A 57,671-nucleotide genomic window follows, 5' to 3' on the forward strand; every position below is an offset into this window, starting at 1 on the left:
GACGTAAAATTTCAAGGATTTCTTCTACTGTTTCTTCTTCAAGGTCGGTACGGCGAACAAGCTCTTCTCTACTGATATTGATTACTTGTTTTGCAGTATCCAAACCAATCTTGCGGAACTCTTCAATCATCCACTCGTCAATCTCATCCGTAAATTCGCTCAAATCCACATCTTCCTCGTCTTCTTGGCCTTCTACATCACGGAATACATCTATTTCCATGCTGACCAAACGCCCAGCGAGTTTAATGTTTTGTCCTCCTTTACCGATAGCCAACGAAACTTGATCTGGTTTAAGATAAACAGATACCCTTTTGGTCTCTTTATCTATCACCATTGAAGTGATTTTGGCGGGGCTCAAGGCACGCTGAATGAGCAATTCGAGATTTTCGGTATAATTGATAACGTCAATGTTCTCATTATTCAGTTCTCTCACGATGGTATGAATCCGCGAACCTTTCATCCCGACACAAGCGCCCACGGGATCGATACGGTCATCGTACGACTCTACAGCTACTTTGGCACGCTCGCCGGGCTCACGCACAATCTTACGAATGTTGATAAGTCCGTCGTAGATTTCAGGAATCTCGGTTTCAAACAATCTTTCCAAAAATACGGGAGAAGTACGCGAAAGCGTAATTCTTGGCGTACCATTGTTTAGCTCCACTTTATGAATAACCGCTTTAACGGGCTCTCCTTTACGGTATTTATCCTTAAAGATTTGCTCTTGTTTGGGCAGGACTAATTCATTGCCTTCGGTATCTAAACAGATGAGTTCGTTTTTGAGTATTTGATATACTTCTACATTGAGCAGGTCGCCGACCATGTCTTTGTATTTGAAATACAGCAACTCTTTCTCTAAATCTTTTACCTTCTGAATCAGCGTTTGACGTGCAGTTTGCACCAGACGCCGTCCAAAATCTTCCAATTTTACTTCCTCAGCTACTTCTTCACCCACTTCAAAGTCATCCTGAATTTTGCGGGCTTCAGCCAGAGGAATTTTATCCGGTTCCCAAATATCTTCTGAGTTATCGTCCACGATTTCACGGGTACGCCACATTTCGAGGTCGCCAGTATCGGGGTTGATAATCACATCAAAATTGGTATCAGTACCGTATTTTTTACGAATCATCGTACGAAACACTTCCTCCAATACTTTTATAATCGTAGGACGATCAATATTTTTGGAGCGAGCAAACTCGGCAAACGATTCTATCAATACTACGCTATCCATTTTCTTTCAAAACAGTTAATTGTTATTTGTTAAACACAGAACAATTCTTTAAATCTTAAAACAGTTTATCTAAAAGCAGTGATTGTGCGTTGGGAATTAATCCCCATTTCTAACACTACTTAATTTCACATTATTTTTATCCCACCAAACCAGATTCAATACTTAAAAGCAATATTAAAAATACTATTTTCCTGCGGTATTTAAAACGTAATCTGTACTTGAGCCTTTGCAATGTCGGTATAGGCAAAAGGCAATTCAGCAGGGACTTGGTCTTTTTTCTTCTTTTTCAATTCTTCAAGTATCACAAACCCTTCTTCATCCGCCGAGATTAATTTTCCTTTTTTCTCAACACCGTCTTTTGCGATTACTCTTAACGTACGTCCGATATTCTTACGAAACTGCCTTGGCATTGCCAACGGATAATCCACCCCTGGAGAAGACACCTCCAGCGTATATGCATCGGGCAGCACTTCTTGCGTTTCGAGCATTTCTCCCAATTTCCAGCTGATATCGGCACATTCATCAATGCTGATACCCGCATCGCTGTCAATCAACACAGTTACTTTCTGACGAACTTTTGAGGCGGAGACCTGCACTTCTACGATGAAAAATTTGTCATCCTCCAAAAGGGTAGAAAGTAATTCGACAATTTTTTCCTTTACATTCATTTTTTCCCAACAAAAAAGGGGAATCAATTTCCCCTCAGAATCTTAACCGTAAATTGTGGTGCAAAAGTAACATCTTTTTACTAATTTAACAACATCCTTTTTAATTATTTGCTATGTCACAGCATGTTGTCGTGTATGAGTACGGTATAGTTCGACGCACCTCCGAGGCAGCGGAAAGTATTGATAGCACCCAAAACACGGATGTATTTGTTTCGGACCAGACTTTTGACCTGCTCAAACAGTGGGCTTTTGTTCCCCATGCCGATGCTGTAATTCGTTTTTTTTTGCAAAAAGGCAAAGAGTGCCTCCGCTTCAAAAATTACACGGGTATTTTACAAACATCTGACGGTACCCAATTTGAGATTTTACCGAAAATATCCAAAAATGATACCGTTTTTACAGCAAGGCAGAGCCTACTAAAAATGCTCCGTAGTGTCACTGACCTTCCATTTTATCGGCTTTCTCAAGCGCATTTACAACAGGCCAACCAACCACTGTGGGAAATTTTCATTTCGGCTTTTATTCAAGAAATGGAGCAAATTATACAACAGGGCTTGGAACGGGCTTATCAAACCATTGAAACCGAACAAACATTTGTACGGGGAAAATGGCTACCACACCGTCAAAATGCCCTCCATCCTGAATTACTGTTTACCGCCCATGACGAATTCAACGCCGACATCCTGCCCAATCGCCTGCTGAAAACCTGCGTGTTGTTTTTAGGCAAGCGCAGTCAATATTTGCCCAATCAGGTTCGCCTTCGGCAATTGCGTTTTGCGTTGGAAGACGTCAATACCTCCATGCAAGTAAACGCTGATTTTGCAAAATTGGAAAAACTTGACCGACGTTTTAACCGATATGCACAAGCCTTGAAATGGGCCAAAGTGTTGCTCAATCAACAGTCATGGGCGACGGCTGGCAAAGACGTGAATGACTCGTTATTGTTTCCGACCGAACGATTATTTGAAAATTATGTAGCCCGTGGCGCAAAACGTTATTTAGGCGACCATGAAGTGTCGTATCAGGACGATTTGCATTTTTTGGTCGATGACCATTCGGGCAAGCGCCGCTTTCGGTTACGCCCCGACTTGGTGATTCGCAAAGACCAACAAACCGTAGTTATGGATATGAAGTGGAAAAGGATTGAGCCCACTCTCCCTAATTATGGTATAGAACAAACCGATTTGTATCAATTATACGCTTATGGGCGCAAATACAACGCCGATGCGCTGTTTTTGATTTATCCCGCTCATGAAGATTTTCGGGCACCGCTTCCTCCATTTCGTTTTGAAGAACAATTGGTTTTGACGGTTATTCCCTTTGATATAACGGCACCATTACCAGCAGAAATAGAAAAGATGGAAAATTATTTGGAAATGAAATAGAAGAAAAAAAAGGTCGGTCAGCCCAATGGTAAGCTGACCGACTTTGGTTTTTAGGCATTCAATGCGCGGTTGCCCGTAGCAGCCAAGCAAGCCTCCTTGAAGGCCTCTGTGTACGTGGGGTGCGCGTGCGACATGCGGCTTACGTCTTCGGCTGAGGCTCGGTATTCCATGGCTACCACTGCCTCCGCAATCATATCAGCCGCGCGCGGGCCAATGATATGCGCGCCCAGAATTTCATCCGTTTCTTTATGCGCCAATACTTTTACGGTCCCGTCAATGTCCATACTCGCGCGAGCGCGGCCGAGGGCTTTGAACGGAAACGAACCTGTTTTATAGGCAATTCCTTTGGCTTTTAATTCATCTTCCGTATAACCTACTCCTGCTACTTCAGGCCATGTATAAACTACGTTTGGAATGAGCAGGTAATTGATATGGGGTTTTTGTCCAACGATGGTTTCGGCCACAAACACGCCTTCTTCCTCCGCTTTGTGGGCCAACATCGCCCCGCGAATTACATCACCAATGGCATAGATATTAGAAACTTTGGTTTGAAGCGTGTGTTCATCCACTTCGATTTTTCCGCGTTGGTCGGCCGCAAGGCCCGCATTTTCAAGCGCAAGTCCATCCGTATAGGGTTTACGTCCTACGCTCATCAGGCAGTAATCACCCGTAAAAGTAACGAGTTCTCCTTTGGGGTTTTCTGCCGTTACGATGACCTCATCACCCGTATTTTCCACCGTTTTTACTTTGTGACTAAAATAGAAATCAGCCCCGAGTTTTTTTACCGTCCGCTGAAGCTCTTTGCCCATGGTCGCATCCATTGTCGGAATCATAGCCGAAGCATATTCCACAAAGCTTACTTTAGCCCCGATGCGTGCGTATACAGAACCAAGCTCTGCGCCAATTACGCCCGCGCCAATCACGATGAGGTGTTTGGGAATTTCGTTGAGTTGAAGCGCTTCTGTCGAAGTAATGATGCGTTTTTTATCAATCGTAACACCTGGCAATGACGAAGGCTTTGAGCCCGTGGCGATGACGATATTTTTGGAGGTAATCATTTCAATATCCCCTCCTTCTTTGGTCACCTTTACGGTATTTTTATCTACAAATGAGCCAAGGCCTTGGTAGACATCAATTTTGTTTTTCTTCATCAAAAACTCGACACCTTTGCATACTTGGCTGACTACCTCGCTTTTGCGGGCAATCATTTGGGCCAAATCCACCTTTAGGTTTTCGAGCTTAATGCCGTGTTCGGCAAACGTATGCGAAGCATTGTAGTAGTGCTCTGAAGAATCGAGCAGTGCTTTGGAAGGAATACAACCTACGTTCAGGCAGGTTCCACCAAGGGTTTTATATTTTTCGATAATGGCCGTTTTTAAGCCTAACTGCGCGCAACGAATGGCGCAAATGTAGCCGCCAGGCCCCGAACCGATTACGATAACGTCGTATTGCATTGGATTTATATAACTGTTTTAGTCATTTAATTATTCGAACAATTTCACAAAAAAGGGGCACGGTATACCGAGCCCCTTTTTAATTTATATTCTTACACTTCCAACAGTAACCGTGTAGGGTCTTCGAGCAATTGCTTTACTCTGACGAGGAAGCTTACCGAATCACGGCCGTCGATGGTGCGGTGGTCGTAACTTAGCGCTACGTACATGATGGGTCGAATAACGATTTCTCCATTCACCACGACGGCACGCTCAACGATGTTGTGCATTCCCAAAATCGCCGCCTGTGGAGCGTTGATAATCGGTGTTGAGAGCATCGAACCAAAAATACCACCGTTGGTAATAGTAAAGGTTCCGCCCTGCATTTGGTCAATGGTCAGTTTATTGTCGCGGGCGAGGCCAGCCAAACGAATGATTTCTTTCTCAATTTGAGAGAAGGTCATTTTTTCGGCATTACGAATTACGGGCACCACCAAGCCACGCTCGGTCGAAACCGCAATCGAAATATCGGAGAAATCATTGTAAACGACTTCATCTCCGTCAATGAACGCATTTACTACCGGAAATTCCTGCAAGGCTACCGCGCAAGCCCGGGTAAAGAATGACATAAAGCCTAAGCCTACGCCGTGTTTTTCCTTAAATTTATCTTTGTACTTATTACGCAACTCCATGATGGGCTTCATGTCTACCTCATTGAAGGTTGTCAACATGGCCGTTTCATTTTTAACCGCAACCAAACGACGCGCGATGGTTTTGCGCAGCGACGTCATTTTCACGCGGCGTTGGCCACGGGCATCCGCTACTTTGGAAGCAGGGGCAGGAGCCGCAGGAGCCGCTACTGGCGCTTTAGGTTGTTCAGCTGGAGTAGCCGTTGGAGCAGCTTTGGGTTGTGCTGCGATGGCATCTTCTTTCGTTAATCTTCCGCCAACACCCGACCCTGCTACACTTGCAGGGTCAATGCCTTTTTCGGCCAAAATCTTAGCCGCGGCGGGAGATGGATGCCCTGCTGCATAACTATCATTGGAAGCATTGGCCGTAACTGCCTGACCGTTTGATTGCGGCGTTTCAGCCACTGGAGCAGAAGCCACCGCACTTCCAGCACCCACTTCAATTTTACAGATAACGGCTCCGATTGACAACGTCGAACCCGCTTCGGCTACAATGCGTAGCACTCCTGCAGCTTCGGCAGGGAGTTCGAAAGTAGCTTTGTCTGACTCTAGTTCACAAAGAACTTCGTCCAATTGAACAGTATCACCGTCTTTCTTATTCCAACTGGCGATGGTTACTTCCGTAACGGATTCACCCACCGTTGGCACTTTCATTTCCACTACTTTAGCCGCCGTTGCAGGGGCAACAGAAGCCGCAACGACGGGAGCAGGCGCAGAAGCAACGGGCGCGGGAGCTGACGCAGGAGCAGAAACTGCCTCAACCGATGTTTCAATCACACATATCAGTCCACCAATCGGTAATACATCACCTTCTTGTGCTTTAACACGCAAAACACCGTCAGCCTCAGAAACGACATCGAATGATGCTTTATCTGAGTCTAAACTGCATATTACTTCATCACGTTTGACACTATCACCGTCTTTTTTCACCCAAGAACCAATGGTTACTTCGGTGATAGATTCTCCGACGGTCGGGACTTTTATTTCAATCTGTGACATATATTCAGAATTTGGGAATTGTCAATTTGAAAATGAGTTAGGATGAAAACAGAGAATCTCAGTACTACTTTCAATAGTCTGTTTTCAGGGTATTATTTTAAGAAAAAGCCTGCTCAATGAGTTCTGCCTGTTCTTTTGCGTGTATTTTCATATAGCCTGTTGCTGGTGATGCACTGGCTTTACGGGCAATCACTTTTCCTAAACCAATTTCAGGAAACTCACGCAAAATAAATGACCAATAGCCCATGTTTTCAGGCTCTTCCTGCACCCAAATCACTTCCGCTTTTTTGTATTGATCTAGGTACGCCTGTACTTGTTTTTTGGGGAATGGATACAACTGCTCTACCCGAATAATGGCCACATCTTTACGATTATCTTTTTGTTGTTTGTCCAACAGTTCCCAATAAAGCTTACCAGTACAAAGCAACACTTTTTTTACCTTTTTAGGTTCAGCAAATTCATCTCCGAGGGTTTCGCGGAAAGAAGTTCCTTCGGCAAAATCACTTAAAGGCGATACCGCCATCGGATGACGCAGCATTGATTTGGGCGACATCAAAATGGCAGGCTTTCTGAAAGGCAATGCCAATTGACGACGAATCATGTGGAAATAGTTGGCTGGGGTGGTAATGTTGCAAACATACATGTTATACTCCGCCGACAAAATCAAAAAGCGCTCGGGACGGGCACTTGAGTGCTCAGGTCCCTGACCTTCGTAGCCGTGCGGCAACAACAGCACCAACCCGTTCATGGCATTCCACTTCGACTCCGTAGCGGCAATAAACTGGTCAATCATGATTTGTGCACCATTCACAAAGTCGCCGAATTGTGCTTCCCAGATAACTAATGCATGAGGGTTAGCCATGGCATAACCGTACTCAAAACCCATAACACCGTACTCTGAGAGCAGAGAATTATAGATTTCAAATTTCCCTTGTCCTTCGCCGATGTGCGCTAAGCTGTTGTGATTGGCATTGGTCTCGGCATCATGAAGCACGGCATGGCGGTGCGAGAATGTACCGCGCTGAATATCCTGCCCCGTCATCCGAACGGTTTTACCTTCCGTCAAAATAGAGCCATACGCCAACAATTCTCCCGACGACCAGTTCAATGGTTTTTCGCCCGCAAAAATCTGCTTCCGCTCTTCAATTACTTTTTCGATTTGTTTCAATGCTTTGAAACCTTCGGGTAAACTTGTAAGCGCTTGTCCTACTTTTTCAATTACTTCTTTTGTAATACCAGTAGCGGGTGATTTTTCAAAATCCTCGGGCACCGAACGCCGCAATTCAGCCCAATCGCGTTCGAGCTTAGGGCGTTTGTACGGAAGTTGTTTTTGTTTTACTTTTTGAAGCAAATCCTGCAACTCACCTTCGAGTTCGGCCTTCATTTGATCCGCAATTTGCGCGTCCAACTCTCCACGTTCGGTCAATACCTTCAGGTACAAATCCCGACCGTTGAGCTGTTGTGAAATTTTCGAGTACATCGTCGGTTGCGTAAAACGCGGCTCATCCGATTCATTGTGACCATATTTACGATAACAAACCATGTCCACAAATACATCACGGTTAAACTCCTGACGAAACTCAATGGCGACCTTCATCACAAAAGCTACCGCTTCGGGGTCATTTCCATTGACGTGGAAAATCGGCGCATCCACAATTCTGGCAATGTCTGAACAATAAATAGAAGAACGGTCGTCTTCATGATCGGTGGTAAATCCGATTTGGTTATTTATCACAAAGTGCAACGTTCCGCCCGTATAATACGCGGGAAGGTTAGACATTTGCGTCACTTCATACACAATCCCCTGCCCCGCCACAGCGGCATCTCCGTGAATCAAAATAGGCAATACGGGGTCGTATTTGTCCTGTCCTTCAATATGACCGTAGTGTTCATCGGCACGCGCGCGGGCATATCCCACCACGGCAGGATTAACAGCTTCTAAGTGAGATGGATTCGCCATAAGTTTAAGACTTACGGCTTTCCCTTCTGGCGTTTCGATTTGGCTTTCGTAACCCATATGGTATTTTACGTCGCCATCACTAAATTCATCCAGTTCAACGTTTTCTTCAAATTCGTTAAAGACCTGCTCATAAGGCTTTTGAAGTACGTTGGTCAGTACGTTGAGACGGCCACGGTGCGCCATACCAATTACCACTTCCTCCACCCCAAGCTCAGCGCCCCGGTTGATTGCCACATCCAATGCTGGGATAGTCGCTTCTCCACCTTCCAACGAGAATCTTTTTTTACCTAAAAATTTGGTGTGTAGAAAGTTCTCGAAGGTTACGGCATCGTTCAATTTCTCAAGAATACGTTTCTTTTGCTCAATCGTGGGCGTAAAGTTCAGGTATTCCTGTTCAATCTTCTTTCTTAACCAGCTTTTGGCCCGACGGTCGCGGATGTATTGGTATTCAAAACCTACTTTTTCGGTATAGACTTTACGAAGGGCATCGACAATTTCCCGCAGCTTTGCAGCCCGGCCAAACACTTCAATCCCTGCCTCAAATACCGTTTCTAAATCGGCTTCTGCCAAATTGAAGTCTTTTAAATCCAACTCTGGATACCGATTCTTGCGGGGGCCAAGCGGGTTGGTCTGCGACATTAAATGTCCTCTCTGACGGTAGCCTCTTATCAAGTGAACTACCTCCATTTCTTTGCGGGTATGCGAAGCCGAAATGGATGTTTCAGCCACTGGTGCGGCACCATTGCCATTTGATTTAGGTTTATTTTCGCCGTATTTAGCAGAAAATTCAAACCCTTCAAAGAACCGTTGCCAACTTAAATCAACAGAGTCAGGCTGTTGTAAATATTTTTGGTACAGGTCCTCAATGTACGCAGCTTCTGAATTAGCTATATATGAGTATTTTTCCATTAAAAAAAAATGCTGGTTGAAAGTGGGGCAAATTTAGTTCATGTATTTTGAATTCGTTGCAAAAGTCTTATAGATTTAGTAAAAATCTAATTAGATCTTGGATTAGGCTGAAGTGTAAACACAATTTCGTGGATACCCTTGCCCGCTCCAGGCACGCTGTTGGAGTTGCCGTAGAAGTCTTCTACCCGTCGCGAATTGTAGGTGTAGCCTATTCTTATGTTTTTGGAAACGTCATAGCCCAACAATACTTGAACATAATTAACGCCTCCCAAACGAACAGACAACCCCACCAACGCGGCATTTTTGTAGTGCATCAACGCGTTTAAATCCGTCCTAATTTTTCCTTGCTCGGGTTTTGTAATCAGGATAGATGGAACTACATTCAACCCTTCGCTGATGTCCATTTTTAAACCTGCCTGTAAAAAAATGGGGCGTTGATAATTAAGCAGTCCACTTGTGTTGTTGTATCCATAACTTTGTTTTAAGATTTCAGGCATCGAGATTCCTCCAAAAAACATTTCATCCTGATAATAAATTCCGACGCCCGCACTGGCCAATGCTTTATTGATTCCCCCACCAATGTTGATGGCTGAACGCGACGGCAAAACATTAATTCCCCCTAACGCTCCAATGGAAATTTTTTGAAACTCCGAAAGCTTAAAAATATAGGAAGCACTACCAAAAACTGCCACGTTGACCGCTACCCGGTCATTTAGTCCCTGCAATCCCAATCCGACCTTTCCATCGGCAACGCTCCCATCCATGGCGAAAGACTGGGTAACAGGAAGCCCTTGTATACCCGCCACAAATTGTCGGCGAAGAACGGCATTAAAATAAAAATTTTCACGAATACCCGTAGCCGCAGGGTTGATGGCAATTGGATTAACCAAATATTGTGAATATTGAACTTCACGCTGGGCTTGGGTATAGTGGGCAATTAGAAATAGGCAGCAGGCAGTTAGCAGTTTACAGTTTCCGGCAGAGAAAAGGCGATAAACAGTAGGGAGTAGACATTGTTTTTTCATCATAATACCAGTTGATTCATTTATCAACGCAAAAGAAAGCACTAATCTTGCCAAACCCAATAAAAAGGCAGAAGTCAACCCGAACTTCTACCCTTTTGAAACCAACAATTACAGTTTTGCTTGAAGAAACAATCTTACGATGCCATTCCATAATCATAAAAAAAGCAGAAACTCATCAGAGCCTCTGCTTTTGATAAGCAACCTATTAAACATCTACATTTACAAACTCAAAATCTTTATCTCCGTCCGGCGGTTTTGTTGGTGTTCTTCTTCGGTACAAGGCGCTCCGTCTTTGCATTTGTTCACCAGTTTGCTCTCACCATAGCCTGCGGCAATAATCCTTTTGGAAGAGATTCCCTGATTCACGATGTACGCAACCGCGGCCTTTGCGCGCTTGGTAGACAGTGTTTTATTATACTTGGCAGACGAACGGCTGTCGGTATGAGACCCGAATTCAATCTTCATTTTTGGGTACTTGTTCATGACCTCCACCAGTTTGTTCAACTCAGCAGACGCATCGGTTCTGATGTTCGACTTGTCTAAATCATAATAGATATTTTCGATTTTAATCACATCTCCTTTTTCAAACATGGTGATATTTGCCTCTGATGTTTCCCCACCTTTTACTTTACTGCCCATTGTTCCCAAATTATCTTTTAGGGCTTCAATTGTATAATCACAACCGCTGGGCACTTCAAAAAGATAGGTTCCGTTTGCGTCAGTTACAGCTTCCTGAACACTATCATCACATTCATTCCGAAGTAATACTTTCACGCCCGAGATAGGTTTGCGGTCTTTTTGAGTAGTTACTAAGCCCCGAAGTGTAAATGTTTTGGGTTTTACTTTGATTTTCGTCAGCGGAATATCCAGTTTTATGACTTCGGTTATGTCTAAATCTTTGGCAACAAAATCAACTGAATTGCCAACGTATCCTTCATAAGTTGTTTTAAACACAAAGTCGTTTTCTGGGTCTAGGCATAAGCGTATGCTACCGTTTTTGTCTGTTTGACCAGTTTTTACTTCGGTATCACTTTCACTTTTACCCGCCATTTCCACTACGGCATTTGCCAGTGGCATCTTTGTCTCTGCATCAATGACATTTACAATTATGTCTTGACAGGGATTCAACGGACCAGTTCGTTCGAAGCGAAACAAGTCATCATCATGCCCCCCCTGACGGCGGTTGCTGCTAAAAAAACCGCTGGTACGTTCGGCATCGGTAATCAACCCAAAATCATCTTTGGCAGAATTAATGGGTGTTCCAAGATTTCTGGGCTTTTTGGCCATTACGCCTTCAATAAGCTTGGCATAAAATATATCTAAGCCCCCCAATCCAGCATGACCATCTGATGAGAAATAAAGGTTTCCTTGCGCGTCTACAAACGGAAACATCTCGTTACCCGAACTGTTGACCGCTGGCCCTAAATTGATTGGTGTAGACCAATTGGCCCCGTCGTATTTACTGACGTACAAATCCGTCCCACCAAACCCTCCGGGCATATCTGAAACAAAATACAACAGCTTATCATCCTTTGACAACGCTGGATGCCCTACGGAATATTCGTCGCTGTTGAACGGAAGTTCTTTTAAATCCTTCCAATTGCCATTTGCACTTTCGGCAGAGTACAATTTCAGTTTATTAATCCCGTCTTTGCTTGTTTTATACTTTCCGTTCAGGTAGTTATTACGTGTAAAAAGAATTCTTTTCCCGTCTTTAAAAAAGGCTACGGGCCCTTCATGGTACTTTGAATTAATGGATTTCCCCATATTCTGGGACTCAATCACTGCATTTTTTAAAGGTGCGGTAGTGGTACCATTCACGTTTGCACTGCGGTAGTTTCCAGGAATATGTGAATCATTGGCCGTGGGCGAAGTGTATTCATCTGATCCCAACAAATAAACGCCTTTGACCCGCTCGGTCTTATTGACCAACGTTGACCCTCCAAGTTTACTAGTCTTTTTAGAATTGATTACAGACAAATCAGGGATTTCATACAAGTCCAGAAACGCCGTTTGATTCCAACTGTACACTCGTTTTACGTTTAATCCTTCATTGCGAGCGGAAACAAATACCAAGCCTTTTTTGTAATAAGTGGGGCTAAATTCAGCACGGTTCGTATTTATGTTATCTAGTGACTCTACCGTATAGCTTGCTCTATTTTTAGATAACTTATTAACATCCGTATATAATTTATTAAATTCTTTCCCTCGAATATCATCCTGTTGCAACTGATTATAACGCTCATAGGCATCTTTGGCTTCGTCATATTTTCCATTGCTTGCCAATGCCTGTGCATAATATAAATAACTATTGGCTTGAGCCGTCGAAGGTATTGTACCCTCTCCGACCACCAACCGATAAACTCGCTCGGCATTTTGTGTATCTCTGATTTGACGATAGCTATTCCCTAATTTAATCAGGGTATTTAATTTTGTAGAATCCGTAAGACCCCCTTTAAGCGCCTGTTCGTACAAGTCAATCGCTTTAGAATACGCCATCATTTCATATTGACGATTGGCCTGCTGTAAAGACGACTGTGCTTTTACTTCCTTTACCCAAAGACCAGTGGCCAAAATAATGAGTAAAATGTATGTTTTCATATACTACAATTTAAGATAAAAAAAAGGTATATTCTCCTCTGTTGGTATCGTTAAGAACCCTTCATGAAGAATATACCTTTAACTATTTTTAACAAACAGTCTCCTTAGAAATACCGTGGAGTAAGGATTTTGCTCTTGCTAAATCCAAACTCATAACGCAGCATTATTTCGTGGGTAGGAATGCTTAAAAACTTACGTTCTTGGTTCAAACGATTGCGTGTCCAGTCGTAAGAATATCCCAGTCGGAATTGATCTGAAAGTTGTAATTCCAACATCCCAACCAATGCATCTCCACTTAGCACTTTCCCATTGTCTTCCTGAATCTGTCCAGCATAGGTAGAAAATCGGTTATGACGATAAGACATCCCCACAGCAATCCGGTCGTTAAACCAAAGATTAAGATTTCCGTCCAATGACAATCCAGTTCCCTGTACGTAGCGGGCCATCATAGATGGTTTTAGTTTGATGTTGTTACGTCCAATCACAAACCCACTGATGACATAAAAATGACGGCGTACTTTTGCGCGGTTATCTCCAGAGTCATAATCTGAAAGGTTATTTTCTATCAGATAAGGAACCGAAACACCGATGTAAGAGCGATCGTTACTGAGATAAATACCCGTTCCGAAGTTAGGCAGAATCTTAGAAACATTATTGGCAAAAGCGGGATCCGTCAGGTTATTGCCCAGATTCGCTTTCGATAAATCCCAGCGAAAATTCATGGCTCCCCCTTGCAATCCCAATGCCAAGGTTGAACGCTCGCCTAACTTGATACGAAAAGCGTACGACAACATTGCCCCAGTCCAGTTCTCAAGACCCACTTGGTCGTTGAAGAGTTGAAGGCCAAGCCCTACTTTTTCGCGGTTTACAGGCATATCAATGCTGAACGTGGCCGTTTGAGGAGCGCCAGCCATTCCACCCCATTGGTTGCGGTAAAGAGCAGTTGCGCTCAGCACATCGCGGCTACCAGCGTACGCGGGATTTAGTGCCATCATATTGAACATGTACTGGGAGAACATTTTGTCCTGCTGAGCCCAGGTTTTACTGCTACTGATCAAGCTGATCAGTAGCAGTAACATTGTCCATTTTTGTTTGATGATATTGTTCATCGTTCTTATCGGTTAATGGTCATAAATCGGCTTGTCTTCTTAATCTCACTGCCGTTTTGGTCAACCAGAATCACGTTGTAGAAGTAGGTGCCTACTGGTACTGTTTGATTGTTGGCGCCAATTCCTACGTTTGCTGAGCCTTCCCAGTCATTCTGATAATCGTTATTACGATAAACCAGATTCATCCAGCGGTTATAGATTTCTAAAACAATCTTCGTGCCAGATGGGTGACGAATCACAAATTTATCATTAATACCGTCACCATTTGGAGAGAAGCCTTCAGGAACAAACAATCCACCGTCTGAAGGAATCACAATTGGCGTATACTCTGCCTCTGTCGACTCCGTTGGGTCATTATTTCCGTTCAAATCAGGATTCAAACCATTGGTCGAGATATCAGCAATAGAATTCTGACCGGCAAGTGCTACCCCATAAACTCGGTTGAGATAAGGTGCCGTACGTCCGTCGGTAGTGACATTGACCGTAAAGAACAGAGAGTCTGCTCGTCCACCCGCCAAGCGGCTTTGTTCAGCAATCAAGAGATTTACATCACGATTTCCGTCGAAATCAGGGTTGATGCGTAACGTACTTGAATCGTTGGCCGTTGGAGTACCTACCAATTGATAACTAGCACCCGTGAGCGAACTGTAGACTTTGGTTAATGAATCCAACACCTGAACGTTGGTCAACATACCTGCACCGTAGTTTCTCAAAATAACACGGTAAGTGATGTTCAAACTACCATCGCCTTTGCGCACCGTATCTTTGATTGACATTGCCAAACCAAGCAATCCATTTCCAGGCGTCGAGTTAAGTGATACTGGAGTAGATTCGCTGTTGTTGCGCGGATCAAGGTCATTGTCAGGGTCAGCATTATCGCCCGTCGTTGAAGTGTCCGCAGTCATTACACCGCCTTCTGTATATCCAGCACCAATTGCAATGTTATTGAACGTGGTTACTGAATCAGGATTGTAGAGAGAGATAACCACCGCTAGGTTAATGTTGCGCGTTGTTCCTTTTGGCAAAGTACTTAGCGAGTCAACCAACAAATTGGTGAGTAATCCCTGACCAGTATAGCTTGAGTCAACCACAAATCCAAGGTCTGCCGTTACCAAAGGCTTGCCGATAATAACCGCCTTGTTGCCAAACGTGAGTCCCAAGTTATCTTCTACTTTGATTTTCTTGAGGTCATTTGTTCCAAGGTTGGTCACGCTGATGGTATATGGTATTTTGAACTTACCATCACCAAGCGCTACCGGTGTACCTGCTAACTTAGACAATCCAATCATTGCACTTGGCAAATCGAATCGCACAGGAGTAGGATTGTTGACTGGTGCATTCACCACAACACCTCGGTTTGAAGCATCTGTTACGGTTGTACCGTTTCCGTTTGCCGTTGCAATCACGCTGCCTAAGAACGGTCCACTGTTACCATTTGGTTTAACATTAATGGTAATCAGGATTGTTTCTTCAGCACCTACTGCCATGTTACTGCCAGGACCTAAGATATTCTTATCTGTTGTTCCGTTGTAACCCGCATTCGGTACGAGTGGGCTACCAGCTTCTACGACTGGCACACCTAACACTGCGAACGTAACTGGAGGTGCAAAGCTATTCGTAATGCTATCCAGCAACACGACATCTGTCAGAGGCACATTTCCTACGTTTTTGACCGTTATTTTATAGGTTATATCGTAAGATGTTGTATCCCCTTCACCCTTCTTCTCTATTTTATCAACCGCAAGCGCAACTCCAATTGCTGGAGATATTGTACCATCGCTGATGACAATGCCTGCCGACGCAAGGTTATTTGCGGTATTCGGATCGACTTGGTCAGCATACGTAATTTCGGCTTTGTTAATAACATTATAGCCTGCCGTTGCTGCTTTAGTGACTACCGTCAGCGTTGTACTGTCGCCCGCTGCAATTGCTGGAATGCGGGTTTTAAGTACACCACCTGTGTTTGTCAAGCCAGATGTAGAAATCAACTCCAACTGTGTCGGCATAATATCGCGAACATCTACATTGGTGGCATTGTGCTGTCCGTTGTTCTTAACCACGATGGTGTAAGTAACTTCTTCGCCAATGAGCGCTAACGTTTTATTTGCGGTTTTTGTGATACTCAAGTCAGAGCGTAACGTATCGGTAGCGCAATCGAAGATTTTCACTTCTATTGCTGCTGGTGCACTGTAGCAACCATCTTTCTTATAAGTAACAAAATAAGTACCTTCTCCTACCGCTTCTGGTGTACCAACCAAGCAATCACATCTTGGTTGAGCGGCAGAAGTAAAGATGGTAGTGTAGTTGATATTACCTTCCAGTGCCGTGGTTAAGTCTACGGTATTGCTTGGGCAATCATTCCGCAGATTTTTTACGATTGGCGTTGGTAGGCTTTTCACAACTACCGTAATGTACGCTGAGTTTACAGAGCAGCAAAGGCTATCGTCAACCAAGGCATAGGAATAAGTACCAGGTTCCGTTACATTCCACTGTCTGATACCATCAGAAGCAGGGAACAGGACATTGCCGTCTTTAAACCATTTTACTTTGTAGCCATTTTCGCTTGCTTTCAACTTAACGGTATCTCCTTGGCAGATGGTAATGGTTTCGGGCAGGGTATCTGCTTTGAAAGTGCCATTTATAATAATCTGCGGTCTGAATTTGATTCCCGTAAATATCAGCTTCATCGCATCTACACCTGCTTTACAGTTACCTTCTCCATCTGGGTCGTTGGTGGTAAGGGTGAGTATTATATCACCCTTAATCAAATCTTCCAACGATGGATAGTAAGTTGCATCCAATGCAAGCGAGTTGCTAAAGGTACCCGTACCGTTTGTTGACCATACTGCTCCAGTAGCCACGCCTCCTATTTTACCGTTGAGTTTGTACTGAAGTGCCGCGCAGATTGAGGCATCGGCACCTGCATCAGCGGTTGCAGGGTTCGTTTCACAAGGCGTAGTTTCGCAAGGTGAAATCAATACGGTGATAGCCGTTCCAGCACTGTAGCAACCTGCCGTTGAGCGGAAGAATGCATAGTATGTACCAGACACTCCTACTGCTAAAGGATTAGAAACCAGTGGCGAGCTTGGGGAATTCGTTTGGTGGAATTCCAGAACCAAACCTGCATTAGGTGTATAATTCTTAACCGCAGTGGTTAAATCTACCGTCTTCACAGGACACACATTCGCCAGATTAACAACAATTGGAGCGGTAATGCGTGGTGATACTATCACATTTACGGCATTTGATGCTACGCTTTTGCAAATCGAGTTGTAGCAACATGCTGCAGTATAGATAGTGCTTGCAGCTGGGATAATCGTTAAGGTGCTGCCAATTTGGCCACTTGACCATTGGATGTATCCTGCACAATTACCCAATGCCGTTAGTGTGACAGACTCTCCGAAGCAAAGCGTTGTCTTCGACGCTTCAATGGTTGGAGGTGCAGGCGTTCCTACCGTGATGGTTACAGGAGCAGTTGCTGCACTCTCACAATTACCTACTTTACATTTAACCCAGTAAGAAGTAGTTGCTATCGGAGTTACTTTTATTGAAGTACTTGACGCTCCATTTGACCAGAGTAATGTACCGTTGCAACCTGTTGCTGTCAGGGTGACAGAATCACCTTTACAGATGTTTGTTGCCGAGGCAATAATCGTTGGCGCGTACACTTTAGTTACCGCAACCGTTACCGTGTTGGAAGCACTACTTGTGCAATCGTCTTTTTTACATACTGCGGTGTAAGTTGTCGTTCCCAAAGGTGTAACTGTGATACTGTTGCCAGTAGCGTTGTTTGACCATTGAATGGTTCCACCCTCACATCCTGCGGCTGTAAGCGTTACAGAATCGCCTTCACAAATTACTGCTGAACTGGCCAAAATACTTGGTGCGGTGCAATTACCAACTGTCACGGTAACAGGCACTGATGCTGCACTCGTGCAATTGCCTATCTTACAAATAGCGGTGTATGAAGTAGTCTCTGTAGGATTAACTACGATGCTTGCTCCTAACATTCCGTTCGACCATGTAATTGCGCCATCACAACCTTCTGCTGTCAGTACTGCCGTTTCACCTAATTTAACCGATGATGGCGTAGCTTTCACAATTGGAGGAGTAATTGGAATAACCTTGATGGTGTAATTGTCCGAAATTGGGCTTGAACAATTACCTACTTTACATACCGCTGTATAAGTTGTAGTTTCCGTTGGAGTCACTACAATTGCTGGGCCCGTTGCCCCTGTTGACCAGTAAACAACACCTGCACAGTTTGGTACCTGAAGCGTAACGCTTTCACCAGGGCAAACTTTGTCTGTGCTGCAAATAACTGCTGGTTTTTCAGGTACAGGTACAACCGTCACAGTTGCTGACCCTGGAGCGCTTTCACAATTTCCTATTTTGCAGATTGCAGTATAGGTCGTGGTTTGGTTAACTACCGCTTTAATACTGGCGCCTGTCGCATTCGTGCTCCACTGAACCGTACCTGCACATCCTGCAGCTGTTAGGGTAACTGTATCACCCGCACAGACACTTGAAGATGGACTTACGGTAATAGTTGGAGGCGTAGCATTGTTGCCTACGGTCACTGTTACACTTCCTGGCGCACTGTCGCATTTTCCGCTCGTACGGCATGAAGCAGTGTAGGTAGTAGTAGTATTAGGCTTAACCACAATACTTGTCGTTGTTGCACCTGTATTCCAGATAATAGTACCTGCACAATTGCTTGCTGTCAGGGTAGTGCTATCACCGACACAAATACTTGGTTTAGAGGCTACCACTGTTGGCGCCGGACCGGTAGTTGTTACGGTAATTTTAACTTTATTCGATGGAACACTCACGCAATCCCCTACTTTACATACTGCGGTATATTCAGTAGTTGACGGTGGAGTCACCACAATCGTACTTCCTATCATATTGTTTGACCAGAGAATCGTGCCGTCGCATGTACCCACTGCTTTAAGCGTTACACTTTGACCTGCACAAAGCAGTGTAGAGTCAGCAGAGATAATAGGAGCCGTTGGATTTCCAACTGTTACCGTAATAGGAAGCGAAGGATTGCTTACGCACTGTCCTACGGTACATATAGCGGTATATGTAGTTGTTGCTGTTGGGCTTACGACAATGCTTGCCCCTACAGCCTGATTCGACCAAGTAACTGCTCCTTCACAACCTGAAGCGGTAAGTGTTGTGCTACTACTATTACATATTGTAGTAGACGTGGCTGCAATCGTTGGCGACGCTATTGGTGCTACTTTTATAGTATAACCTTTAGAGGTAGCCTTGCATCCATTCACGTTACATACTGCGGTGTAAGTAGTTGTCTCAGTTGGGTATACCACAATGGCAGGGCCCGTTTCACCAGTAGACCATTCTACTATACCTGGACAATTGTTTACCTGAAGCGTAACACTCTGTCCTTGGCAAACTTTGTCTGTGCTGCAAATAACCACAGGCGTTGGTACACTTGTCGTAACCGTAATTGTTACAAAAGCTGGATTGCTCTTACATGTATTGAGCGAGCAATTACAGTGTCCAATTCTACAGTAGGCCGAGTACGTTGTGTTGGCACTTGGCGTTACGGTAATTTGTGCTCCTGTTTCACCCGTACTCCATACAATTGTACCTGCGCAGTTTGAAGCAGTCAATGTTACTGAGTTTCCTGCACAAATGTTAGTCGACGGACTTGCCGAAATAATCGGTACAGTTGGCGAATTTACATGAATGGTAATCGGGTTTGAAGGTCCACTTTCGCAACCGTTTATCTTACATATTGCCGTATAAGTAGTTGTCTCAAGTGGTTTGACCACTATACTGGCCCCTGTACTTTGATTCGACCATATAATCGTACCGCCTGCACAACCCAGTGCATGAATTACAGAACTGTCGCCTGGACAAATTTCGGTGACTGCACAAGCCAAAATCGGAGGCTCAGGTTGTACACAAGTCGCTATAATCGTTACACGGGACGTATCGTTACCAGCTTTAGTCGGATCGTTATCCGGGCTTTTCACGATAGCAGTGTTTGTTATTGAACCAACAGCATTGATAGTTGCTTTGATTTTCAGGGTACGATTAGCTGCATTGGCCAAGTTACCAATAGTCCAAACACCCGTTACAGCGTTGTATTCAGCAGCAGGATCCGCGCTCACAAACGTCAAGGAAGCAGGCAATACATCACTTACCGTAACATTAGTTGCATTGTTAGGACCTTCATTAGAAGCAACTACATTGTAAGTAATTGTTTGTCCAACAGTATAAGGCCCCGCTTCAAGTACCTGCTTCTCTACAGCTAAGTCTGTCAAGCTTACACAAGACTTAATTGTAAGTTTCAATAAAGCTCCGTTGCTGTATACACCACACTTAGCCACTTCAAACAAGTAGTAGTCGCCAGAAGTGCATACTTTGGTTGGATCAAGTACTTTGGTACCTGGCTGGTGATCGATGGTAGTATACCATTCGAAATAACCGCCTTCCGTCTGAATCGTGCTGTGAATAAAGTTGGCCAAGTTCACGCAAGAATCTGGGCATGTATTCTCACCCATACCACCACTTGTTGGAGTTGGAGGAATGACACATGGAGTGACATTGATCGGCTCGCTATCGTCATCGTCTTCACCTTTCGTGAAGCCGTTGCCTGGCGTCGAATCAACATCTTTCACTGGATTACCATTCACATCGCGGGCGTCGCTGATCTGCGCGTAGTTCGTCAGGCTCGTGCCCGCAAATGACGCATCTACTTTCACCGTGATGTCTACCGAAGCACTCGCTCCTGGCGCCAACGGGCCAGAAATCGCTGTGTTCAAAGTCGCTATCTGACCTACTGCACTCCAGTCTGAATCCAATAACGTCATGCCCACGGGTAAAGAATCACTCAACGCAATCGCACTCGCCGTCATTGAACCTTCGTTCTTCACCGTCAATGTATACGTTACCGTGTCCCCAGCGGCTACGTTGCCACTCTGACCAGAAGCTAAGCTCTTGCTCAACGACAAATCAAACGTCGTCAAACCGGCATCTACCGTCAAATCATTCCGATTACCACTCGTCAACACTATCGCCGAGGTAAAGCCCGTCGTGGGGTTGGCATCGCTGTCACTCACATCGGGTCCGACATTCTGGTTCAAACTCAACTGACACGTGTCTGGCAAACTACTCACAGCAAACTGTACATAGTAGGTCCCCAATGGCAGGTTCGTAAACAAGTACTTCCCGTTAACATCCGTTAGCATTGAATCCAACTTCGCCGTCGGACCACTCACTGTGCCACTCCACAATATCACTTTTACGTTTTGAACCCCTGGCTCGCCTGCATTCTGCTGACCGTTGTCGTTCAAATCTTTCCATACATAATCTCCGATGCTGCCCAGTGGAGTGACATTGATCGGCTCGCTATCGTCATCGTCCTCACCTTTCGTGAAGCCGTTGCCTGGCGTCGAATCAACATCTTTCACTGGATTACCATTCACATCGCGGGCGTCGCTGATCTGCGCGTAGTTCGTCAGGCTCGTGCCCGCAAATGACGCATCTACTTTCACCGTGATGTCTACCGAAGCACTCGCTCCTGGCGCCAACGGGCCAGAAATCGCTGTGTTCAAAGTCGCTATCTGACCTACTGCACTCCAGTCTGAATCCAATAACGTCATGCCCACGGGTAAAGAATCACTCAACGCAATCGCACTCGCCGTCATTGAACCTTCGTTCTTCACCGTCAATGTATACGTTACCGTGTCCCCAGCGGCTACGTTGCCACTCTGACCAGAAGCTAAGCTCTTGCTCAACGACAAATCAAACGTCGTCAAACCGGCATCTACCGTCAAGTTATCTTTATCAATACCACTTTTCGTTGGATCAATAACAACTGCTACGGTAAGACCCGTGATAGGGTTGGCATCGCTGTCACTCACATCGGGTCCGACATTCTGGTTCAAACTCAACTGACATGTATCAGGTAAGCTGTTCACATCAAATTGTACTTGATAGGTTCCACCTGCTAAGCTTGTGAAAGAATAATAACCATTCACATCGGTAAAGGTCGTATCAATGGCCGTGGTTGGAGTTGTACCATTACTGGTCCACAAAATAACACGTACATTTTTCACACCAGGTTCGCCTACATCCTGTTGGCCATTATCGTTCAGGTCTTTCCACACAAAATCCCCAATACTGCCAAGCGGACTATATAGAGCTCCATCAATGGTCAAATTATCCTGAAGTATTCCACCCTTTGTAGGATCAAGGCTTACAACCTGACTAAATCCGTTAGATGGATTAAAGTCATTATCTAAAGCATCATCTCCTCCTTTATTAGTTGAATCACTTAATACACAACCAGAAGGAAGAGAGGCGGCAACGATTTGCACCTGATAATCTCCTGCTGATAGCCCATTAAATGTGTACCAACCAGGGGCACTTCCAACAGGGTTAGCGGTAGTGTACATAGAGTCAACTTGTACAAATACACTGCTGACATTTTTGTATAAACGTACTAATACGTTATTTACCCCCGCTTCACCAACATCCTGAATACCGTCATTATCGGTATCTTTCCAGACAAAATTTCCGATGCTCCCCAGTGGACTGTAAAGACCCGCATCTATAGTCGGATTATCTTTTAATAAACCTCCCATTTCAGGATTAATAGTCACAATTTGACTGAAACCTGTTAGAGGGTCTGCATCACTGTCTAGTGAATCAACTCCTTGATTCTGCTTTGGAGACAACACACATCCATCAAGGAATGAACTGCTTACAAACTGCACTTGGTATTCTCCCGGAAGTAAGCCTGTAAACGCGTATTGTCCTACACCTGCTGTGTAAGTAGAATCTGTTTGTACAAAATTGCCTAGATCATTTTTTTGATACAGACGTACTAATACATTATTTACACCTGGTTCACCGACATCCTGTTGGCCATTGTCGTTCACATCTTTCCACACAAAATCACCAATACTTCCCAGTGGCCCAGGAATAACGATAATTTCGCAACAGCCTGTAGCTGGACATGTATTAACCTGTGCACTAAATCCAAATCGGCCAGTACCTTTTATGGTTAGGGTATCACCACTAACACTTGAACTATCAGAAGGAGCTCCTGTAATTGGCGCTCCATTTTTTGACCATACAACATTCGTATAACCCGGCACATCAAGGGAAACTATATATTCGTCCCCTGGGTACCATAATATAGGAACCGAAAAACAGGAAGTAGCATAGTCATCTTCTCCTAAAACACCATTGTTCGGATCGGAGTCTGAATCCTCCTGACCCGAAGCCATTGATACTACTTCCGCAATGTTGAAATAAACACCGCGACCAATCACCGTGCCTGTCATTTCCAGTTTTACAGAATCTCCAGGGCTTATGACTGGAATCGTCCACAATCCAGCATTGAAAGATCCAACACTTGGCGTACTCGAAACCAGATTTGCCCCTGCTGTCGGAAAGATATCCTTGACAACAACCGTTTTGGCAGTATCAGGTCCTTCATTCTTTGCATAGACAGTATAGGTAATGGATTGGTTGAGGGTAGGTTGTGCGTTGCTGATTGTTTTAGACAATTTAATATCTACAACCTTGGGCGCTTGCTGGCCTAACGCACTAAATACAGTTAACATTAAAACCACGAATATCCCCACTGTAGATGCTAATGATTCCATTAGTCTCTTTGGAGAAACCGAGCTACTCTTATGTATACCTGTATTAGATACTTCCCACTCCTCAAAAGGAGGGGAAGTAGATACCCATCGCTTCGATTTTTCATCGAAACGCGTCCTCGGAATAGGATATCTATCCGGAGGAAGAGAAATGGATAACTTACTCATAATCTGTGAAGTAAATGTTTTGATAGATGTAATATTCGGGGTAAGTTTATAAAGAGATAATGAGTTATCTTCATAAAATGGAGGGGATGCACCTGGTAAATGATAATGACTATCAATAGCCACAGAATTAATAACATATGAAATTTGCCCCTCCTGAGCTAATTTTGATTTGAAGGGTTTATTACAAATAGCACTGTTTTTCACAGGCCTACTTCCAGAATTAACCCAAGGTAGACAGTAAAATGCTTTTGTCAAATAAGACCAAAAAGTCTTTTTGAATAAAACCATCCGTAATGTACGCTTAGTTTTAAAAGCATTTGTAATTTCCAGCTTTCGGGCTGTGGTAAAAAGTGCTTTCATCTGCAATTTATCGTTTATTAATTAGATATACTTTATTGGTAAACTCACCTGCCAACCATCCCAGAACTTCAGCCATAACATGTTTGCCTTTGTATTTACCATTAAATGAGGGCTTTGCCCCACTTATAAAGTATCTAAAATTATGCCAAACTCATATTTATCATCATTTACTTTTGTCAAAAACACATAATAACCTACTTGTCAAATACTTAACAAAAATACAGACGCATTAAGATAGCAGCTAATCTCGGCTTTTTCTTCAATTTAACTACATAAAATGGGCATTATTCGTGGGAGGACAGGATTAGCTAAAACCGTGCCAAGAAGCCCCGTTTTTAGCCACTCCGAGAGCCAGAAATCCCTTCCTAAAGCGTTGAAAAGCGCACTATAACGAATAGACTGCCTTCTTATTTACGAAAAAGGTCATAAGAAGTCACTTATATTTTAGGGAATATTTGCTGGATAAAAATGTAAGCTATCCCATTTTTGAAGACCCATAACCGATTCAAAAAACCACCTTATTGGTATATAAATTAACCAATACTTGTAGTCACAAAAAAAAGCTAAACAGATTGTTTAGCTTTTTTTTGTGACTACAAGTATATTTTTATTGTTAAAAATCATACCCTAAAGTTAGGTATGGAACGGCTTTATTTATTTCTCCATTATCTAACCCCCAAGCGTAATCAAACTTTACATAGAACCCAAATAACATTGTGCGCGCTCCAAGTCCGTAACCCAATAAAAAAGGGTTTCGAAAATTATTTACAGTGGCACTAAAGAAATCCAAACGTATAATTTCAGTATTCAGGCTATTCTGACGATTAAAAGGCCATTGACCTGTCCAAGCAGTACCAACGTCTGTAAAACCTACTAACTGAAAGTTTCTCAGGAAGTTTGACGTAATTGGCCCACGATAAAAATACTTGATTAGGGGCATTCTTAATTCACCATTAAATAATAAATGATTTGTTCCAGAAACCTTATTGATGTTAAATCCTCGGAGATTGGTGGCCAACTCTACAAAAAAGATATCTCTATTATCAATCGGAATCAAAGAGCTGCTCAAACCAACCGCCAAAGGATTCACGCTACGTTCGTCCTGATTGTTACCAGTCCAGTTTTCCATCCCTCCCAAAACACTCTGCTTGGGAGCTTTCCCCCCCGAGCGGGCAAAAGAAACACGGGTGGCAAAAATCAAGTCACGGTGAATTTTTTGGTAATGACGAAAATCTACAACCAGTCGGTTAAAACCTCTTGTTCCTCGTATACCCCCAAATTGGTCGTAACGAACTTTAAAACGTGTTCCTTCCATCATATTCATGCCATTGATTCGGGAGTTATCATACACAAATTCTGCACGAGCACCAAGATAAGATGAAGTAACATCGGCCGCTGAAATGTTGCTTACATCCAACAATTTAGATTCGGCATAGAATGGTGTTAATGAAACACGGGCATTGTTGCTAAAAGGATATGACGCCGTAAAGGCCACCCGATTGTAGCGGTATTTTTGGCTAGCAGGAGGCTGTACATAGAGACTTTGACGGTCGACCCGGACGCCAAAATCAACGCGATGGGCAAGGTTGTTGTATTCTGCCCACAAGTTATTAGTTCTGAAATTGAGAAGACCTAAGAAAAACCCTGCTTTGACAATGTGGTTTTCTAGCAAATCATTCATCGTCAGAGACTGTGCAAATCCAAATCCCCGAACTGGGTCGATTCGCCAATCTGAAGTAGCATCATTACTGATAAACAGGCTCTTATAATCAATTGGCCCCTTTATTGTAATATTTTCTCTTTTGCGATTTCGACTGGGTAAATTGGCGGCGCTGGAAACCGCAGTCCCTCTCCGTTGACGATATTCAAACGATTTGAGTACATCTGGGTCAAATTCATAATTATCTGTGTCAACCTCTCCAAAATCTAACTGAATCTTTCGAGGATTGGCCATCTGTGCAATTAAACTGGCATCCGCCGCTGGGTTATTACGATTTTCGGTCTTATAAACCGACAACCCAGACATACTTTGTACCCTCGGCGTAGCCACCAACTCATTGGCAACTGGAGAAAACCGACTCTGATAAAATAAACTTTCTTTGTCTTTGTACCAATTAATACTTACAAAAGCTCCTGATGCTGGCAGATAATCATAGTCACGAATACTCTGGTTAAACCCAGTTAGAGGAGTCAGTTTTTTAATATCTAACTCGTACCGATACAAATTTGCGATACCTTTATAATCTGAAAGAAAGTAGAAAGTATTTTCATCTGTAGTACGGGCATTTGAGATAATTCCCAAAGAGTCCGCAACTCTTGTAACTGTTTGAGCACGAGGATTTCCGTTATGTACAAACAACGCCATTTTTTCTTTGACGGTTTTATAGGAACCCTTATCAGCAATGCCCAGCGAATCTTTGACGCGATTGGATGAAAACACAACACGCGTAGAGGATGTACCTACAAAATGGGGGTAGCGGTCGTCGTATAAATCGCCCGTGAGCCCGAGCAACGAAGAGCGGCCAATATTAAAAAGATATAGGTCATTTTGACCACGGCTATCGGCACTTAACACCAACGTTGAACCATCATTGGAAATATCGAAATCAACGACTTGGTTAATACCCCTTATTTCTCTACTCAATCGAAGTTTCGATTTTCCTTTGTCTCCAATATCAAACAACTCTAAAAATACCCGACCATTTTCTTCCGAAATAATGGCCAAACCATTGCCGCGACTCCAAGCAATCAACGGCATTCGACTCAAATAGGTACGTTTTTCAAGGGCGTATTTTCCTTTGATAATAGTCGTTACTGCTTTTGTTTCAGTATTGATCACGTCAACTGTATAATGACCTGATTTACGGTTAGTTACGGCAACATATTGATTATCCAGACTCAGACGTGCATTATTTGCAGGATGCCCCAGCGGCAAATCTAAGTCACGTACCCAATCTCCCGCAGGATCTTTGTAGCCGTTACCAGTGGAAGTGGTTGCCATATTGGTGTAAAAATCCCGCCATTCTTTCAGAAAACGAGAAAACGATACCCCCAAGGTGCTTGATACGCTAGTTTGTTCGGTACGTATGATGCGGGTTAAGTTGAGAATATTGGAGATGTTATCTTTTCCGTAGCGCTCTGCAATATAATTCCAAATAGATTGCCCCACCAAGGTTGCTTCAGGGCCCGTCAATAAAGAAGGCTTCTTCATCTGCCGATGCACAATCGCGTCGCGCATGTAGTCATCCAATTCAGGGCTCCATCCTTCTGCGATATACGCCGCAATTCCTGACATAAACCAGTCGGGCAGCGACAACAAAAGCGAACTTTGCAAAGCATCTTTTAGGCTCCCGCCGTACAGCATGTCGTAGACAAATAAGCGCGAAATTTCCTTGATAAGCTGCTTTCGGAAGCTGATTTGATCTCCAGTAAATGCAATTTCTAAACGCGCTTTAGCCAGATTAAGCTCAGTCTCGCTTAAGTCTGAACTATTGGCCATGCCCATATTGCTTTGCAAAAGCTCTTGGGGAGAATTGTAAAGGAAGATTTTGATTCGATTGTAGGGCGTATATCCTAAGGCTTCCGTAATGCGGTCAAATTCAGATTCAGCATATTGAGCTGCCAGCGTAGCCAACGGTGTTCCAGCGCCATAATGATAAATCTCAAAGTTATTGGTTTTGAGGATTTTCCATTCAAAGCGCTGATACTGTACTCGATTTTTGCCGAATTGCTCTTGAGAAGGATAATTTTGAGCTTCAACCGACAGGGCAGGCAACAACACCGCCCCTATCCACAGCAATCTAGTGATAAAACAGCTTTTCATATTCAGAGCTAACCTATTATATTAATCGTTAAAAGTTAAGCGTTAATTAGTTAGGCAAGTAGTTGCCATTCACAAGGGGCATCTCGTATTTCACCCTTCAACCGCGATTGCTATTAGCACTTAACACTATTTAGAACGAAAATATAACGAAAAAATTCGCTCAATATTCGCCTCTTTGTCTATTTCTTCTCCGGTCTCTAAAAAATTCACCAACTGATTCGCAAAAAAAGGTGCAAGGCTAACGCCTTTGGTTCCCAGCCCGTTGAAAATCCCCAACGACGTATATTCGGGGTGAATTCCGACAAACGGCCGTCGGTCTTTAGTAGAAGGCCGAATCCCTACATGTTGTTCGAGAATTTGATACTTTTTTTTTAGGTAGGGTTTTATTTTGTCTTCCAAATACGCTCGACCATCTTCCGTAGCCTCCCAGTCTAAATCATGCCAACTATATGTAGCCCCCAACCGACATTTCCCTTTTCCATCAAGTGGCAGAATAAAAGTCCCCTGATTGATGATTTCTTGGAGTGTATAGTCTTCAACAACCGCGATGAGACTTTGGCCTTTCACGGGATTGAACGGCAGCCAATTAAAAAATGGATTCTGACGGGCTTCGTAACCTTCACAAAATAGTATTTTTTTAATTTTTAAATCATTGTACGATACACCATCTTCCTGAATTTCAATTTTTTGATAGTCTACTCTATCGTGTATATATTGCTTATTTTCAATAAAATAGTTCTCGATTTTTTGAAGCATCTGAACGCAATCTACCCATCCAGCCTGCGTAATTTGAAGCCCTCCGTAAGGATTTTCGACAAAAGGTGAAAATTTGGCATCATCGGCGCGTTCAATCACATACTTCGTAAGGTTTTGATCCGCGGTTTGGGCCAAGTACGAATTTTGTTCTTCGATGGAGCGATACGGACGATACACATCACAGTCGTGGAGAAAATCTCCGCCGAGCTGCGCTTGCATGTCGGAGTAAAATTTGTGGGCAAACGGAAAAAGCTCATCGGCTTTCCAAGTCCGATATAATTTTTTCCCAGTCAATGGATTAAATATTCCACCCGAAACTTTGGAAGCCGACGGCAACGTTGGATCATTCATGATTAACACTCGGTGACCACGCTGAGATAAAGTCCAAGCAAGAATCGACCCTGCGATGCCTTGACCTACAATCAAATAATCGGCGTTCATAGATTGGTTCTACGTTGTCTTATGGAACTACTGATTTTTTCATCGGCCAAGTTCGTAAGCAATTCAATTTGTTCATCCAAAGTCATAAACGAGGTATCGACCAAGGTCGCATCATCTGCCTGCCGCAAAGGACTGTCAGCTCTGGTAGTGTCAATCAAGTCTCGTTTATGAATATTTTTCAGAATATCTTCTAAGTCGAGCATTTCACCTTTTTCCAACAATTCTATTTGACGGCGTTGTGCCCTGATTTGCGGGTCGGCGGTCATAAACACTTTAAGCTCGGCCTCCGGAAACACCACGGTTCCGATGTCGCGTCCATCCATAACCACGCCTTTGGCTTTCCCCATTCGCTGTTGTTGTGCTACCATCGCCCGCCGCACTTCCGACACCGCACTTACTTCACTGACCCAATTGGCAATGTACAGTTTCCGAATTTCATCTTCCACGTTCAGTCCGTTGAGGTAGGTTTCGTTACGTCCTGTTTCAGGATTCCTCCTGAAGTCTATTTTAATTCCTTCAAGCGCCTTGGAGATTTCCTTGGGGTTGGTGAGTGTGATATGATGCGTATGGAAATAAAGCGTAACGGCCCGATACATGGCCCCAGTATCAATGTATGCATACCCCAAATGGGCCGCGACACCTTTGGCGGTGGTGCTTTTTCCGCAACTTGAATAGCCATCTACCGCAATAATGATTTTGGACATACGTAGTGAAGTAGGTTAGGTGGCAAAGATAGAGATGAAGCGCCGACAATTATAAAAAAAGGTGTTTTCTCAGTCTAATTAGTGATTAAAATTATTTTAAACGTTTGTATTTTTCAAGCTTCGTCTCTACATTTACCCAAGGAGAATTTGTTTTTCGCTTCTTAGCTTACCGAATAATAAATTAGCGTATTCCAACTTTTTTCTAAGTGCTTTTTGTAGTTTCTTTGAAACGTTTTTCCAACTATTAATCAAAAGTTCATTATGAAAAAATTATTTTCAATCACATTGTTGGTATTTGCCGCAATGATTTCTTTTCACTCAACTTCTTTTGCTCAATTCTCTAAAGGAGATAAAAGAGTTGCCATCGGGGTCGGCCTTTTCTCACTTGGTGCCAATGCAACTGTTGAGTATGGAATTATGGATGATTTAGGAGTAGGTTTATATGCCAGCTACGAAAGACCCAGCCTTGGTTACATCGGTATCAACTATTCTTATTCTGACATCCAAATTGGACCACGTGCCACGTACCACCTTAATCGTATCTTAAATCTAGATAATGACGATTTCGATTTGTACGTTTCAGGTGGTATTTTACTCCGCAGCTACGGTTATCCCGACTCTTATTGGAATGCCTACGGTCTTGGTTCAAGAACTCGCTACACCACAGCAACTTTGCTTGCCAGAGTTGGAGGTACGTATAATTTCTCTGAAAAAATGGCCCTCTTTGCTGACCTTGGCTCGGGTGGTTCATGGGTTCAGGCAGGAGTTTCTTTTAAATTCTAAAAAATCTCCGTATTCTTATTTGTACGTTGCGCGCCAAAAGTCTATTTTTGGCTTGTATTTAAACAAAAACCCAAAGTAAGTTTATGAAAAAACTATTTGCACTTGTTTTCAGCTTTGCCGTACTTCTCGTAGGTAAAAGCTATGCTACCAACACTGCTGAATATTTTGTTGATGCACAAGCCATTGAACAAACCCTCAATGCTGGTGAGCAACTTGATTTAGCAAATACCGCCGAAGCTACCTCTGCACTTGAAAGCCTTATGGGCACAGGACAGGCAGGCGATGCTGCTAAGGTAATGGCCGGCGACAAAAAGCCAGTTGTAGCTTTTATCCTTTCTTGGGTTGTTGGTTGGTTAGGTATTCACCGTGCTTACTTAGGTACTGCGGGCGGCGTTATCGTTGGTTACATCCTGACCTGCGGTGGTTTAGGAATTGTAAACTTGATTGACTGGATTGTTTTATTGATGGAAGTAATCGAAGAAAAGAAATTCGATTCGTACGTCAACAACAAGAAATTCTTCATGTGGACCAACTAGTCGTCCAATAGAAAACAAAAAAGGGAAGTAGCAACTACTTCCCTTTTTTGTTTTCTGACTCGATTAATACCATTCGTATTTGCTGATTATTCTTCGCTTTTCGTTTTCGATTCGTTTCTTCTGCCATTAATTCTGCTCGACGGGCTCCTCCAAAATAAAACGCCTGAAACATACCCGCTCCCGTAAAAAAACCAATCAGGTAATAACGATGCCAAACATGATATACGCCAAAACCTAAAGCCAATGTTTGTAAACCCACCGAAACAAGCCCTTCTTTCGGAAAGCCCGCATACATCTGTCCAACGCCAGGCATTATAAACGAAAGCAATTGCGCTTTTTCGGGGCTTTTAGGCTTTTTTCGGAGAAAACGATACAACTCTTCTGTATCTATATTTAGTTGATTCCGAGCGGCATATTTCTTAAATAATTCCTTTGATTCGACCCAACGGTCAAGCTCATTCAGGGCAAGAATCTCCAATACATCCAAACCTGAAAACAAGGTAGAATCACGTATATAAAACCGAGTTTGTAATATTTGTCCGTGTGCTTCGCCATAATGTTGGCTCAAATAACCCGCCAATGCTACTTCATATCTGAGTTTATAGTGAAGCGTATCATTCGGCTCATTGAGATTAAAACGCTGAGCCGTTTGCCAAGCCTCCTCAAAACGTTTCAGGTATTTCTGGCACTGAATTTTTTTGTATAATAACTCATTAGCCGTCAATCTATAAGCATCAGCATTCATTGAATCAATTCGTTGACTTTGCTCAAACAATGCCTTTTCATAATACACCGAGGCCAAATCAAACTGACCTGCTATGCTAAGACTGTCGGCCGTCAATGAAACTTGCGCTACTACTCCCCTACTGATTAAAAACAGTACGCAAAGGAATCTGCATATTAAACAAAATCTGTCCATCCACTTTATCATTAAATTCCTGTTGGCGAATATTAACCGTAAGTACACTCCCCCAAATATTGCCCACGTAAAAAAACGTAAATAGTCCACTGTAGAGCAAAAAACGCGGACTTTTCCAACCATCTTTTCGATAAGCCTCCCGCGCCTGGAAACCCAAGGCCACATTTTGAATAAAGGTAATTACCCCCTGCCCCAACTTCCCTGCATACATTTTGCCCGTTCCGGGCACAATCGCCGACATAAGTCCCGCTACCAATGGCGACTTGCGCTTATGTTTTTTGAGCATATCAAAGCTCTGCTTTAACATCTCTTCTTCCTGACTGAAGGCAAAGTACTTGCCGCTAAATTGAGATTGGTAGCTTGAAAACCGCAATGTGTCACGTTTTAATAGGCTCACTCCCGCTAACTGTAGATTTCTTAACGCCATTTGTAGCGAATCCACTACTTGCAACGCCGTAAAGATAGTGTCTGCTTTTTCGTATCTTTTGGAAAAAGTATGGCCAAACCCTTCCAAAAAACGTGATTTGATATAATAAGGGTGCTGAACTGGCACACGTTCAAAATAATGAATGGCCGAATCTATCTGTTGTTGATTATAATAAGCAAGGGCACGAAAATACGGGAGAGTCTGGTGCTTCCCTGTCCATTGAAGTACGTCATTGTAGTACTTTTTTTCCAATAAATATTCTACAAAAAGTGAATCTGAAGACGATTTTTGCTGTGCATTTAGGGGAAGCCAAGTCAATAAACTTATCAAATTACAAAACCCAAACAATAGATTAAACCTACTCCTTTTACGCATCATTTACTGGTTTTGACGTTTTGGCGATACATCGAAGGTAGATCTATCACTCTCCCCGTTTGAGGCGAAATACGAATCAATTCAATGCTGGTTGCTGCTACTCGATTACAACGCGAAATACGGTCGGCACTTAAAGCAATGCCCTTAAAAATACCAAATTCTTGAATCGCCGCACGACTAAAGCGGGAGCAAGAAAGTTCATAAAGACACTCCGCCGAAATCTGCGGAGATATTACTTTTTGATACCCCGTCAGAGCACCATTAAGCATCCAATACACGGGATTAAATCGCAAAAATGCCTTTTGTTTTGCTTTCTTAGCTTGCCCAAATTTGACCGTTGGGGCAGAACCAGATTCGGCCAATAAATCTAAATCTGAAACTTGCGCCATGCCCTGCATCGACAGGGCTGTTAAGAGCAAAATGACCCATTTCCCGCGTCTGAGAGCTTTCATTTGATTACCTTGGCATTAGACGGAATGATAAATTCCAATAAATTGGACTGTACCTGCTCGTTTATTTTCAACGCCCCATAAGCGGTTTTGGTTACGATAGAGTCTTTGGCCGTTACATAGTCAATTTGCGTAATTGTCTGCGGAAAATCGACCGTTCCCAACTTCGTATAATCGTAGTAAAACACCTTCTTAATCGTTCGATCTGAAGGGTCAACGTATTTCATAAAAATGGGATTTTGACCTTTGTGCACCAATTCTACTCGCTTAATATTCTTGGCTAAAGGAGTAGGCGATTTCCAAGTCGTTATCATCACTCCGTTTTCAAACTTTGTACTTCCCAAGCTAAACCCCATGCTCGACAGCCCCAAATCTGCTTTACGATTGTGAAGAAAAAAGAAGAATTGCGTTGTTTCGGTGCTGTAAGTCGCATTTTGTTGCTGCAATACGGTATTTTTTGTCGGGTCATACACCCTTAATTCGCCGTTGGCATTGTTAAATAAATACAACTCGGCTGGTTTTGGAAACAACGTCACCATTCTACCAGAAGTGGCATAACAGAGTTCTGCCCGCGTATTAGTGGTTTTTCCTTTGTGTGACGTACGCATAATCATAGAAGCACTTACCTTTCGGACATCCTGCGCATACCCAACACCAACAAACACAACAGTTAAAAACAATGACCTCAAAAAAGTAATTAAAACAACATTCATTTTCATTCGAATCAAAAAATATCGGCAAATTAAAGCCTTTCATGCATATACAAAAACCTAAACGTCAGACTTGCTGATTAATGTACTTAGAATTGGACAAATCATTCCAATTTAACTAAGAGGTGAAAATCGTTATGGCATTAAACAGAAAATGGGGAGATTTACATCACCCCATTCTCTGTTTAAAATGCCTTTTTATGCGGATAATTGCGCTTTTACAATACGATCTTTACCGTACATATCCTGAATTACTTCTACCTTTTTAAAGCCTTTTTCAAGAAACAATTGCTTTATTACCTCACCAAAAAGCTCATTTATTTCAAGATAGCAAGTGCCATCCGTTTTTAAATGTTTGGTACAAAAATCCGCTATAGCCCGATAAAACAAGAGTGGGTCTTCATCTTCTACAAACAATGCCAAGTGCGGCTCAAAACGCAGTACATTCGGTTGCATACTTGTCTGTTCAGCATAGGTGATGTAGGGCGGATTGCTCACTACCACGTCAAACTGCCCATCAAACGAAGTATCTTTCAGAATATCGTATTTCTCAAACGTAACTTCCGATAAAAGTCGATGGGCGTTTTCACGCGCCACGGTCAATGCTACGTCAGACACGTCCCAACCCCATACTTTAGCAAATGACATGAATCTATCCAACGCAATGGCAATACAACCACTGCCAGTACCAATATCAACGATTTTAACGGGATTTTCTTCCCAAAAACAGTCTTTTACAATTAACCGAACCAATTCTTCCGTCTCTGGGCGTGGAATCAATACCGAAGGAGAAACCTTGAATTCAAGACCACAGAAAAAAGTAGCCCCAATAATGTGCTGTATCGGTTCACTTTGGTTTAGTCGTTCAATGATTTTATCCCAGTTTGGTTGTGACTCATCAGCCGAAATGGGCTTATCTACCATCACATCGACGCTTCGCAGGCGCAAATAATGCTCCAAAAGCATAAAAGCCATTGCTTTGGTCTCTTTTGAAGAATAAGCAGTGACATTTTGGACGATGTAATCAAAAAGTGATTTGGCTGAAGTAAACATTGAACAAAAATTAAATTTGGGGCATTGGATTTGGGGATAAATACCCTAAATCCATTAAGATTACGTATTGGCAAATGTACTTTTTAGCCGTTTATTACACTTCGCAGCCGCTGCTGAAGCGCCACACGCTCTGCCAAGGCTTTCTTACTGCTGCGATACCACAAATAGGCAATGACGCCAACGGTGAGGTACGGAAACACAAATAAATAAGCAATACCTGCGTTGATACCATTTCCAATTACATTTCTTCCCGTGCTCATATTGGTTTCAACGGCCCCTTTGCACATCGCGCACTGCGCCATTGCACTTTCAGAGAAAACAAGCGCCAACAAAACAATTACTACCAAACTTATTACCTTTTTCATACTCATCTTTAATTATAGTAAGGACTAATCATTAAATAGACAATCACTCCCGTAACACTCACGTACAACCAAATTGGGAACGCCCATTTCACCGCTTTTCTGTGAAGGTCAATCTGATTGCTCAACGCAAAATAAATGGCCCTCAACACAAACCAAACAACACCAATTGACAACGTTATGTGCGTTATTAACAGAAAATAATAAATGGGTCTTATCAGCCCCTCTCCCCCAAAGGGAGTAGACTCGTTGGACAAATGGTACAATACATAACTGACCAAAAACAAAGCACCTAAGCTAAACGAAACAGTCATCATTCGGCGGTGAGCTGCAATGTTTTTTTTCTTAATAAAGTAATACCCCGCCAATAATGTAAGCGAAGTTAAGGTATTAATGAGACCATTAAGGTGCGGTAAGACCTGGCTCCATTCTCCAAGCTCCACTTTAGGAATTCGTGGATTGAGCAAAACAGCCACTACCAACGGAATAGCCACTGCCACAATGTTTATTACTTTATTAAATTTTTTGTCTTTGGGTAATGCAAGTGTTGCCATTATCGGGTTAATCTTTGCCTTTATTGTAAATATCAATCAGGATTTTCAATTCTGCCAACAAGCGGTCTACGTCTTCGGGGTCAGTACCATCATAAACACCTCTGGTATATCCTTCTTTGTCTATCAGTATAAACTGTTCGTTGTAGAGAATGTTTTCAGCAGACTTTGCTTTTATTAACGGCTTGATTTTGTAAATCTCCGTTGCGTCTTTTTCAACATTTTCACCTTTTAAGGCTTCTATTTTTACGTCGTCCGAAGCTAATTTTTCAACCCTTGAAAATTGTTGAATTAGCTGATTTGAGGGGTTTTCACCGAAAAACGCCACAACTTTAATATTCTTTTCTACGGCTGTCGGAACTTGATAAAAAACCGTATCCTGACCGTTCATTACGACCTTTCCAGTTGAATCAACCAGCGGTTGAAGGTAGGGCAACGTAAAGTGGTTTTCGGCAAAACCGTGTAAAAATAAAACGATTAAAGCCGGCAACACCAACACTAGGGTTAGCAAGCCGGCTTTCATGTATCTTTTCATAGTATAAAATACTCTTTTACTCAGAATTGAGTGGGGAAGATACCATTCAACTCACTTTAAAAAATTAACGTAAGTCGAAAATGGAGCCTCCCTCACGCATCAGGGCAATCAACAACCAAACCACAAAAATACAAGGAATCAGGATTGCCCAAATGAGTGATTTTACTTCATGCTTTAAGTGCATAAATTCACCCACTATATAAAAAGCTTTCACAATGGTCATTCCAACGAATATTGCAGTTTTAAGTGTTCCTGCTTCAAGTGTAAAAGCAATTAAAAACTCAACTGCAGTCAGGATTAAAAGAATCCAAAAAGTACGCCAAATTGCTTTTCTTTGCTCTGCACCGGCGTTTTCATCAACTTCGTGTTCGTGTACGTGTGCCATATCTTTTTAATTTTAAGTTAAACGTTAGGAAGGGGTGCATTAAAGCAGCTTGTACGTTTAATGCTTTGTATTTAACGGTGCTGAATTATACGAGGTAAAAGAATGTAAATACAAATACCCATACCAAATCCACAAAGTGCCAGTACAAACCTACTTTCTCAACCATTTCATAATGTCCTCTGCGCTCATACGTACCCGTAGCCGTGCGATAAAAAACCAAGAAGTTTAATACAACACCCGAAAATACGTGGGTTCCGTGAAAACCTGTAATAAAGAAAAAGAAGTCAGCAAACGCTGGCGGACCATATTGATTTACGGTAAGATTTGCACCGAATACAGTTTTGGAAACCCATGAACCGTCAACAATTTCTTTAATAACCGTTCCACCTTCTGTTCCGTGGATAAAGTGCGTCCATTCCCATGCTTGGCAACCTAAAAAGGTAGCACCGCCCAATAGCGTCCAAAGCATGTATTTTTCAACGGTTGCTCTGTCATTACGATGGCCTGCTTCTACTGCCAATACCATTGTTACCGAACTAAAAATCAAGATAAAGGTCATTATCCCAACGAAAATAAGCGGTGCATGTAAACCATGCAAAAAGGGTAGTGCATCAAAAACCTTTTCTGGAATCGGCCAATAGGTCGGCGATGAAACAAAATCAACAACTTTACCTGCGTAGGCAGGGTAACTATAGCGAACTAAACCATAAGAAACCAGCAAAGCCGAGAAAGTGAATGTGTCCGAAACTAAAAAGAACCACATCATCAACTTCCCGTAGCTGGCTTTCATAGGTTCAACTCCCCCCAGCCATACATTTTTAACATTCGGTTGTGCAGTAGCAGCCATCGTTATTCTATTAAATATTGCAAGTTTTAATTAAGACTCTTTTTCTAACGAAAATACAAAAGGAAAACAAATAAATAAATCCACAGAATGTCAAGAAAATGCCAATATGTGGTACAAATTTCTATTCGACGGAGGTTTTTGGCGTGTACTTTCAGTCTCATTGCTGAAATAAATGTAACACAAAGAACCAAAAGACCAGTGATTAAGTGAATACCGTGCAACAAAGTAAACACGTAAAAAAACGAGCCTGAAGGATTACCGACAAAGTATACGTTTTGCGCAACCAAATCTTTCCAGCCCAGAAACTGCATCACCAAAAATGCCATTCCGAGCACAAAAGTAATAGAAATTGCTATTTTGAGTGTATTGAAATTATCTTTTTTTGCAGCTACGTATGCCCAGTGCATTGCCACACTACTTACAACAAGCACTACAGTACTGTACCAAAAGATTTGCGGAATTTGAAACTCTACCCAGTTTCCTTCGGCCCGTCGAACCAAGTATGCACTGGTTTGGGAAGCAAACAACATGATAATGGTAACAATAAAGCCCCAAAGTATAAACTTCTTGGGGTCCATCGCCAACGTTTCAGGAGCTTCCTCAATTCTTATTTTTTCTACCTCAGCCATGTTCTGAATTAAATTTTATCCAACAGGTACGCTATTTGTACTATTGGTAAATAAATAAATGAGCCAAACATTAATTGTAACGCTGTCTTGTCGGAGCATTTACGCATTAAATGGAATGTTTGAGCCAGGAATAAAACACCAAACAACATTGCCACCAAAGCAGAATTGATTCCTGTCATTCCCAATTCATAAGGCAACCATCCTACTGGCAATAAAAACAAGGTATAAATCATTATTTGAATCGCCGTACTTAAATCTTTGCCCCCTTTAGATGGCAATAAACGAAAACCTGCTTTCTTGTAATCTTCATCCAAAACCCAAGCAATTGCCCAAAAGTGGGGAAACTGCCAAATAAATTGAATCGCAAAAAGTATACCCGGTTCAAGTCCAAATTGATTGGTTGCTGCCACCCAGCCAATCATGGGTGGAAATGCCCCTGGTATTGCACCGACAAATACAGCAATCGGGCCTACTTTCTTTAAGGGCGTATATACAAAACCATAGAGAATCGTTGACAATACCGCCAATGCACAGGCACGCAGATTGAACTCAACAAAAAAGAGAATTGTCGATACCGCAAATAACACAATTGCCAACCAAACGGCTTCCCGTGTACTCACACGCCCACTTGGAAGCGGACGGTTCTGCGTACGTTTCATCAACTTATCTAAATCTATCTCAATAATTTGATTGATGATATTGGCCGCCCCTGTGATACAAAATGCGGCAAACAAAAAAATGGTTAGTGGTAACCATTCTACTTTATCGATACCTAAACTGTATCCAAAAGCCCCCGAAAAAGCAAGCAACCACGACAACCGCAACTTCATAAGTTCCAAGTAAGCACGTAGCTTTAAAAAGAGTATATCTAAGGTTATTGACATTTCAAACGTTTATATTTTCAACTTTTAAAGCCGTTTTATGAGTAAACACACTTTCAGCATTAATTAATAGCCACACCACAAATTGCATTCCAACGGCAACCGTTGCCAATGTTAGGTGGATTGGCTGTGCAACAGCGGGCACACTCAAATAAGCCAAAATAATCCCTGTTACAATCTCAATAATAATTGTTGCCAGAAGGGCATTGGACAACTTAGAAACAATACCTTTGGTTTGTGTATACTTTGATAATAAATAAACCAAACCAACGTGGAGAATCAAAACAATAATTGAATAAGACCTATGAATGTAAAATGAAATCCCTAAGTTTTCTACCCACTTATTACGTCCTTCATTACCAAGATTCACAATTACGTCATCCATTGCTTCCCTCACTTGCGTACCAATCAACACTTGAAGCAGTGACAGGCCTATAGTCCACTTCAACCATTTATCAATCAATGGCTTATTTCCGACCTTTTCTACTTTCACCTTCCCTACATACGACCTTGCCATAACATACAACAGCACAAATACTATGACAATTGCCAAAAGCATGTGCAATGTGACGATGAACGGCGATAGTTCGGCTGATACTACTTTAGAACCTAACCAACCTTGAAAACCTGTCAGCAAGAACGCTGTCAAGCTCATGTAAAAAATAGGGCGGTCTTTTTTTAAGAAGGGAATAGATGCGAGCAGTGTTCCAAAAACCAGGACTCCCGTAAAAGCCCCAAACAAACGATTAAGATACTCAATCCAAGTCTTCGTAGGGTTGAATTCTACTTCACCTTTGAGTTTAGCACCGTAAATCTCTTGGTAATTTGGAGGAAGTTGGGATACCTCTGTGGGAGGAACCCAACTTCCAAAACATTTTGGCCAATCGGGACACCCCATCCCAGAGCCAGTACTTCTAACAATTCCGCCGATAAGTATTAATAAATATACAACGACAACTGTTAGAAGTGCCAGCCTCCGAAACAGGCGATTGCTGTTATTGTGATCAATGAGCCTGGAATTGGTCATTGTAATTTTGAGCCTCAATTTCTTTTTCCTGCGCTATATAGGCATTCTCATGTGGGAAATTAGATTCTGGTGTTTGAGAATGAGGTACATTTTGCGGAATAAAATCAACGTCTGAACCTGGTTTGCTATAATCATAAGGCCAACGATACACGGCAGGAATTTCACCGACCCAGTTACCGTGCCCTACATTGACAGGCGTAGTCCATTCAAGGGTTGTTGACTTCCATGGATTCATCGGAGCTACTTTACCCTTAAACATGCTGTAGAAGAAGTTCCAAAGGAATACAAACTGCGCAAAGAATGTAAAGATAGCAGCAATACTCACAAACATGTTGAGGTCGGTAAACGACTTACCAAAGTCAAAGCTGGTAAATTGGTAATAACGACGTGGGAAGCCCGCAATACCAATATAGTGCATTGGGAAGAATACCAAGTATACTCCCGCAAACGTCAACCAGAAGTGAAGTTGTCCCAATGTATTGTTCATCATGCGGCCAAACATCTTTGGATACCAGTGATAAATACCCGCAAAGAACCCAAAGGCCGAGGCAGCTCCCATTACAATGTGGAAGTGAGCCACTACAAAATATGTATCGTGCAATTGAATATCCAACGCAGAGTTACCTAAGATAATCCCAGTTAATCCACCCGATACAAACAACGACACCAAACCAATAGAGAAAAGCATCCCAGGCGTAAACACAATGTTACCGCGCCACAGCGTCGTGATGTAGTTAAACGCTTTTACCGCCGAAGGAACGGCAATTATAAGCGTCAAGAACATAAATATTGAACCTAAGAATGGGTTCATTCCAGTCACAAACATGTGGTGAGCCCACACGATAAAGGCAAGGAATGCAATAGCCATCAAAGAGGCAATCATGGCACGATAACCGAAAATTGGCTTACGTGAATTGGTTGCAATAATTTCCGAAGTAATCCCCAATGCAGGAAGCAATACAATATATACTTCTGGGTGACCTAAGAACCAAAACAAGTGTTGGAACAAAATCGGGCTACCGCCAACGTTTGGTAAAGCTTCGCCGTTGATATAGATTTCTGAAAGATAGAAACTTGTACCAAAATGGCGGTCAAAAATCAAAAGCAATGCAGCCGACAACAATACTGGGAATGAGATAATCCCCAAAATGGCCGTAATCATAAACGCCCAAATCGTCAACGGAAGACGCGTAAATGTCATACCACGGGTACGGAGGTTAATGATGGTTGTCACGTAGTTTAAGCTACCCAAAAGAGATGACATAATGAAGATTGCCATACTGAGCAGCCACAACGTCATCCCCATTTCAGAGCCCATGTGTGCTTGTGGTAAGGCACTCAAAGGAGGATATACAACCCATCCACCCGCAGCAGGTCCAGTTTCTAGAAAGATAGATACAAACATTAAAACGCTTGATGCAAAAAAGAACCAAAACGATAACATGTTTAAGAAACCAGACGCCATGTCGCGCGCACCTACTTGCAATGGAATCAAGAAGTTACTGAATGTACCGCTCAAGCCCGCTGTCAGTACAAAAAATACCATGATTGTACCGTGCATTGTCACCAAAGCAAGGTAAAAGTTCGGATCTAACGCACCAGTCTCGGTTATCCATTTCCCAAGGAAAGGTTTCAACCAGCTAATATCTGCTCCGGGGAAACCCAATTGAATACGAAAAACAACCGACATCGCCGCTCCGATAATCGCCCAAAAAATACCGGTAATCATGTATTGTTTGGCAATTACCTTATGGTCTTCTGAGAAGATATACTTGCGCCAGAAGTTTAATTCTTCATGATGTTCATGCTCATCATGGGCGTGGACATCGTGTTCCAAATTGGCCTCTACTACTGACATTTTTATGAGAGTTTAAAGTTGTAAATTTTCAATTAACGCAAAGAAGAAGTAGCCGCAGCGGCCGAACCTGTAGCTGCAGTAGTGCTATCAACCTCTTCCACATAAGGAGCGTAATCCATTGCTTTCGCACGTAATTTTTCAGGAATTTTAGAAATGAACTTTGGATCAGCTTCTAAAATAGTTGAAAGCAAAGGCTTTTGTTGTTGTTTCCATGCATCTACCGATGCTTTATCTTCAACAATCAGACGTAAACGCATGGCAAAGTGACCACGTCCGCACACTTCCGTACAAGCAATCTCATAATCAAAATTAGGATTCCCCAACTCTGCCCGCATTTGCTCGGTAGACTTATCAGGAGTAAACCAGAATTTAGTCGGCATTCCGGGAACCGCATCCATTTTCACCCGCATGTGAGGAATAAATACACTGTGCAAAACATCGCGGGCGCGAATTTTCAGCGATACTGGTTTACCTACTTCAACGTGCATTTCACTTGGATTGATAAAATCATCCATTGAAGCCTCATCAGAATAGTCAACCCCCATTTCGTTGTCGGAAGTTATCAACTTGAAGTTATAATTTCCAAGTTTGTTATCCTGAATACCTGGGTAACGTACAATCCAACCGAACTGTTTACCCATGATTTCAATTACTTGGGCATCAGCGGGAGCATCAGACATAATTTGGGTCCATGAACGAAATCCCAAGAATACTAGCACTGCCATGATTACGGCTGGAATAGCAGTCCAAATCAACTCAAGTTTGTGATTTTCAGGATAAAAAGTAGCCTTATATCCTTTCTTGTATTGGTATTTCCACGCAAAAAAGAAAAGCAGGAAATTGACAATAAAGAACGCAATGGTCAATAATGACATGTCCAACCAAAACTGGCTGTCAGTCTCACGACCATGTGGTGATGAAGCTTCGGGCAAAAAGTAGTTTCTGGCCGACAAATAAGACCATACCGCACCTACAGTCCCTGCAATTAGGAAAAACATCCACATTGCCCCGTTTATTTTATTGTTCGGAACGGGAGCATCCGCCTCAGTGTTTGATTGAACACTGCCCATTACTTTCTGCAATTTGGCTGCGATAGCAATTGCTACCCCAAGCAGCACAAGCAATAATAAACCAACTAAATATACCATTGTATTAAGATAGGTTGTAATTTAAATTCGTTACGCAATATCGTGGTGCAAAGACTCTTCCAACATTGGGTGATTGCGTGGAATCAAATTTGCTTTTGTCAATTGACTTGATACCGACCAAATAAAGGCACAGGCAAACAACAGAACAAAACCAAACTCAACCGCGCCAAAACCACCGTTTGCTCCTACTGTACCTGGCATGATGTTGGTATAGAAGTCAAAGTAGTGACCTACCAAAATCGACCAGCAAGCTAGTTTCAAAATGACAGAGGTACGCTTCGAATCTCTCGTCATTAAAACTAGGAAGGGAGCCACAAAGTTTAACAAAATATTGATAAAAAATGGAGCTTTGTAGATACCACCATAACCGCTAAAGCGCTCACGATAATAAATAGCTTCTTCGGGTAAGTTTGCGTAGTAAATCAACAAGAATTGAGCAAACCAAACGTACGTCCAAAAGATACTGAATGCAAAACAGAATTTGCCCAAATCGTGCAAGTGGCTTTCGTTTACCGCTTTCAAATACCCTCTCTCTTTTAATGTAACGATAGTCAAGGTCATAGTAGCTAAACCTGCTACGTGCCAGCTTGCCAATGTATACCATCCAAACATGGTAGAAAACCAGTGAGTATCAATTGACATCACAAAGTCCCACGCTGAAGTTGAAGAAGTTACGGCAAATACGACCAAGAATGCTGTACCGTATTTGATTGATTTTTCGTAACCGTCAAGACCACCGATTTCATCTTCACGAAGAGATAGATTACGTACGATGCGCCACAGTACGTACCATAGGCCAAAATAAAGCAGCAAGCGAATAATGTAAAAAGGCTTATTCAAAAAACCTTGCTTACCTGCAATGATGGCATCATAATTTGCACTGGCGGGATCCATGATTCCTTCGTGCATCCAGTGATAAATTTTATCGCCAAAAAACACGGCCAAGACAATCATAATAATAGCCGGAATCGGCAAAAAAGCTGGCATAGCTTCTGGAATTCTTTTGAAAACGGCCGACCAGCCTGCTTGAGCTAAGTAATTATAGGAAATGAAAAACATTCCAATAATTGAAATACCCGCAAAATAAACACTGTTAAGCCATAGATTGGCAATGATACGTTGCGTCCAGTGGTAGCCGTGAGCTCCGTGGTCATGCTCTGCTCCATGTCCAGCGGCAGCATGAGCATCATGTCCTCCTCCCTGCGACAACAGGTATGAACCTAGCAGAACAAGTGCAATACCTACACCCATTCCAATAAGGAGATTACGTTTCGACTCGGCGGTAAACTCAAATTGCTCTTCTACCGAAACAACTTCGTGATGATGTGCGCCCATTATAAAATTGTTATTCGTTATCGGTTTTATTTGTTATTATTAATTGTTAACTGCTAATGTTTATCTTAATTCAGAATAACAATTAACAACTAACGTATTGGAACTACCCCTTTTGTAATTTATGAACGTAGTGAACTATTTTCCAACGCTCTTCAGGAGTAACTTGAGAGCCATGTGGCCACATCCGGCCTTTGCCGTGTGTAATCACGTGGAAGATATGACCATCATTCATATTGAGATAAGCGTCTGCTTTATAATTCGGAACGCCTTTATACATATCGGCTACAGGGCCAGCTCCATCCCCTGCTTCACCGTGGCAATGCTGGCAATAACGCAGGTACAAAGCTTTACCTTCGGACAACGTTTTTTCATTGTTGGGGACTGGATTTTTCAAAACGGCTTCGGCAGTAGCTAAATCATCTTTCCCAATGTTATAAACCATTAAATCAACGCTTGCGCTGTCAAATTTTGTTTGGTAATTACGACGGGAAACTGTCCCAGCAACTGGCTCGCGCATGTTTTTACCATCCGCATTGATTGGATTCTTTTCGATTTGAGTATAAGGCTCATACCCAACCGAATTGTACATGTTAGGGGCAAATTCCCAGCCCGTATCATCATGACTACGCTGACAAGAAGTCATGGTTGCTGCCGTAAAAAAAGCCCCTACTATTAGTGTATGAATTCTTTTCATTTGTGTATCAATACATTACAACTGTTTAACACTCACTTCTTCTGCTCCCGAAGCTTTGATCAGGCTTTCGATCTCGGTTTCCGAAAGTTTATTTTTGCTCAGGTCGATTGCCATTATAAACTTGTTGTCAGTACAACGTGGGTCAAACAAAAGCGGTTTTACGGTTGGTCCCAGGCCATTGGAGATGAAAAAGGTAAATGTCATCCCGAAAGCCGTAAACAATACCGTCAACTCAAACATTGCTGGTACATAGTTGGGGTAAGAAAGTGGATCTTTTCCCCCGATGACCATCGGCCAGTCGATACCCATTGTCCAAGTTGTAAGTGTTAAGGCGCAAAGGAAACCTACGACCCCAAAACAAAACGCAGCAATACCAATGCGAGAGCGTGGATGGCCAATTGCCGTATCCATGCCGTGTATTGCAAACGGAGAGTAAACCTCATAGATTTTTACGCCTGCGCTTTTAATCTTGTTCACTGCGGCAAGGGCAATATCCTCATCGTCATATACCCCTACTAAAAATTTCTTATTTATTTCAGCCATTATTTTATCAGTTAGATTCAAGTACTGGTTTTGGCTATTTCTTATGAAAGCAGAATAGCCTGTATCATTACTATTCTGCGTCTTTTTTATAAGCAGGTGAAGCCAAACGTTCCGCTTTTGATACACCCGAAACTTTCAATGGCAATTTTTCAGAAGTAGACTTAATAACTCCTTTTACTTCCGCCATGTTGATAACTGGTAAGTATTTAGAGAATAAGAAGAAACAAGTGAAGAAAAAGCCAAAAGAGAAGATGTAGTCTCCAATGTCAAACATTGTTGGCGAAAACATTGCCCAGCTTGAAGGAATATAATCACGGTGCAGTGAGGTCACGATAATTACGAAACGCTCAAACCACATACCAATGTTTACGATAACTGATATGAAAAACGTCCATTTAACACTGCGACGAATTTTCCGGCTCCAAAAGAGCTGAGGAGAAATTACGTTACAGGTCATCATTGCCCAGTAAGCCCACCAGTAAGGTCCCGCCATACGGTTGTAGAAGGCATAGCTTTCATATTCAACTCCTGAATACCAAGCAATAAAAAACTCAGTCAAATACGCTACACCGACGATTGAACCCGTCAACGTAATGATTTTATTCATTGACTCGATGTGCTCAAACGTAATGTAATCTTCCAATTTGTACACAACCCGTGTTACAAGCATCAAGTTTTGCACCATTGCGAAACCAGAGAAGATTGCACCAGCCACAAAGTAAGGAGGGAAAATGGTTGTGTGCCAGCCTGGAATAACCGATGTTGCAAAGTCCATGGATACAATGGTGTGAACCGAAAGTACCAAAGGAGTTGACAAACCAGCCAAAATCAAGCTGATGTATTCATAACGTGACCACGTGCGTGCCGAACCGTTCCAACCCAAAGAAAGAACTCCGTAGATATATTTTGACACTTTGTTTTGAGCACGGTCACGAATGGTAGCCAAGTCAGGAACCAAACCTACGTACCAGAACAAACAGGAAACAGAGAAATACGTCGAAATGGCAAATACGTCCCAAACGAGGGGTGAGTTAAAGTTAACCCACAGAGAACCAAAGGTATTAGGAAGTGGTAACGCCCAATAAGCCAACCAAGGACGTCCCATGTGCATAAGGATAAATGAGGCGGCACAAAGAACGGCGAAGATGGTCATCGCTTCTGCTGCACGGTTGATTGAGGTTCTCCATTTTTGACGGAATAATAACAAAATGGCGGAAATCAACGTACCCGCGTGACCAATCCCAACCCACCATACGAAGTTGGTAATGTCCCACGCCCAGCCGACCGTTTTGTTTAGGCCCCAAACGCCCAAACCTTCCCACCAGGTCCAGAATAAGCAAACTGTACCGTATGCTAAAACCGCCAATGAAATTACAAAAGCGACTTTCCACTCTTTGGTTGGCTTGCCTTCCACCTGCTTGCAGATATCCTCTGTCACATCGGCGTAGGTCTTACCGCCGGTTACGAGAGGGGTTCTTACGGGTGAAGTAACGTGCATATTTTTGAAAGTTAATTGTTAATTGTTATCTAATAATCTTTATGTAGAGGTTAATTGTTTTGGATTTCTACCCTAACAATTAACCCTCTTATCCTAGTGGCCTCCGTGTTCGGCGTGTGCTTCCTTAGCCGCTGCTTTTGTAGCATCGACGTCCTTGTTACGGATTTTAGTTAAGTAAGAAATCTGCGGTTTCACGTTGATTTCTTCCAACATTTGGAAAGCACGGCCTTCTTTTTCTTCAGCCAACAATTTCGAAAGTTTGCTCGCAGGATCATTCATGTCCCCAAAAACAATGGCTTCTGTTGGACAAGACTGCGCACAGGCAGTTACAATCTCACCATCAACAGGGCGACGACGCTCTTTCTTGGCATTTAACTTACCTTCTTGAATCCGCTGTACGCACATTGAGCATTTTTCAATAACTCCACGTGAACGAACGGTTACGTCAGGGTTAATGACCATTTTGCCAAGGTCGTTGTTGTAATGGAAATCGAAGTTATCGTTATCAAAGTACTTAAACCAGTTGAAACGACGAACTTTATATGGACAGTTGTTTGCACAATAACGAGTTCCTACGCAACGGTTATAAGCCATTTGGTTGAGTCCTTCGGTACTGTGGGTTGTGGCCAATACTGGACAAACCGTTTCACAAGGCGCATTACCGCAATGCTGACACATCAAAGGTTGGAACACAACTTCAGGATTGTCAGAAGCGATTTCCAATGCTTTCGAACCACTCAAGCTCTTGTCCATTACATCAGCATCTGATGAATAATAACGGTCAATACGAATCCAGTGCATTTCGCGACGGTTAATTACCTCTTGGCGTCCTACAACAGAAACGTTGTTTTCAGCTTGGCAACTAATTACGCAAGCACCACAACCCGTACAAGAGTTGAGGTCAATAGCCATTCCCCATGAGTGGTTAGGCTTTTGATATCCATCCCAAAGTGTGATTTCGGTCGGCGACTTTATACCTTCTGAAGTAGATACGTGTGGGAAATAACGGCCCGCTTTCGAATCTTTTTGGTACTCTGCCAAACGTGCTTCCTGCATTACCGCCCTACGGCCCATTACAGTTTCGTGCGTCTGGGTTTGAGCAATCTTGTGTGAATCGCCAGTTTTGGTCAGTGTTGCTTCACCTACGCTAAAATTAGCAAAACCTGCTTTGTTTTGGATGAAAGGATACATATTTACCCCTACTCCATTACCTGATTTACCTGCTTTTTCACGACCGTAACCAATAGCAATAGAAACAGTTCCATTGGCTTGACCTGGTTGAATTAATACTGGCAATTCAACAGATTTACCTTTTACTTCTATCTTAACAACATCGTCTTGTGAAAGACCGAGTTCTTTTGCCGTTTTTTGAGAAACACTAGCGTAGTTGTCCCAACATGCTTTTGTTACTGGCTCAGGGAATTCTTGCAACCATGGGTTGTTGGCCAGGGCCCCTGTTCCCATCCCTACTTTTTCGTACAGAACTACTTCAAGTCCCGTAGCAGAAGCTTTATATGAAGCAGTAACAGCTGCGATAGCAGCATCCAAACCAGCTACTGCACCTGCACTAGCGGCGGCAGCAGCACCTTTTTCTACAACACCATCGTGCAAGGCCTTGGTCCAAGTACCTTCAAAATTCTCTCCACCAAGGATATTGGCTTTCCAGTAATTACGAAGATAGGTGTAAAAATCAGGATTTGCACCTGACCATTTCAACAGACTTGACTGTGCTTGGCGTGTTTTATAAATGAGTGAAATAGCAGGTTGTTGTAAACTATAAAAGCCTGCTTTAGGCTCGGCATCACCCCATGACTCTAAATAGTGAGGAGCTGGCGTAATGTATTTGCAAAGAGATGAAGTTTCGTCGGCACGGTCAGCAAAAGAGACGGATAGTTCTACTTTTGGAAGTGCCTCTTTCAATTCAGCTCCGCGAGGATGGTCATATACTGGATTGCAACCATACAGAATAACAGCGCCGATTGAACCCGCCTTTACGTTATCAATCAAGCCATTCATGGCTACATCATTTCCCTGACGGTAATAAACGGGCGTTCCTAAATCAATGCTTGTGCCATAAGCACCTAAAGCACTGTTGATAGCATTTACAACTACCTGTACGTTAGGATCATTTGAGCCCGAAACAACCAAAGCAGCTCCCTGAGCGGCTTTCAAATTGGCAACGGCTTTATCAAGAACTTTATCTACATCAGCACCTAAAGAGGTTCCACCTTTACCGCTTAATTTATTGTAAAGCGCCAATGCAACCAAGCCTTCCTGTGAGGGTTTCACGGCAGCACGGTAATCAGCATTAGCACCCGTCAACGACATAGTAGTCTCGAACTGATAGTGACGTGACATATCTTTTTTGCCACCTTTTCCACTATTCAATTTGCGTCCTGCTACGTATTGAACAGAATATTCATGTGGAGCAATCCAACTTCCTAAGAAATCGCAGCTAAGCCCTACGATTACTTTTGCTTTGCTGAAATCGTACGAAGGAACGATTGCTTTACCAAACGAATCGCCATTGGCTTTTACCAACCCAGCTACCGAGTTAACATCATAAGTAATGTGCTGGGTAGTAGGGTATTTTGCAGTAAAGTCAGCAATGACAGCTTTGGTAGAAGGGCTTAAAATAGAAGAAGAAACGATGCGAATTTGACCGCCTTTTGCTGCTATTGAAGCCAACTGAGCCGAGATTTCTTTATCTACCGTATCCCACTCTGCGTCAGCCTCTCCTTTTTTAGGGCCTTTTAATTTCTCGGCATCGTATAAAGCCAACAAAGAAGCGTGTGCACGAGCACTTACGCCTCCCTTACTTACGCTTGATTGCTTGTTACCTTCAATTTTGATGGGACGGCCTTCACGCGTCTTTACTAAGACACTAGCATAATCTCCACCTTCAGCATACGTTGAAGCGTACCAATCAGCGATTGATGGGAACGTATCGGTTGGCTTGTTAAGGTAAGGGATTGATTTTTTGACGGGAGCGTCACAAGCCGCTAATGATACTGCAGCAAGGCCAAACCCTAATACTTTCAAAAAATCACGACGATCTGAACCGATTCCGTCAACGATGCTTTTGTACTGGGTAGAATCATTAGCCTCAAAGCTACCAAATTCGTTATGGGCATTTTTTACAAAAGTCTCGTCATTCCGAAGTTCTTCCAGACCTTTCCAATACCTCTTCGTTTGGTTTTCCATATATATTAATGAATAAGAAACGTGATTAATAGTGACACTTTGAACATTCCAAACCACCGATATCGGCTACTTTCAACGGCTCCTTGCTATTGGTTTTGTGTAATTCCACCAATTTGTCGTAGTAAGCGTTGCCTTTGGTATTTACTTCCGTTTTACGGTGGCAGTCAATACACCATCCCATTGTAAGTGAAGAACGTTGCTCTACTACTTCCATGGTTTGAATTTCGCCGTGACACTGTTGGCACTGCACCCCACCTACATTTACGTGTTGTGCGTGGTTGAAGTAAGCCAAATCAGGGAGGTTATGAATACGAACCCACTCAATTGGCTGATTTTTTTCAATTGCCGTGTAGATTTTCTGAATTTCGGGTGATTCTTTTTTAATCACGCCGTGGCAGTTCATACAAATGTTGGCCGAAGGAATTGTAGCCGACTTACCACGGTTAACACCCGTATGGCAATAGTTACAATCGATTTTGTACTGGCCTGCGTGTAGTTTGTGCGAGAAAGCAATTGGTTGTTTAGGCGCATATCCCTGTTGAATACCTACACCATACATTCCATCGACGGTTGCTTTGGTTACCATCAGGATAAAGAACCATACGGTAGCGCTACGAATCGCCGAGTTTTTGCTCAACCCTACCAACCCATCACGAAGTCTGTCGGAGAAAGACGTTCCTTCTGAGGCAGTAGCTTCGCCACTCACGGCTCTAGACAGGATTGATACGATTGCCATCAATACACCAAGTACCAACAACATCACAATCAATAAAGCAACCAAGATGTAAGTAAACAAATCGGAAGGAGCAGACTCGCCTGCGGGTGCGCCCGCAGCGGCAGTACCGGCAGCTGCAGCTGGAGCTGCGGCTGTATTTGCTTTTTCAACATACGCCAAAATGTCTTTCACTTCTTTCTCACCAAAAGCTGGGAAAGCCGTCATTTGAGCTTTGTTAAATTTGTTGTACAAAGCTACTGCGTATTCATCACCACTCTGGATTACCCCGTTTGGATTCTTCACCCACTTAACGAGCCAAGCCAAATCACGGCGTTGTTGAATACCTTTTAAACCTGGGCCTACCACTACTTCATCTTGTGCGGAGTGACAAGCCTTACAGTTATTATTGAAAAGCGTTTCACCGCTTGCGGCATCGCCATCCTGTGCCGTTGCTTGTTGGCTAAGCGTAGCCATTAAAGCAATCAGTAACGCTTGGGTGACACTGCGCATTCTTTTTAAGAATAAACTAATTTCCATTTGTGTATGAATTAACAAAAACATGATACTTCTTAACCGTACAAAAGTAATGCACGAATTTATACGTGCCAAAGCATTTCTATTCTTAATTTGCAATAATTCTATTATTTAGATTCTTTCTAATTAAATTTAGAAATTAGCTATAAGTATAGCCACAAGGGTTATTTTTATCCAAAATGATGCAAATTAAAAACAAAAAGTACCATTCAGCCTAGTTTAGTTGTTCATGGCTAAATGGTACTTTTTTGAGAAAAGGCACTTTACTTTCGAGGTCCCGAGCGGATTCGAACCGCTGTACGAGCTTTTGCAGAGCTCTGCCTAGCCACTCGGCCACAGGACCTTTTATTGTTTTTTAAATTGTTAGTCTGCTATGACTTTTTACAGCCGTAAATATCATAACAAACTAACAATTTAGCAAGTCAGGGATTGAAAAATTACTCAGCCGACGCTTCTTTTGCTACTTTTTTGGTAGCGGCCGCCTTTTTCTTTTTCTCACCTTCTTCCATTTGTTCTTTCAAAGCAGAAAGTGCTTCCAAATCACCTAGAGTCGCTTTTTCAGCATCTTTTGGTTTTTCGGCTTTAGGAGCTTTTGGTTTTTCTTCTACCTTAGGCTCTTCTTTTTCCTGCCAAGTTTTTGTATGTGAAAGCACAATACGTTTTTCGTCTTTCAAGAATTCAGCTACTTTGAAATCAAGAGATTCCCCGATTTCTCCGACGGTTCCGTCTTCTTTCGCCAAGTTTTTAAGGATACATACTCCTTCGATACCGTAAGGCAATTCGAGGGTTGCAACTTTATCTCCTTTGGCAACGATTGTACACTTATGTACTGAACCTACCGCAAATACCGATTCAAAAGTATCCCAAGGATTTTCTTCAAGGTGCTTGTGGCTCAAAGATAAACGGCGGTTGTCAGCATCCAATTCAAGAACCATTACTTCAAGTTCTTCACCTACTTTGATAAAGTCACTTGGGTGTTTGATTTTCTTGGTCCAAGAAAGGTCAGATACGTGAACCAGACCATCGATACCTTCTTCGAGTTCGAGGAAGAGACCGAAGTTAGTTAAGTTACGAACAACGCCTTTATGAACGGTACCTACTGCATATTTCTCAATGATTTCTTGACGAGTCCAAGGATCAGCGGTGAGTTGCTTCAAGCCAAGCGACATTTTGCGTTCGTTACGGTCAAGGGTCAATACCACGGCTTCTACTTCGTCACCAATCTTCAAGAAGTCTTGCGGGTTGCGCAAGTGCTGAGACCATGACATTTCTGAAACGTGAATCAAACCTTCAACACCTGGCATGATTTCAAGGAATGCACCGTAATCTGCTACGTTTACAACTTTACCTTTCACGCGTGAACCGATTTCAATTTCTTGAGAAAGAGCTTCCCAAGGATGAGCCTGCAATTGCTTCATGCCCAATGAAATACGCTTCTTATCTTCATCGAAGTCAAGAACTACAACGTTGATTTTTTGGTCAAGGTGCAACAAATCTGAAGGATCGTTGATACGTCCCCATGAAATGTCGGTAATGTGCAACAAACCATCTACGCCACCAAGGTCGATAAATACCCCAAACTTGGTCATGTTCTTGATTACTCCTTCGAGTACCTGGCCACGCTCCAAGTTGGTAAGAATCTGCTGACGTTGTGCTTCGAGGTCTTTCTCGATCAATACTTTGTGTGAAACAACCACGTTGTTATTGGCGTGATTGATTTTCACTACTTTCACTTCCATTTTCTTGCCGACGAAGATGTCGAAGTCACGAATTGGCTTAACGTCAATTTGTGAACCTGGCAAGAACGCTTCGATGCTATAAATATCAACAATAAGACCACCTTTGGTACGACGTTTTACGAAACCGTCAATCACCAAGTCATGATCAAATGATTTTTGAATATTATCCCAAGCAGTGATAACTCTCGCTTTTTTGCGAGAAAGCACTAACTGTCCGTTAGGGTCTTCCTGATTTTCAATGTATACTTCAATTTCGTCGCCGATTTTCAGGTCCGTCAAATCACGGAATTCTGAACGCGGTACGATACCGTCTGATTTTGAACCAATGTTCAAAATCACTTCGCGGTCATTCATACCGACCACGATTCCTTTTACTACCTCTTTTTCGGCAACGGGAGAGATTGTACCGTTGATAAGTTGCTCCAACTGGGCTTTTTCAGAAGCGGAATATCCACTACCAAAGCCTCTGTTGTCGGCTCTGTCCCAGTCAAAATCAGTTAATTGAGCTTTACTCATAATGTAGTTTTGAAATTGCCCTCTCGTACATCAGCCAATGGGCAAAATGGCTGAAATTTGGTGAAACAAACGATTGCCTTTGCAAACGGAGTGCAAAAGTAGAAAATCCCACCGGAAAAAGCAATTTTTTTTACGAGACCTTTTCTCTTTTTGACAGAAAAGGCATCCACGAATCATCGGTAGCGCCAGAATAATCCCGTAAAAACATAATGAAGGAAGGTTTGAAGGGGCGATGACGCATTGGCATCGACGCTTCTTCTGGGGTATAATCGCCTTTGCGTGCATTGCAACGCTTGCAGGCCGTCACCAAATTGTCCCAACTGGTACGCCCACCGCGCGATTTTGGCAAAACATGGTCCAAAGTCAATTCGCCATGCAAACCGCAATAAACACACTGATGACCATCACGTTTGAAGATATTTTGCCGCGTCATCATTACGCCTTTGTAAGGCAAGTGGATATAGCGATGGAGGCGAATGACCGTCGGCATTGGAAATTCCGTACTGACGGTGCGCAAAAAATAGTTTGAAGATTCCGCTACTAATTCAGCCTTGTTGAGATATACAAGCAAGAAGGCTTTCGGAACGGAGCAAATGCTCAACGCGGAGTAATCTTGGTTAAGGATTAAGACTTTCCTACCCATACCGTTACAAAGGGTTTTTTAGGTTTTCGAAAGTTACAACATTTATCGTAATAAACTGTCGGGTTTGCATTTTGTTGTGTTAAAAAATCTTTATTTACCCTTTCTATTACATGTAATCAACTCTTTTTCAAAATATTATCTCTTCTTTGACTTCCACAGTCCCGATTCATTTTATCCTTTTTTTTAACCGTTTAACATTTTTTTTAGTTAGACTCTTGCACACTGAACAGTGTTCATTATATTTGCATCGTTTATATTAAGTTAAGTATTTTGTATTGAACTATGGGCATTCAGGAAAGAAAAGAACGGGAAAAAGAAGACATGCGGCGTCTGATTTTGGAGGCAGCCCGAAAATTATTTTTGGAACAAGGCTACGAAAAGACAAGCATTCGTAACATTGCCGATGCCATTGAGTACAGCCCAGGCACAATTTATCTCTACTACAAAGACAAAAATGAGTTGCTGTTTGCCTTGCACGAAGAAGCATTCTTAAAAATGATGCAGCAATTAATCACCGTGACCCATATAAGTGATCCTTTTGAACGACTGATTGAGATGGGGCACCAATACATCAAATATGCTATCGAAAATCCCGAACTCTACGATTTGATGTTCATTATGCAAGCGCCCATGGAAACACTTGCGTGCCGGGACGAAATTTGGGAAGACGGCTTAAAATCGTTTGGCCTCCTAAAATTGGTCATCGAAGATTGCGTAAAGGCGGGTTATTTTAAAGAAACAAATATTGAAATAATGGCCATGACTATCTGGGCTTATATGCATGGGCTGGTCACGATTTATCTCAAAAATCGAATGAGTATGTTTAAAGATGACCAGCAATTAGAACGTATTCAAGAGTCTTTTCAATTGTTTATCAAAATGATTAAAACGTCTTTGTAACCGATTGCTAAATGTTTAATTCAATGAAACCCATTCTTGCACTCATTGATATTTTGATTTTTGCATTCATCGCCTCGGTTCACTTTTATTGGGCGTTTGGCGGGCGTCGCTTGAGTACATTAGCCGTTCCGACCTCAAACGGTAGCCAACAAAAACCTTTGTTCACACCAGGACCTTTGTCAACAATGGCCGTCGGAATAGGTCTTCTCTGCTTTGCGTGGATTCTTGCAGTGAAAGCGGGGTTCATAAATAGCTCATTGCTGTCTGATAGCGTCATTACATATATTTCAATCGGCATAGCAATTATTTTTTTCCTCCGCGCCATTGGAGAATTCAAATACGTAGGCTTTTTCAAAAAAATAAAACAGACCGAATTTGGGCAAATGGATACTCGTTACTATTCTCCTTTGTGCCTGCTCATCAGCTTTATCATTCTCGTTATCAATTATTATTAAAATCACTCTGTAAACAGCCATGAAAACACTCCTCACTTTTGAAGACATCGGCGAATTTGTACTCGCTGTGTTTTTGTTCAGCCGCCTAGAATATGCTTGGTGGTGGTTTCCTGCCCTTTTATTACTCCCCGACCTAAGCATGATAGGCTACTTAGTCAATACCCGAATCGGGGCCTATCTCTATAACTTCGTGCACCACAAAGCCTTGGGTATCGGCGTTGCTTTGGTTGGATTCTCTTTGACTTCTTCGCCATTGATGTTAATAGGAATTATCTTATTCGCCCATTCTGCGATGGACCGTATTTTTGGTTATGGTCTCAAATACACTGACTCTTTCAAGCATACTCATTTAGGATGGATTGGAAAATAACCTTTTTTTACCCTTTCACTAAACACTGTTCATTTTATAAGATATGATAAGGATATACTTCACTATGTTTCTGCTCCTGATGAGCATTGGCATACAAGCCCAGCATTCGGCTATTTTGGAGGAATATGTTCAGGAAGGATTAAAAAATAACCTCGCCCTGAAACAGGAGAATCTGGAAATTCAAAAAGTGCTCGAAAATATTCAACAGGCAAAAGCTTTGTTCTACCCTCGCGTCACTTTTGCGCCTACCTATTCGTTGGCTGCTGGCGGACGTCGATTGCAGTTTCCCGTCGGCGATTTACTCAATCCAGTATACAGCACGCTCAATAAGCTAACCCAAACGAGTGTATTTCCACAAATTGAAAACGTTGACGAGTTGTTAGCTCCCAACAACTTTCACGATACCAAAATCACCGTTCAGTATTCAATTTACAACCCTGAAATTCAGTACAATTACCTGATTCAGAAAACGCTACTGACCGCGCAGGAAGCCAAGAAGAAAGTGTACGAAAATGAGCTTCGGCACACCATTGAGGGGGCCTATTATCAATACTTACAGGCATCGGAAGCCATTAAAATTTTGGGGAATGCACAAAAAACGCTCAATGAGCTGGTACGCCTCAATCAGAAATTGGTCAACAATAACGTACTGACCAAAGACGCCGTCATTGGCGCTGAATACGAAATCAGCAAACTAAACCAACAGCTCGCGGTAGCAACCAAAAACCGTGAAACGGCAAAGGCCTACTTTAACTTTCTGTTAAACAGAGAATTGAGCGCAGAGGTTGTGGTTGACTCAACGAATCTTATTCCCGCCGCGGCCTATGAATCTTTAGATAAACTGAGTGAATCTGCCCTGCAAAACCGTCAGGAATTAAATCAACTCGACCAATCCATTTTAGCGTCCAAAACGGCCATTACTCTTCAGGAAAAGGCCGCCAAACGCCCATCGGTGTTTATAGGTGGCAATACGGGTTTTCAGGGATTTGGCTATACATTCAATCAACAGGCGTACGGAGTGGCCCAACTCGGATTGACTTGGGACTTGTTTAAAGGATACGAACGCAAATCCAAAATTCAAGGCGCCAAAATTCAGACCGAATTGCTCAAAACCAAAAAGCTAGAAGTCGAAAAACAGATTG

Annotated in this window: 42 protein-coding genes and 1 tRNA gene (2 of these 43 cut by a window edge); 7 read left to right on the forward strand and 36 right to left on the reverse strand. The window is 42.7% G+C overall.

Features of this window, described 5'->3' with window-relative positions:
- On the reverse strand, window positions 1-1,231 hold the 5' portion of the coding sequence (gene nusA / locus DVG78_RS20770; RefSeq protein WP_114066940.1) for a transcription termination factor NusA. 14 nt of this gene lie to the left of the window's left edge; the window shows 1,231 of its 1,245 coding nt (coding positions 1-1,231); it begins with the start codon at window positions 1,229-1,231; the stop codon falls past the left edge of the window.
- A 200-nt stretch (window positions 1,232-1,431) separates the two neighbouring features.
- Window positions 1,432-1,899: a ribosome maturation factor RimP gene (gene rimP, locus DVG78_RS20775; RefSeq protein WP_114462963.1), complete on the reverse strand. Its 468-nt coding sequence runs from the start codon at window positions 1,897-1,899 to the stop codon at window positions 1,432-1,434.
- A gap of 113 nt (window positions 1,900-2,012) precedes the next feature.
- Between rimP and DVG78_RS20780 the strand changes: the two genes are divergently transcribed.
- The gene (locus DVG78_RS20780; protein WP_114462964.1) at window positions 2,013-3,284 is read left to right on the forward strand and encodes an McrC family protein; all 1,272 of its coding nucleotides are present in this window, start codon (window positions 2,013-2,015) and stop codon (window positions 3,282-3,284) included.
- A 50-nt stretch (window positions 3,285-3,334) separates the two neighbouring features.
- On the opposite strand, the gene lpdA is transcribed toward DVG78_RS20780, so the two are convergent.
- From lpdA to cmk, 10 genes are all read right to left on the reverse strand, one after another.
- Entirely contained in the window at window positions 3,335-4,738 is a 1,404-nt protein-coding gene (gene lpdA / locus DVG78_RS20785) for a dihydrolipoyl dehydrogenase (RefSeq protein ID WP_114462965.1), read from the reverse strand.
- A gap of 92 nt (window positions 4,739-4,830) precedes the next feature.
- Complete coding sequence (gene odhB / locus DVG78_RS20790; RefSeq protein WP_114462966.1) at window positions 4,831-6,405, reverse strand: 2-oxoglutarate dehydrogenase complex dihydrolipoyllysine-residue succinyltransferase; 1,575 nt, start codon at window positions 6,403-6,405, stop codon at window positions 4,831-4,833.
- 97 nt (window positions 6,406-6,502) lie between these two features.
- Window positions 6,503-9,274: a 2-oxoglutarate dehydrogenase E1 component gene (locus DVG78_RS20795; RefSeq protein WP_114462967.1), complete on the reverse strand. Its 2,772-nt coding sequence runs from the start codon at window positions 9,272-9,274 to the stop codon at window positions 6,503-6,505.
- Between the two features lie 86 nt (window positions 9,275-9,360).
- Window positions 9,361-10,302 carry a PorP/SprF family type IX secretion system membrane protein gene (locus tag DVG78_RS20800; RefSeq protein WP_114462968.1) on the reverse strand — a complete coding sequence of 314 codons (942 nt, stop codon included), beginning with the start codon at window positions 10,300-10,302 and terminating at the stop codon, window positions 9,361-9,363.
- A gap of 216 nt (window positions 10,303-10,518) precedes the next feature.
- Window positions 10,519-12,900 carry an OmpA family protein gene (locus DVG78_RS20805; RefSeq protein ID WP_114462969.1) on the reverse strand — a complete coding sequence of 794 codons (2,382 nt, stop codon included), beginning with the start codon at window positions 12,898-12,900 and terminating at the stop codon, window positions 10,519-10,521.
- Between the two features lie 104 nt (window positions 12,901-13,004).
- Complete coding sequence (locus DVG78_RS20810; protein WP_114462970.1) at window positions 13,005-14,009, reverse strand: PorP/SprF family type IX secretion system membrane protein; 1,005 nt, start codon at window positions 14,007-14,009, stop codon at window positions 13,005-13,007.
- Window positions 14,010-14,014: 5 nt separating this feature from the next.
- Window positions 14,015-24,184, reverse strand: coding sequence for an SdrD B-like domain-containing protein (locus tag DVG78_RS20815; RefSeq protein ID WP_147277134.1), 10,170 nt, complete (start codon window positions 24,182-24,184; stop codon window positions 14,015-14,017).
- Window positions 24,185-24,797: 613 nt separating this feature from the next.
- Window positions 24,798-28,007 carry a hypothetical protein gene (locus DVG78_RS20820; RefSeq protein WP_114462972.1) on the reverse strand — a complete coding sequence of 1,070 codons (3,210 nt, stop codon included), beginning with the start codon at window positions 28,005-28,007 and terminating at the stop codon, window positions 24,798-24,800.
- Window positions 28,008-28,133: 126 nt separating this feature from the next.
- Window positions 28,134-29,204: an NAD(P)/FAD-dependent oxidoreductase gene (locus DVG78_RS20825; RefSeq protein ID WP_114462973.1), complete on the reverse strand. Its 1,071-nt coding sequence runs from the start codon at window positions 29,202-29,204 to the stop codon at window positions 28,134-28,136.
- The gene (gene cmk, locus DVG78_RS20830) at window positions 29,201-29,908 is read right to left on the reverse strand and encodes a (d)CMP kinase (RefSeq protein WP_114462974.1); all 708 of its coding nucleotides are present in this window, start codon (window positions 29,906-29,908) and stop codon (window positions 29,201-29,203) included. The genes DVG78_RS20825 and cmk overlap by 4 nt, the downstream gene beginning before the upstream one ends.
- Before the next feature lie 261 nt (window positions 29,909-30,169).
- On the opposite strand from cmk, the gene DVG78_RS20835 reads away from it, so the two are divergent.
- The gene (locus DVG78_RS20835) at window positions 30,170-30,691 is read left to right on the forward strand and encodes a hypothetical protein (protein WP_114462975.1); all 522 of its coding nucleotides are present in this window, start codon (window positions 30,170-30,172) and stop codon (window positions 30,689-30,691) included.
- 83 nt (window positions 30,692-30,774) lie between these two features.
- Window positions 30,775-31,227 (forward strand): TM2 domain-containing protein, encoded by a 453-nt coding sequence (locus DVG78_RS20840; RefSeq protein WP_114462976.1) that lies wholly within the window; start codon window positions 30,775-30,777, stop codon window positions 31,225-31,227.
- 34 nt (window positions 31,228-31,261) lie between these two features.
- On the opposite strand, the gene DVG78_RS20845 is transcribed toward DVG78_RS20840, so the two are convergent.
- The 24 genes from DVG78_RS20845 to DVG78_RS20960 form a co-directional block, all read right to left on the reverse strand.
- Window positions 31,262-32,146 (reverse strand): hypothetical protein, encoded by an 885-nt coding sequence (locus tag DVG78_RS20845; RefSeq protein WP_158550066.1) that lies wholly within the window; start codon window positions 32,144-32,146, stop codon window positions 31,262-31,264.
- Window positions 32,091-32,951, reverse strand: a complete 861-nt coding sequence (locus DVG78_RS20850; protein WP_147277135.1) for a hypothetical protein — start codon at window positions 32,949-32,951, stop codon at window positions 32,091-32,093. Before DVG78_RS20850 ends, DVG78_RS20845 begins: the two co-directional genes overlap by 56 nt.
- Window positions 32,948-33,400, reverse strand: coding sequence for a membrane protein insertion efficiency factor YidD (yidD, locus tag DVG78_RS20855; RefSeq protein ID WP_114462979.1), 453 nt, complete (start codon window positions 33,398-33,400; stop codon window positions 32,948-32,950). Before yidD ends, DVG78_RS20850 begins: the two co-directional genes overlap by 4 nt.
- Window positions 33,397-34,077 (reverse strand): hypothetical protein, encoded by a 681-nt coding sequence (locus DVG78_RS20860; RefSeq protein ID WP_147277136.1) that lies wholly within the window; start codon window positions 34,075-34,077, stop codon window positions 33,397-33,399. Before DVG78_RS20860 ends, yidD begins: the two co-directional genes overlap by 4 nt.
- A 228-nt stretch (window positions 34,078-34,305) precedes the next feature.
- Window positions 34,306-35,160 (reverse strand): peptide chain release factor N(5)-glutamine methyltransferase, encoded by an 855-nt coding sequence (prmC, locus tag DVG78_RS20865; protein ID WP_114462981.1) that lies wholly within the window; start codon window positions 35,158-35,160, stop codon window positions 34,306-34,308.
- A gap of 83 nt (window positions 35,161-35,243) precedes the next feature.
- Window positions 35,244-35,525 carry a CAMCR motif-containing small membrane protein gene (locus DVG78_RS20870; RefSeq protein WP_114463003.1) on the reverse strand — a complete coding sequence of 94 codons (282 nt, stop codon included), beginning with the start codon at window positions 35,523-35,525 and terminating at the stop codon, window positions 35,244-35,246.
- Between the two features lie 8 nt (window positions 35,526-35,533).
- Window positions 35,534-36,076 carry a DUF420 domain-containing protein gene (locus DVG78_RS20875; protein ID WP_114462982.1) on the reverse strand — a complete coding sequence of 181 codons (543 nt, stop codon included), beginning with the start codon at window positions 36,074-36,076 and terminating at the stop codon, window positions 35,534-35,536.
- A gap of 7 nt (window positions 36,077-36,083) precedes the next feature.
- Window positions 36,084-36,608, reverse strand: a complete 525-nt coding sequence (locus DVG78_RS20880; protein WP_147277137.1) for a DEAD/DEAH box helicase family protein — start codon at window positions 36,606-36,608, stop codon at window positions 36,084-36,086.
- Between the two features lie 64 nt (window positions 36,609-36,672).
- Window positions 36,673-36,993, reverse strand: coding sequence for a cytochrome C oxidase subunit IV family protein (locus DVG78_RS20885; RefSeq protein WP_114462984.1), 321 nt, complete (start codon window positions 36,991-36,993; stop codon window positions 36,673-36,675).
- Window positions 36,994-37,078: 85 nt separating this feature from the next.
- The gene (locus DVG78_RS20890) at window positions 37,079-37,840 is read right to left on the reverse strand and encodes a cytochrome c oxidase subunit 3 (RefSeq protein WP_114462985.1); all 762 of its coding nucleotides are present in this window, start codon (window positions 37,838-37,840) and stop codon (window positions 37,079-37,081) included.
- A gap of 44 nt (window positions 37,841-37,884) precedes the next feature.
- Window positions 37,885-38,469, reverse strand: a complete 585-nt coding sequence (locus DVG78_RS20895; RefSeq protein WP_114462986.1) for a cytochrome c oxidase subunit 3 — start codon at window positions 38,467-38,469, stop codon at window positions 37,885-37,887.
- Between the two features lie 8 nt (window positions 38,470-38,477).
- Window positions 38,478-39,353 carry a heme o synthase gene (gene cyoE, locus DVG78_RS20900; RefSeq protein WP_114462987.1) on the reverse strand — a complete coding sequence of 292 codons (876 nt, stop codon included), beginning with the start codon at window positions 39,351-39,353 and terminating at the stop codon, window positions 38,478-38,480.
- 1 nt (window position 39,354) lies between these two features.
- Window positions 39,355-40,377, reverse strand: coding sequence for a COX15/CtaA family protein (locus DVG78_RS20905; RefSeq protein WP_114462988.1), 1,023 nt, complete (start codon window positions 40,375-40,377; stop codon window positions 39,355-39,357).
- Window positions 40,355-42,235 (reverse strand): cytochrome c oxidase subunit I, encoded by a 1,881-nt coding sequence (locus tag DVG78_RS20910; protein ID WP_114462989.1) that lies wholly within the window; start codon window positions 42,233-42,235, stop codon window positions 40,355-40,357. Before DVG78_RS20910 ends, DVG78_RS20905 begins: the two co-directional genes overlap by 23 nt.
- Window positions 42,236-42,267: 32 nt before the next feature.
- On the reverse strand, window positions 42,268-43,383 hold the full coding sequence (locus DVG78_RS20915) for a cytochrome c oxidase subunit II (RefSeq protein WP_114462990.1): 1,116 nt from the start codon (window positions 43,381-43,383) through the stop codon (window positions 42,268-42,270).
- A 30-nt stretch (window positions 43,384-43,413) separates the two neighbouring features.
- A complete protein-coding gene (locus DVG78_RS20920) occupies window positions 43,414-44,718 on the reverse strand; it encodes a quinol:cytochrome C oxidoreductase (RefSeq protein ID WP_114066987.1) in 1,305 nt (434 codons plus the stop codon).
- 103 nt (window positions 44,719-44,821) lie between these two features.
- Window positions 44,822-45,412 (reverse strand): c-type cytochrome, encoded by a 591-nt coding sequence (locus DVG78_RS20925; RefSeq protein ID WP_114462991.1) that lies wholly within the window; start codon window positions 45,410-45,412, stop codon window positions 44,822-44,824.
- Window positions 45,413-45,427: 15 nt separating this feature from the next.
- A complete protein-coding gene (locus tag DVG78_RS20930) occupies window positions 45,428-45,955 on the reverse strand; it encodes a DUF3341 domain-containing protein (protein ID WP_114066989.1) in 528 nt (175 codons plus the stop codon).
- A 70-nt stretch (window positions 45,956-46,025) separates the two neighbouring features.
- A complete protein-coding gene (nrfD, locus tag DVG78_RS20935; RefSeq protein ID WP_114462992.1) occupies window positions 46,026-47,453 on the reverse strand; it encodes an NrfD/PsrC family molybdoenzyme membrane anchor subunit in 1,428 nt (475 codons plus the stop codon).
- A gap of 93 nt (window positions 47,454-47,546) precedes the next feature.
- On the reverse strand, window positions 47,547-50,657 hold the full coding sequence (locus DVG78_RS20940; protein WP_114462993.1) for a TAT-variant-translocated molybdopterin oxidoreductase: 3,111 nt from the start codon (window positions 50,655-50,657) through the stop codon (window positions 47,547-47,549).
- Between the two features lie 25 nt (window positions 50,658-50,682).
- Window positions 50,683-51,909: a c-type cytochrome gene (locus tag DVG78_RS20945; protein ID WP_114463004.1), complete on the reverse strand. Its 1,227-nt coding sequence runs from the start codon at window positions 51,907-51,909 to the stop codon at window positions 50,683-50,685.
- Between the two features lie 269 nt (window positions 51,910-52,178).
- Window positions 52,179-52,249, reverse strand: a tRNA-Cys gene (locus DVG78_RS20950).
- Window positions 52,250-52,343: 94 nt separating this feature from the next.
- Window positions 52,344-54,161, reverse strand: coding sequence for a 30S ribosomal protein S1 (rpsA, locus tag DVG78_RS20955; RefSeq protein ID WP_114462994.1), 1,818 nt, complete (start codon window positions 54,159-54,161; stop codon window positions 52,344-52,346).
- A 130-nt stretch (window positions 54,162-54,291) separates the two neighbouring features.
- Window positions 54,292-54,804: an HNH endonuclease gene (locus DVG78_RS20960; RefSeq protein WP_114462995.1), complete on the reverse strand. Its 513-nt coding sequence runs from the start codon at window positions 54,802-54,804 to the stop codon at window positions 54,292-54,294.
- Window positions 54,805-55,086: 282 nt separating this feature from the next.
- Here DVG78_RS20960 and DVG78_RS20965 point away from each other — a divergent pair, with 282 nt between their 5' ends.
- From DVG78_RS20965 to DVG78_RS20980, 4 genes are all read left to right on the forward strand, one after another.
- Window positions 55,087-55,704: a TetR/AcrR family transcriptional regulator gene (locus DVG78_RS20965; protein ID WP_114066994.1), complete on the forward strand. Its 618-nt coding sequence runs from the start codon at window positions 55,087-55,089 to the stop codon at window positions 55,702-55,704.
- 23 nt (window positions 55,705-55,727) lie between these two features.
- Window positions 55,728-56,159, forward strand: a complete 432-nt coding sequence (locus tag DVG78_RS20970; RefSeq protein WP_158550067.1) for a DUF3995 domain-containing protein — start codon at window positions 55,728-55,730, stop codon at window positions 56,157-56,159.
- A 19-nt stretch (window positions 56,160-56,178) separates the two neighbouring features.
- A complete protein-coding gene (locus DVG78_RS20975) occupies window positions 56,179-56,529 on the forward strand; it encodes a DUF4260 domain-containing protein (RefSeq protein ID WP_114462997.1) in 351 nt (116 codons plus the stop codon).
- Window positions 56,530-56,593: 64 nt separating this feature from the next.
- Window positions 56,594-57,671 carry the 5' portion of a TolC family protein gene (locus tag DVG78_RS20980; protein ID WP_229598285.1) on the forward strand. 251 nt of this gene lie beyond the right edge of the window, so 1,078 of the gene's 1,329 nt are visible here — the first part of the coding sequence; its start codon is at window positions 56,594-56,596; its stop codon lies beyond the right edge, outside the window.

Origin of the sequence: Runella aurantiaca (genome assembly GCF_003339505.1) — a bacterium.
Lineage (GTDB): Bacteria > Bacteroidota > Bacteroidia > Cytophagales > Spirosomataceae > Runella > Runella aurantiaca.

Bases quoted from the DNA above. Each gene is read 5' to 3' on its own strand.
- DVG78_RS20815 (WP_147277134.1), bottom strand. From the start codon at position 24,184: ATGAAAGCACTTTTTACCACAGCCCGAAAGCTGGAAATTACAAATGCT.
- DVG78_RS20885 (WP_114462984.1), bottom strand. From the start codon at position 36,993: ATGGCACACGTACACGAACACGAAGTTGATGAAAACGCCGGTGCAGAG.
- DVG78_RS20925 (WP_114462991.1), bottom strand. From the start codon at position 45,412: ATGAAAAGAATTCATACACTAATAGTAGGGGCTTTTTTTACGGCAGCA.
- DVG78_RS20975 (WP_114462997.1), top strand. From the start codon at position 56,179: ATGAAAACACTCCTCACTTTTGAAGACATCGGCGAATTTGTACTCGCT.
- prmC (WP_114462981.1), bottom strand. From the start codon at position 35,160: ATGTTTACTTCAGCCAAATCACTTTTTGATTACATCGTCCAAAATGTC.
- DVG78_RS20820 (WP_114462972.1), bottom strand. From the start codon at position 28,007: ATGAAAAGCTGTTTTATCACTAGATTGCTGTGGATAGGGGCGGTGTTG.
- DVG78_RS20850 (WP_147277135.1), bottom strand. From the start codon at position 32,951: ATGATGCGTAAAAGGAGTAGGTTTAATCTATTGTTTGGGTTTTGTAAT.
- DVG78_RS20880 (WP_147277137.1), bottom strand. From the start codon at position 36,608: ATGAAAAGATACATGAAAGCCGGCTTGCTAACCCTAGTGTTGGTGTTG.
- odhB (WP_114462966.1), bottom strand. From the start codon at position 6,405: ATGTCACAGATTGAAATAAAAGTCCCGACCGTCGGAGAATCTATCACC.
- rpsA (WP_114462994.1), bottom strand. From the start codon at position 54,161: ATGAGTAAAGCTCAATTAACTGATTTTGACTGGGACAGAGCCGACAAC.
- DVG78_RS20965 (WP_114066994.1), top strand. From the start codon at position 55,087: ATGGGCATTCAGGAAAGAAAAGAACGGGAAAAAGAAGACATGCGGCGT.
- DVG78_RS20835 (WP_114462975.1), top strand. From the start codon at position 30,170: ATGAAAAAATTATTTTCAATCACATTGTTGGTATTTGCCGCAATGATT.
- cyoE (WP_114462987.1), bottom strand. From the start codon at position 39,353: ATGTCAATAACCTTAGATATACTCTTTTTAAAGCTACGTGCTTACTTG.
- DVG78_RS20825 (WP_114462973.1), bottom strand. From the start codon at position 29,204: ATGAACGCCGATTATTTGATTGTAGGTCAAGGCATCGCAGGGTCGATT.
- DVG78_RS20840 (WP_114462976.1), top strand. From the start codon at position 30,775: ATGAAAAAACTATTTGCACTTGTTTTCAGCTTTGCCGTACTTCTCGTA.
- DVG78_RS20810 (WP_114462970.1), bottom strand. From the start codon at position 14,009: ATGAACAATATCATCAAACAAAAATGGACAATGTTACTGCTACTGATC.
- DVG78_RS20780 (WP_114462964.1), top strand. From the start codon at position 2,013: ATGTCACAGCATGTTGTCGTGTATGAGTACGGTATAGTTCGACGCACC.
- DVG78_RS20945 (WP_114463004.1), bottom strand. From the start codon at position 51,909: ATGGAAATTAGTTTATTCTTAAAAAGAATGCGCAGTGTCACCCAAGCG.
- DVG78_RS20970 (WP_158550067.1), top strand. From the start codon at position 55,728: ATGAAACCCATTCTTGCACTCATTGATATTTTGATTTTTGCATTCATC.
- DVG78_RS20960 (WP_114462995.1), bottom strand. From the start codon at position 54,804: ATGGGTAGGAAAGTCTTAATCCTTAACCAAGATTACTCCGCGTTGAGC.
- yidD (WP_114462979.1), bottom strand. From the start codon at position 33,400: ATGAAAGCTCTCAGACGCGGGAAATGGGTCATTTTGCTCTTAACAGCC.
- DVG78_RS20795 (WP_114462967.1), bottom strand. From the start codon at position 9,274: ATGGAAAAATACTCATATATAGCTAATTCAGAAGCTGCGTACATTGAG.
- DVG78_RS20930 (WP_114066989.1), bottom strand. From the start codon at position 45,955: ATGGCTGAAATAAATAAGAAATTTTTAGTAGGGGTATATGACGATGAG.
- DVG78_RS20805 (WP_114462969.1), bottom strand. From the start codon at position 12,900: ATGAAAACATACATTTTACTCATTATTTTGGCCACTGGTCTTTGGGTA.
- cmk (WP_114462974.1), bottom strand. From the start codon at position 29,908: ATGTCCAAAATCATTATTGCGGTAGATGGCTATTCAAGTTGCGGAAAA.
- DVG78_RS20890 (WP_114462985.1), bottom strand. From the start codon at position 37,840: ATGGCTGCTACTGCACAACCGAATGTTAAAAATGTATGGCTGGGGGGA.
- DVG78_RS20845 (WP_158550066.1), bottom strand. From the start codon at position 32,146: ATGGACAGATTTTGTTTAATATGCAGATTCCTTTGCGTACTGTTTTTA.
- DVG78_RS20800 (WP_114462968.1), bottom strand. From the start codon at position 10,302: ATGATGAAAAAACAATGTCTACTCCCTACTGTTTATCGCCTTTTCTCT.
- rimP (WP_114462963.1), bottom strand. From the start codon at position 1,899: ATGAATGTAAAGGAAAAAATTGTCGAATTACTTTCTACCCTTTTGGAG.
- lpdA (WP_114462965.1), bottom strand. From the start codon at position 4,738: ATGCAATACGACGTTATCGTAATCGGTTCGGGGCCTGGCGGCTACATT.
- DVG78_RS20915 (WP_114462990.1), bottom strand. From the start codon at position 43,383: ATGGTATATTTAGTTGGTTTATTATTGCTTGTGCTGCTTGGGGTAGCA.
- DVG78_RS20875 (WP_114462982.1), bottom strand. From the start codon at position 36,076: ATGGCAACACTTGCATTACCCAAAGACAAAAAATTTAATAAAGTAATA.
- DVG78_RS20895 (WP_114462986.1), bottom strand. From the start codon at position 38,469: ATGGCTGAGGTAGAAAAAATAAGAATTGAGGAAGCTCCTGAAACGTTG.
- DVG78_RS20910 (WP_114462989.1), bottom strand. From the start codon at position 42,235: ATGTCAGTAGTAGAGGCCAATTTGGAACACGATGTCCACGCCCATGAT.
- DVG78_RS20920 (WP_114066987.1), bottom strand. From the start codon at position 44,718: ATGGGCGCACATCATCACGAAGTTGTTTCGGTAGAAGAGCAATTTGAG.
- nrfD (WP_114462992.1), bottom strand. From the start codon at position 47,453: ATGCACGTTACTTCACCCGTAAGAACCCCTCTCGTAACCGGCGGTAAG.
- DVG78_RS20905 (WP_114462988.1), bottom strand. From the start codon at position 40,377: ATGACCAATTCCAGGCTCATTGATCACAATAACAGCAATCGCCTGTTT.
- DVG78_RS20940 (WP_114462993.1), bottom strand. From the start codon at position 50,657: ATGGAAAACCAAACGAAGAGGTATTGGAAAGGTCTGGAAGAACTTCGG.
- DVG78_RS20870 (WP_114463003.1), bottom strand. From the start codon at position 35,525: ATGAAAAAGGTAATAAGTTTGGTAGTAATTGTTTTGTTGGCGCTTGTT.